The sequence below is a fragment of the Floricoccus tropicus genome, assembly GCF_001832905.1.
Classification (GTDB): domain Bacteria; phylum Bacillota; class Bacilli; order Lactobacillales; family Streptococcaceae; genus Floricoccus; species Floricoccus tropicus.
This window is the reverse complement of the sequence record NZ_MKIR01000024.1, coordinates 230,686-288,356: the sequence shown is the minus strand read 5'-3', so window position 1 is coordinate 288,356 and position 57,671 is coordinate 230,686. Positions and strand designations below refer to the sequence as shown.

54 protein-coding genes (2 of these 54 only partly in view) are annotated in these 57,671 nt (G+C 33.9%); 20 read left to right on the top strand and 34 right to left on the bottom strand.

Annotated elements, in window-relative coordinates:
- Window positions 1-277 carry the beginning of an ATP-binding protein gene (locus BG261_RS09375; RefSeq protein WP_070787646.1) on the bottom strand. 1,139 nt of this gene lie to the left of the window's left edge, so 277 of the gene's 1,416 nt are visible here — the first part of the coding sequence; the start codon lies at window positions 275-277; the stop codon falls past the left edge of the window.
- Window positions 278-291: 14 nt separating this feature from the next.
- A complete protein-coding gene (gene yycF, locus BG261_RS09370) occupies window positions 292-1,020 on the bottom strand; it encodes a response regulator YycF (protein ID WP_070793056.1) in 729 nt (242 codons plus the stop codon).
- Window positions 1,021-1,220: 200 nt separating this feature from the next.
- Here yycF and BG261_RS09365 point away from each other — a divergent pair, with 200 nt between their 5' ends.
- From BG261_RS09365 to BG261_RS09315, 11 genes are all read left to right on the top strand, one after another.
- The gene (locus BG261_RS09365) at window positions 1,221-1,961 is read left to right on the top strand and encodes an amino acid ABC transporter ATP-binding protein (RefSeq protein ID WP_070793055.1); all 741 of its coding nucleotides are present in this window, start codon (window positions 1,221-1,223) and stop codon (window positions 1,959-1,961) included.
- A gap of 47 nt (window positions 1,962-2,008) precedes the next feature.
- Complete coding sequence (locus tag BG261_RS09360) at window positions 2,009-2,836, top strand: transporter substrate-binding domain-containing protein (protein WP_070793054.1); 828 nt, start codon at window positions 2,009-2,011, stop codon at window positions 2,834-2,836.
- Between the two features lie 258 nt (window positions 2,837-3,094).
- Entirely contained in the window at window positions 3,095-3,775 is a 681-nt protein-coding gene (locus tag BG261_RS09355; protein WP_070793053.1) for an amino acid ABC transporter permease, read from the top strand.
- A 24-nt stretch (window positions 3,776-3,799) separates the two neighbouring features.
- Window positions 3,800-4,468, top strand: a complete 669-nt coding sequence (locus BG261_RS09350; protein WP_099098654.1) for an amino acid ABC transporter permease — start codon at window positions 3,800-3,802, stop codon at window positions 4,466-4,468.
- Between the two features lie 206 nt (window positions 4,469-4,674).
- Entirely contained in the window at window positions 4,675-6,495 is a 1,821-nt protein-coding gene (locus BG261_RS09345; RefSeq protein WP_070793052.1) for a glycoside hydrolase family 13 protein, read from the top strand.
- Window positions 6,496-6,615: 120 nt separating this feature from the next.
- The gene (gene glgB, locus BG261_RS09340) at window positions 6,616-8,490 is read left to right on the top strand and encodes a 1,4-alpha-glucan branching protein GlgB (protein WP_070793136.1); all 1,875 of its coding nucleotides are present in this window, start codon (window positions 6,616-6,618) and stop codon (window positions 8,488-8,490) included.
- A gap of 26 nt (window positions 8,491-8,516) precedes the next feature.
- Complete coding sequence (locus BG261_RS09335; RefSeq protein ID WP_070793135.1) at window positions 8,517-9,659, top strand: glucose-1-phosphate adenylyltransferase; 1,143 nt, start codon at window positions 8,517-8,519, stop codon at window positions 9,657-9,659.
- Window positions 9,649-10,791, top strand: a complete 1,143-nt coding sequence (gene glgD, locus BG261_RS09330) for a glucose-1-phosphate adenylyltransferase subunit GlgD (RefSeq protein WP_070793051.1) — start codon at window positions 9,649-9,651, stop codon at window positions 10,789-10,791. The genes BG261_RS09335 and glgD overlap by 11 nt, the downstream gene beginning before the upstream one ends.
- A complete protein-coding gene (gene glgA, locus BG261_RS09325) occupies window positions 10,788-12,221 on the top strand; it encodes a glycogen synthase GlgA (protein ID WP_070793050.1) in 1,434 nt (477 codons plus the stop codon). Before glgD ends, glgA begins: the two co-directional genes overlap by 4 nt.
- A 14-nt stretch (window positions 12,222-12,235) precedes the next feature.
- Window positions 12,236-14,632: a glycogen/starch/alpha-glucan phosphorylase gene (locus tag BG261_RS09320; RefSeq protein ID WP_070793049.1), complete on the top strand. Its 2,397-nt coding sequence runs from the start codon at window positions 12,236-12,238 to the stop codon at window positions 14,630-14,632.
- Window positions 14,633-14,729: 97 nt separating this feature from the next.
- A complete protein-coding gene (locus BG261_RS09315; protein ID WP_070793048.1) occupies window positions 14,730-15,254 on the top strand; it encodes a GNAT family N-acetyltransferase in 525 nt (174 codons plus the stop codon).
- A gap of 26 nt (window positions 15,255-15,280) precedes the next feature.
- On the opposite strand, the gene BG261_RS09310 is transcribed toward BG261_RS09315, so the two are convergent.
- The 7 genes from BG261_RS09310 to BG261_RS09280 all read right to left on the bottom strand — a co-directional run bounded on the left by BG261_RS09310 (window position 15,281) and on the right by BG261_RS09280 (window position 22,395).
- Window positions 15,281-15,856: a DNA-3-methyladenine glycosylase I gene (locus tag BG261_RS09310; protein WP_070793047.1), complete on the bottom strand. Its 576-nt coding sequence runs from the start codon at window positions 15,854-15,856 to the stop codon at window positions 15,281-15,283.
- Window positions 15,857-15,864: 8 nt separating this feature from the next.
- Window positions 15,865-16,821, bottom strand: a complete 957-nt coding sequence (locus tag BG261_RS09305) for a 3'-5' exoribonuclease YhaM family protein (protein ID WP_070793046.1) — start codon at window positions 16,819-16,821, stop codon at window positions 15,865-15,867.
- Window positions 16,818-19,010, bottom strand: coding sequence for an ATP-binding protein (locus BG261_RS09300; RefSeq protein ID WP_070793045.1), 2,193 nt, complete (start codon window positions 19,008-19,010; stop codon window positions 16,818-16,820). Before BG261_RS09300 ends, BG261_RS09305 begins: the two co-directional genes overlap by 4 nt.
- Window positions 19,000-20,136 (bottom strand): metallophosphoesterase, encoded by a 1,137-nt coding sequence (locus tag BG261_RS09295; protein ID WP_070793044.1) that lies wholly within the window; start codon window positions 20,134-20,136, stop codon window positions 19,000-19,002. The genes BG261_RS09300 and BG261_RS09295 overlap by 11 nt, the downstream gene beginning before the upstream one ends.
- A 45-nt stretch (window positions 20,137-20,181) precedes the next feature.
- Window positions 20,182-20,838 (bottom strand): ribulose-phosphate 3-epimerase, encoded by a 657-nt coding sequence (gene rpe, locus BG261_RS09290; RefSeq protein WP_070793043.1) that lies wholly within the window; start codon window positions 20,836-20,838, stop codon window positions 20,182-20,184.
- Window positions 20,839-20,841: 3 nt separating this feature from the next.
- Window positions 20,842-21,723 (bottom strand): ribosome small subunit-dependent GTPase A, encoded by an 882-nt coding sequence (gene rsgA / locus BG261_RS09285; protein ID WP_070793134.1) that lies wholly within the window; start codon window positions 21,721-21,723, stop codon window positions 20,842-20,844.
- Between the two features lie 390 nt (window positions 21,724-22,113).
- The gene (locus BG261_RS09280) at window positions 22,114-22,395 is read right to left on the bottom strand and encodes a helix-turn-helix domain-containing protein (RefSeq protein ID WP_070793042.1); all 282 of its coding nucleotides are present in this window, start codon (window positions 22,393-22,395) and stop codon (window positions 22,114-22,116) included.
- Window positions 22,396-22,609: 214 nt separating this feature from the next.
- Here BG261_RS09280 and BG261_RS09275 point away from each other — a divergent pair, with 214 nt between their 5' ends.
- Window positions 22,610-22,798: a hypothetical protein gene (locus tag BG261_RS09275; RefSeq protein WP_070793041.1), complete on the top strand. Its 189-nt coding sequence runs from the start codon at window positions 22,610-22,612 to the stop codon at window positions 22,796-22,798.
- A gap of 216 nt (window positions 22,799-23,014) precedes the next feature.
- On the opposite strand, the gene rsmA is transcribed toward BG261_RS09275, so the two are convergent.
- From rsmA to recA, 6 genes are all read right to left on the bottom strand, one after another.
- Complete coding sequence (rsmA, locus tag BG261_RS09270) at window positions 23,015-23,899, bottom strand: 16S rRNA (adenine(1518)-N(6)/adenine(1519)-N(6))-dimethyltransferase RsmA (RefSeq protein ID WP_070793040.1); 885 nt, start codon at window positions 23,897-23,899, stop codon at window positions 23,015-23,017.
- Window positions 23,896-24,468, bottom strand: coding sequence for a ribonuclease M5 (gene rnmV, locus BG261_RS09265; protein WP_099098653.1), 573 nt, complete (start codon window positions 24,466-24,468; stop codon window positions 23,896-23,898). The genes rsmA and rnmV overlap by 4 nt, the downstream gene beginning before the upstream one ends.
- On the bottom strand, window positions 24,461-25,069 hold the full coding sequence (locus tag BG261_RS09260; RefSeq protein ID WP_070793039.1) for an NUDIX hydrolase: 609 nt from the start codon (window positions 25,067-25,069) through the stop codon (window positions 24,461-24,463). Before BG261_RS09260 ends, rnmV begins: the two co-directional genes overlap by 8 nt.
- Window positions 25,070-25,843: a TatD family hydrolase gene (locus tag BG261_RS09255; protein WP_070793038.1), complete on the bottom strand. Its 774-nt coding sequence runs from the start codon at window positions 25,841-25,843 to the stop codon at window positions 25,070-25,072.
- 210 nt (window positions 25,844-26,053) lie between these two features.
- Entirely contained in the window at window positions 26,054-26,452 is a 399-nt protein-coding gene (spx, locus tag BG261_RS09250) for a transcriptional regulator Spx (RefSeq protein ID WP_070793037.1), read from the bottom strand.
- A gap of 103 nt (window positions 26,453-26,555) precedes the next feature.
- Window positions 26,556-27,719, bottom strand: a complete 1,164-nt coding sequence (gene recA / locus BG261_RS09245) for a recombinase RecA (RefSeq protein ID WP_070793036.1) — start codon at window positions 27,717-27,719, stop codon at window positions 26,556-26,558.
- A 262-nt stretch (window positions 27,720-27,981) separates the two neighbouring features.
- On the opposite strand from recA, the gene BG261_RS09240 reads away from it, so the two are divergent.
- The gene (locus tag BG261_RS09240; RefSeq protein WP_070793035.1) at window positions 27,982-29,979 is read left to right on the top strand and encodes an ABC transporter ATP-binding protein/permease; all 1,998 of its coding nucleotides are present in this window, start codon (window positions 27,982-27,984) and stop codon (window positions 29,977-29,979) included.
- Between the two features lie 151 nt (window positions 29,980-30,130).
- On the opposite strand, the gene rpsD is transcribed toward BG261_RS09240, so the two are convergent.
- The 7 genes from rpsD to mnmA form a co-directional block, all read right to left on the bottom strand.
- Window positions 30,131-30,742 carry a 30S ribosomal protein S4 gene (rpsD, locus tag BG261_RS09235; protein ID WP_070793034.1) on the bottom strand — a complete coding sequence of 204 codons (612 nt, stop codon included), beginning with the start codon at window positions 30,740-30,742 and terminating at the stop codon, window positions 30,131-30,133.
- Window positions 30,743-30,934: 192 nt separating this feature from the next.
- Complete coding sequence (locus BG261_RS09230) at window positions 30,935-31,252, bottom strand: Veg family protein (protein WP_070793033.1); 318 nt, start codon at window positions 31,250-31,252, stop codon at window positions 30,935-30,937.
- Between the two features lie 18 nt (window positions 31,253-31,270).
- Entirely contained in the window at window positions 31,271-32,629 is a 1,359-nt protein-coding gene (gene dnaB, locus BG261_RS09225; RefSeq protein ID WP_070793032.1) for a replicative DNA helicase, read from the bottom strand.
- Window positions 32,629-33,081 (bottom strand): 50S ribosomal protein L9, encoded by a 453-nt coding sequence (gene rplI, locus BG261_RS09220; RefSeq protein WP_070793031.1) that lies wholly within the window; start codon window positions 33,079-33,081, stop codon window positions 32,629-32,631. Before rplI ends, dnaB begins: the two co-directional genes overlap by 1 nt.
- A 103-nt stretch (window positions 33,082-33,184) precedes the next feature.
- Window positions 33,185-35,176 (bottom strand): GGDEF domain-containing protein, encoded by a 1,992-nt coding sequence (locus BG261_RS09215; protein ID WP_070793030.1) that lies wholly within the window; start codon window positions 35,174-35,176, stop codon window positions 33,185-33,187.
- Between the two features lie 124 nt (window positions 35,177-35,300).
- Window positions 35,301-37,187, bottom strand: a complete 1,887-nt coding sequence (gene mnmG, locus BG261_RS09210; protein ID WP_070793029.1) for a tRNA uridine-5-carboxymethylaminomethyl(34) synthesis enzyme MnmG — start codon at window positions 37,185-37,187, stop codon at window positions 35,301-35,303.
- A gap of 133 nt (window positions 37,188-37,320) precedes the next feature.
- Window positions 37,321-38,439 carry a tRNA 2-thiouridine(34) synthase MnmA gene (gene mnmA, locus BG261_RS09205; protein ID WP_070793028.1) on the bottom strand — a complete coding sequence of 373 codons (1,119 nt, stop codon included), beginning with the start codon at window positions 38,437-38,439 and terminating at the stop codon, window positions 37,321-37,323.
- Window positions 38,440-38,656: 217 nt separating this feature from the next.
- On the opposite strand from mnmA, the gene BG261_RS09200 reads away from it, so the two are divergent.
- The 4 genes from BG261_RS09200 to BG261_RS09185 are packed head-to-tail and all read left to right on the top strand — an operon-like array spanning window position 38,657 to window position 41,308.
- A complete protein-coding gene (locus BG261_RS09200; RefSeq protein ID WP_070793027.1) occupies window positions 38,657-39,280 on the top strand; it encodes an HAD hydrolase-like protein in 624 nt (207 codons plus the stop codon).
- Between the two features lie 3 nt (window positions 39,281-39,283).
- Window positions 39,284-39,955, top strand: coding sequence for an L-serine ammonia-lyase, iron-sulfur-dependent subunit beta (sdaAB, locus tag BG261_RS09195; RefSeq protein ID WP_070793026.1), 672 nt, complete (start codon window positions 39,284-39,286; stop codon window positions 39,953-39,955).
- A gap of 8 nt (window positions 39,956-39,963) precedes the next feature.
- Window positions 39,964-40,842, top strand: a complete 879-nt coding sequence (sdaAA, locus tag BG261_RS09190) for an L-serine ammonia-lyase, iron-sulfur-dependent, subunit alpha (protein WP_070793025.1) — start codon at window positions 39,964-39,966, stop codon at window positions 40,840-40,842.
- A 55-nt stretch (window positions 40,843-40,897) separates the two neighbouring features.
- Window positions 40,898-41,308, top strand: a complete 411-nt coding sequence (locus tag BG261_RS09185; RefSeq protein ID WP_070793024.1) for an ASCH domain-containing protein — start codon at window positions 40,898-40,900, stop codon at window positions 41,306-41,308.
- 1 nt (window position 41,309) lies between these two features.
- On the opposite strand, the gene BG261_RS09180 is transcribed toward BG261_RS09185, so the two are convergent.
- The 4 genes from BG261_RS09180 to BG261_RS09165 are packed head-to-tail and all read right to left on the bottom strand — an operon-like array spanning window position 41,310 to window position 43,807.
- Window positions 41,310-41,987, bottom strand: a complete 678-nt coding sequence (locus BG261_RS09180) for a DUF1129 family protein (RefSeq protein WP_070793023.1) — start codon at window positions 41,985-41,987, stop codon at window positions 41,310-41,312.
- A 2-nt stretch (window positions 41,988-41,989) separates the two neighbouring features.
- Complete coding sequence (locus BG261_RS09175) at window positions 41,990-42,628, bottom strand: DUF1129 domain-containing protein (RefSeq protein WP_070793022.1); 639 nt, start codon at window positions 42,626-42,628, stop codon at window positions 41,990-41,992.
- A 1-nt stretch (window position 42,629) separates the two neighbouring features.
- Window positions 42,630-42,944, bottom strand: a complete 315-nt coding sequence (locus BG261_RS09170) for a PadR family transcriptional regulator (protein ID WP_070793021.1) — start codon at window positions 42,942-42,944, stop codon at window positions 42,630-42,632.
- A gap of 17 nt (window positions 42,945-42,961) precedes the next feature.
- Window positions 42,962-43,807: a DUF1129 domain-containing protein gene (locus BG261_RS09165; RefSeq protein ID WP_070793020.1), complete on the bottom strand. Its 846-nt coding sequence runs from the start codon at window positions 43,805-43,807 to the stop codon at window positions 42,962-42,964.
- Between the two features lie 176 nt (window positions 43,808-43,983).
- On the opposite strand from BG261_RS09165, the gene BG261_RS09160 reads away from it, so the two are divergent.
- Together BG261_RS09160 and BG261_RS09155 are read left to right on the top strand one after the other, a co-directional pair.
- Window positions 43,984-46,683: a YfhO family protein gene (locus BG261_RS09160; protein ID WP_070793019.1), complete on the top strand. Its 2,700-nt coding sequence runs from the start codon at window positions 43,984-43,986 to the stop codon at window positions 46,681-46,683.
- A 41-nt stretch (window positions 46,684-46,724) separates the two neighbouring features.
- Window positions 46,725-48,563 (top strand): 6-pyruvoyl-tetrahydropterin synthase-related protein, encoded by a 1,839-nt coding sequence (locus tag BG261_RS09155; RefSeq protein WP_070793018.1) that lies wholly within the window; start codon window positions 46,725-46,727, stop codon window positions 48,561-48,563.
- Window positions 48,564-48,599: 36 nt separating this feature from the next.
- On the opposite strand, the gene BG261_RS09150 is transcribed toward BG261_RS09155, so the two are convergent.
- Entirely contained in the window at window positions 48,600-49,001 is a 402-nt protein-coding gene (locus BG261_RS09150) for a CopY/TcrY family copper transport repressor (RefSeq protein ID WP_158006641.1), read from the bottom strand.
- Between the two features lie 175 nt (window positions 49,002-49,176).
- On the opposite strand from BG261_RS09150, the gene BG261_RS09145 reads away from it, so the two are divergent.
- Window positions 49,177-49,926 carry a glycerophosphodiester phosphodiesterase family protein gene (locus BG261_RS09145; RefSeq protein WP_070793017.1) on the top strand — a complete coding sequence of 250 codons (750 nt, stop codon included), beginning with the start codon at window positions 49,177-49,179 and terminating at the stop codon, window positions 49,924-49,926.
- A 92-nt stretch (window positions 49,927-50,018) separates the two neighbouring features.
- Here BG261_RS09145 and leuS read toward each other — a convergent pair whose 3' ends face one another.
- The 7 genes from leuS to BG261_RS09110 form a co-directional block, all read right to left on the bottom strand.
- Window positions 50,019-52,532: a leucine--tRNA ligase gene (gene leuS, locus BG261_RS09140; protein ID WP_070793016.1), complete on the bottom strand. Its 2,514-nt coding sequence runs from the start codon at window positions 52,530-52,532 to the stop codon at window positions 50,019-50,021.
- 176 nt (window positions 52,533-52,708) lie between these two features.
- Complete coding sequence (locus tag BG261_RS09135; RefSeq protein ID WP_070793015.1) at window positions 52,709-53,491, bottom strand: acetoin reductase; 783 nt, start codon at window positions 53,489-53,491, stop codon at window positions 52,709-52,711.
- Between the two features lie 192 nt (window positions 53,492-53,683).
- Window positions 53,684-54,493 (bottom strand): DUF2785 domain-containing protein, encoded by an 810-nt coding sequence (locus BG261_RS09130; RefSeq protein WP_070793014.1) that lies wholly within the window; start codon window positions 54,491-54,493, stop codon window positions 53,684-53,686.
- 32 nt (window positions 54,494-54,525) lie between these two features.
- A complete protein-coding gene (locus BG261_RS09125; protein ID WP_070793013.1) occupies window positions 54,526-55,173 on the bottom strand; it encodes a hypothetical protein in 648 nt (215 codons plus the stop codon).
- Between the two features lie 180 nt (window positions 55,174-55,353).
- Entirely contained in the window at window positions 55,354-56,109 is a 756-nt protein-coding gene (locus tag BG261_RS09120; protein ID WP_070793012.1) for a helix-turn-helix domain-containing protein, read from the bottom strand.
- A 45-nt stretch (window positions 56,110-56,154) separates the two neighbouring features.
- On the bottom strand, window positions 56,155-57,120 hold the full coding sequence (locus BG261_RS09115) for a ribose-phosphate diphosphokinase (protein WP_070793011.1): 966 nt from the start codon (window positions 57,118-57,120) through the stop codon (window positions 56,155-56,157).
- 89 nt (window positions 57,121-57,209) lie between these two features.
- A protein-coding gene (locus BG261_RS09110) for a PolC-type DNA polymerase III (RefSeq protein WP_070793010.1) crosses the window boundary here: on the bottom strand, window positions 57,210-57,671 show its 3' end. 3,939 nt of this gene lie beyond the right edge of the window; 462 of the gene's 4,401 nt are visible here — the last part of the coding sequence; its start codon lies beyond the right edge, outside the window — the gene reads right to left on this strand; the stop codon is at window positions 57,210-57,212.

The window sequence follows — 57,671 nt, the reverse complement described above, 5'->3', positions numbered from 1 at the left end:
ATAGTAATGTGGTTTCGTTATTTCCAACAATATTTTTTCTTTCAGAATAATTATTATTAGTATAATCTTCAACCTGTTTTGAAATTTTAAAGATTGTGCCCGAAACTCTTTGCGTAGTAAATATTGTGATTACTAAACAAATAAGAGCAAACACCAAAAAACTTCTATAAAGTATCAAGTTTTGTGATAACAAGTCATAATTGAAAATGATAAAGATTGTAAACAGAAGTAAGACTAATGCAGTTGCCTTAAATACAATAGAATTGTAAAACTTCATCTTCTTCACTTATATTAACTTTCCTTATCGTTTTTTGAAACATCCTTTGATTCACTTAAATAGTACCCAACGCCACGACGAGTAGCAACATATTCAGGTCGACTTGGAGTATCTTCGATTTTTTCACGTAAACGTCTAACAGTTACGTCAACGGTACGAACATCGCCAAAATAGTCGTATCCCCATACTGTTTGAAGCAAGTGTTCACGAGTCATTACTTCTCCAATATGTTGTGCCAAATAATGAAGCAACTCAAATTCTCTATGCGTTAATTCAAGCGGCTCATCTCTTTTATAAGCAACATATTTTTCTGGAACAATTTTCAAATCTCCAACAATAATCTCTTGTTTAGAATCATCTTCTGGAGTTGCCGTTTGAACTGCTTTGACACGGCGCAAATTAGCCTTAACACGGGCAAGTAATTCACGATTTGAAAATGGCTTAGTAACGTAATCATCCGCTCCTAATTCAAGACCGATTACTTTATCAAACTCGCTATCTTTTGCACTAACCATTATTATTGGCATATCACTAGTTTTTCTAATTTCACGCGCAACTTCTAAACCATCAATTTTTGGCAACATTAAATCAAGCAAAATCAAATCAGGGTTTTCTGATTCAAAAAGCTCAAGTGCTTCTTCCCCATCAAAGGCTGTTACAACTTCATAACCTTCTTTGGTTAAATTAAATTTTACAATATCACTAATTGGTTTTTCGTCATCAACCACAAGAATTTTTTTCATGTAAGACCTCATCATATTTATAATTTATACTTATTATACAATTTTTCATCCTATATTACAAAGCATGGGCACAAATGATATATACCAACTCTATAATTGTCAGAAGATTTATTCAAATCATAATTTTGCTTTGACTAAAAAAAAATATTTTGCTAGAATAAATCAATGTCAGAAAATCTAACAAGAAGAAAGGACTTTTTATGGCACTTATTGAATTTAAAAATGTTGAAAAGTATTTTGGAGATTTCCATGCGCTAAAAAACATTAATCTTGAAATTGAAGAAGGACAAGTAGTCGTTCTCTTAGGCCCTTCTGGTAGTGGTAAATCAACACTAATTCGTACTATAAACGCCCTAGAAAAAATTAACTCTGGTGAACTAATAGTTGACGGTCGTCACGTTGATAATGCAAGCAACCAAGATTTGGCAGAACTTAGAAAACACGTTGGGATGGTTTTCCAACACTTTAATTTATATCCCCACAAAACTGTGCTAGAAAATGTTACATTAGCACCTACTAAGGTTTTAAAAATATCTAAAGCTGAAGCTGAAAAAACTGCTGAAGAATACCTACAATATGTAAATATGTGGGATAAAAAAGATAGCTATCCTGGAATGCTTTCAGGTGGTCAAAAACAACGTGTCGCAATTGCGCGCGGACTTGCTATGCATCCTAAGCTACTTTTATTTGACGAACCTACTTCTGCACTTGATCCCGAAACAATCGGTGACGTTCTTGAAGTTATGCAGAACCTCGCTAAGCAAGGAATGAACATGCTTGTAGTTACTCATGAAATGGGATTTGCCCGTAATGTAGCTGACCGTATCATCTTTATGGCTGATGGCGAAATCCTACAAGATACTACCGACGTTGCTGGTTTCTTTGATAATCCAACTGATGAACGTGCTAAGCAATTCCTTGGAAAAATTATTTCTCATTAATTTAAGACTAAAAACTTAAATTAATCATAAAGATAGAAGGAGAGATAATGAAAAATTTAAAAAAATCACTAATCTTTTTCACTAGCCTAATTGCCCTTATTACACTTGCTGCCTGTAGCGGAAGTAAATCATCTACAAACAGCGACGGGACTGGTAGTGAAAAATCTGGTTTAGATAAAATTAAATCAAGCAAGAAATTACAAGTTGGGGTTAAGCAAGACGTACCTAATTTTGGATTCAAAGATCCTGACACAGGAAAATTTTCTGGTATGGAGATTGAACTTGCAGAGATGGTTGCAAAAGATCTTGGTGTAGAAGCTGTATTCACACCAGTAACAGCTCAAACTCGTGGTCCCTTACTTGATAATAACCAAATAGATATCGTAGCTGCTACTTTTACAATAACTGATGAAAGAAAGCTCACATATAACTTTACAGAGCCATATTTCACTGATGAAGCAGGTTTCTTAGTTAAAAAGAAAAATAATTTTAAGAGTATTAAAGATCTTGACGGAAAAAATATCGGTGTAGCCCAGTCATCTAGTACAAAAACAAATTTAGAAAAATTGGCTGATGAAAACGGAATTAAATTTCAATACACAGAGTTATCTGATTACCCATCATTAAAACTTTCACTCACTGCGGGAAGAACAGATGCATTTGCTGTAGATAAATCAATTTTATCTGGATATGTAGATGATCAAACTGAAATTCTTGATATTGGTTTTGCACCTCAGAAATATGGAGTTGCAACAAAAAAATCTAATACCGAACTTGACGATTATATAAATCAACTTATTGCAAAATGGAAAAACGATGGAACAATGAATAAATTATACGAAAAATATAATTTGAAAGATGCATCACAAAAATAACTCACATGTATAGTTGATTAAAATAGAAATAAGACAAGGCACTGCGCTACGCTACGATATCCATAAAACTTAAATTGCTAAAGCAATTAGTTTCTAATGGCGACGAATCGATGATAGAACTAGCGTTCATCGAGATGAGTCACTGCACGTTGCTACGATGTCGATTATACTTAAATAAGCAAGCTTATGCTTATTAGTATAAATCGCAACGAAGTATTAGTCTATTCTTAAGCGACTATGATTTAGAAAGGAGTTCCTATGAGCCCATATGCTCTTGAACGTTGGCAAGCACTCTTTAGTGACTTTGGAATCTTTGGTAAAGCATTCCTCTTCACTCTTGGAATTGCTGTTTGCGCATTAATATTAGCTTTAACACTTGGAGTAATATTTGGAACTATGTCTTCAAGTAAAAATAAAGTACTGAGAGGTATCTCACTTGTATATGTGGAGGTTTACCAAAACATTCCCTTGCTAATTCAATTCGTAGTTGTCTACTACGGTTTCCCAATCTTAAACCAACATTTAATGCTCAGCGCCTTTTGGACTGCTGTACTCTGTGTCGGTCTTTACCATGGTGCTTATATTTCAGAAGTTATTCGTAGTGGTATCCAAGCAGTTCCTCGTGGACAGCTTGAAGCTGCTGAGTCACAAGGTTTCACCTACACAGAAGCAATGCAGTTAATCATCCTTCCTCAAGCAGTGAGAATGATTATCCCACCCCTTACTAACCAAGTGGTTAACTTAATCAAAAATACATCTACAATTGCCCTTATTGGTGGAGCAGATTTAATTTTCACTGCCAAAAGCTGGTCGTCTGGAAATCTAAGTTATATTCCAGCATTTGTAGCAGCGGGTGCCCTATACTTTATTCTATGTTTCCCAATCGCCTCTTATGGACGCCACATTGAAGAAAAGAATAAAAACTCTTACAGTATTTGATAATAGTCAATAGAAAGGGGAAAAATGTCATTAATTGAACAAGCACAACAAGTATTCACTGCACCAAATATGAGATTTATTTTCGAAGGGTTAAAACTTACTCTTTGGATTTCATTACTAGCAATTATCTTTAGTACATTCTTCGGTACCATCTTAGCAGTTATGAGAAATGGTCGAAGTAAAATTCTCAAACTTATTGCTAGCATCTATATAGAAGTAGTTCGAAACGTACCAAACTTACTCTGGATTTTCGTTATCTTTTTAATCTTTAAGATGAAATCCGTTCCAGCAGGTGTTACAAGTTTTACTGTCTTTACTTCTGCTGCCTTAGCTGAAATTATTCGTGGTGGTCTAAACGGAGTTCCCGAAGGACAAACAGAGGCTGGAAAATCACAAGGGTTCTCTGAATTTCAAATTTTAACTTTTATCATTTTACCTCAAGCGATTAGAAAAATGCTTCCGGCAATAATTTCTCAATTCGTAACAGTAATTAAAGATACAAGTTTTCTATATTCTGCCATAGCATTACAAGAGCTATTTGGTAGTTCTCAAATCTTAATGGGTAAATACTATCAAGCAGGACAAGTATTTATGCTATACGGTACAATTGCAGTAATCTACTTTGTAGTTAACTTTATCATTAGCCAATTCTCTAGACGACTGTCTAGAAGTTGGGCAAGCTCTTTAGAATAAACAATTTCATCAAAAGGTCAATCATCAGATTGACCTTTTTTTTGCATCTTCTTCTATTATATATATGATATACGATTATTATGTAATATATTTCTCATAAATACGCTTTCAATTTTCTAAATATATAGAAAACTCACTTCAAATGATATATAATAAAAGTAATGAAAAGTATTTTCATTTTCATAAAAACTATCGGAGATAATTAAATGGCAAACCTTTACTTCAATCCGTGGGATGAAGAATACAAAGTCCCTTTTGGGGCAAATAAAATAAATTCTAAGAATAAATTTAATATAATTGTTGAAACAGATAGCCCAGTTGATGTTGATTTCGTTTTGCGAAGCGAAGACGGTTTTGAAAAATATTTTCCAATGAACCCGTCAAATAAGACCAAATATTTACATACAATTGAGCTTTCCGATTTCGATAAAATTGGGATATATAGTTACTTTTTCCAAATAAGAGAACATAAGAATGACTGTACCTACCTTTTCTTTTATGGTGCAAAAAGACCTCACACTGGCGAAGGACAGTGCTATCCACATAAAAATGAAACGTCTCCTTTTACTTTGACAATTTTTGATGGCGAAGATAAGGGACCTGATTGGTATAGAAGTGCTGTTTTTTATCAAATATTCCCTGACTCCTTTGCTAAATCAGATGATGAAAAAATTGAAAACCCAATTGATAATGTCCTCTTCTATGGCAAGACGACTGACCGTCCTTTTTATGTAAAAGAGCCTAGTGGCGATATCGCACGTTGGACCTACTATGGTGGAACACTGCGTGGTATTAGGGAGAAAATTCCCTACTTGAAAGATTTGGGAATCACTGCCCTTTATCTAAATCCAATTTTCAGAGCTTCAAGTGTCCATCGTTATGACACTGCGGACTACATGGAAATTGATCCCTTATTGGGAACTGAGAAAGACTTTGCTGATTTGATAAAAGAGCTTCATAAAAATAATATGCAGATTGTTCTTGACGGAGTTTTTTCTCATGTGGGTAGAAACTCTACCTACTTCAACTATGATGGTCGTTTTGGTGAAAATGCTGGGGCATATCGTGATCCTAATAGCCCTCATATTGATTGGTTTAAATTCAAAGAATACCCTCATGATTATGAATCTTGGTGGGGAATCATGGACTTACCTGAAATTGATAAACATAATCCAGTATTCCAAAACTATATCTATCAAGCAGAAGATTCAGTTGTTAATAAATGGACCAAATTTGGTGTTGATGGTTGGCGTCTTGATGTCGCTGATGAACTTCCAGATTCTTTTATTGCTGGAATCCGAAAAACCTTGGATAACTACAATGATAAAGTTTTAATTGGTGAAGTGTGGGAAGATGCAAGTCGTAAGATTGCTTATGAAGAAAAAAGAAAATACATACTTGGTAATTCAATGCACTCAGTTATGAATTACCCATTTCGTAGTCTAATTTTGGATTTCTTAAATGAAGATATTTCTGCCCAAACTGCTTACTATCAACTTACTAGTCTACAAGAAAACTATCCAATTGATATATTCTTGAATAATTTTAACAATATTGGAACTCATGATACTGCACGCGCTTTGACAATACTTGGAGAAGATACTAATAAACTTTATCTTGCACTACAAATGTTGATGACGCTCCCAGGTGTCCCTTGTATATATTACGGAGACGAGGCACTCACTAGTGGTGGACCAGACCCGGATAATCGTTCTTTTTTCCCATGGAAAAGTATTAACGATAAGGTCCATGATGACTTCAAAAAATGGATTAAAATTCGTAAAGCAAATAAGGAACTTTCTAACGGTCTTTTACTTTCTTTTTACACAAATAAGAGTCTTGGAATAATTCGTTATAATAACGAAAAAATATCAATTCACATCATCAATGCTTCTAATAGTATTGATATTTTAAACGACCAATCAATTCACTTCTCAAAACCAATACCAGATGGGATTCTAAGCCTTTTTTCTGGTGAAAAAATTGAACCTCAATCTTCTATATTTTTAAGCAAGAACGTTATTTAATGACGCTCTTGTTTTTTTAAAAAAACATTGATTACAACACAATAAAAGTGTATACTAATAGTAAAAAGTAAACGTTTTCATAAAATATGTGAATATATTACTTTGGAAGGGAGAACTACTCTGAATAAGCAATCGGAAAGTTTCACAACAGGTGAAAACTTTAAGGCACAAGATTACTTTGGTCATCATAAAACAAAGAATGGACATACATTCCGAGTGTGGGCTCCAAATGCCCAAAATGTTGATTTGGTTGGTGATTTCACCAACTGGGCTGAAAATCCTATACCTATGACTAAAATTGATAGCCAAGTATGGGAAATCACAACTGAATTGCCTAATATTGGTGATTTATACAAATTTCAAATCACTCGTAGTAACGGCGAAATCATTATGAAAATTGATCCGTTTTCTATAGGTTTAGAAAAAAGACCAGGCACTGCTTCCGTTATTTATGATATTCCAGAAAAAAAATGGAAGGATGACAAGTGGATTAATAGGAGAAATAAAACCAATTATTTTAAAGAACCTATTAATATTTATGAAGTACATCCATATAGTTGGAACAATCATGACGATGGTACGCCTTATACTTTTAAAGAATTAAAAGAAACTCTTATTCCTTACTTAATTGAAATGAACTATACGCATGTAGAATTCATGCCGCTTATGGCCCACCCTTTAGGTATGTCTTGGGGATACCAACTAATAGGATACTTTGCTTTAGAAAATACCTATGGAAGACCAGAAGAATTAAGAGATTTTGTTGAAGAATGTCATCTAAATAATATTGGGGTTATTGTAGACTGGGTTCCTGGACACTTCTGCATTAACGATGATAGTTTGGCATACTACGACGGAACGCCTACATTTGAATATTACAACGAAACTAGAGCAAACAACTATCGCTGGGGAGCCTTAAACTTCGATTTAGGTAAACCACAAGTGCAATCATTCTTAATTTCTTCTGCTCTATTTTGGTTAGAATATTATCATATTGATGGGATACGTGTGGATGCTGTGAGTAATATGGTTTACCTTGATTATGATGAAGGTCCATGGGAACCAAATCATGAGGGAACAAATATTAACTTTGAAGGGTACCACTTCCTAAGAAAGCTTAATGCTGTTGTAAAAGAAAAGCACCCCAATGTTTTGATGATAGCTGAAGATTCTGAGACAAAAATTAAAGTAACAGGTCCTATTTCAGAAAACACTCTAGGTTTTGACTATAAATGGAATATGGGTTGGATGAATGATATTTTAAGATTTTATGAAATGGATCCGATATTCCGTAAATATAATTATGGATTGCTAACCTTTAGTTTTATGTATGCTATGAGCGAGAATTTCATTTTACCTTTCTCACATGATGAAGTTGTACACGGTAAAAAGAGTATGATGCATAAAATGTGGGGAAATCGTGAACAACAATTCTCAGGTCTTAGAAACCTATATGCATATCAAATGTGCCATCCTGGGAAAAAATTATTGTTCATGGGTAGTGAATTTGGGCAATTTCTAGAATGGAAATACGATCAAGGTTTAGAGTGGGATAGTTTAAATGACGATCTTAATCATAAAATGCAGCACTATTCTAAAACCTTAAATGAGTTTTATAAAGGGCATAGTCCTCTATGGGCAATTGATCATGATTACTCTGGTATCGAAATTATTGATGCTGATAATAGCGATCAAAGTATCCTTTCTTTCCTCCGTAAAGACGAGGAAAATTATATATTGTGTGTCTTCAATATGACACCAGTTGAGCGCGTTAATTTCACTGTTGGAGTTCCCGATGCTGGTCTTTATACTGAAATCTTTAACTCAGAGCTTAAAGAATTTGGTGGAAATCTTGATAAATTAAATCAAGATACCAAAACCAGAGAAGGTGACTGGAAACATTATAAAAATACATTGTCATTCACACTACCACCACTAGGTGCTTCACTTTGGAAATTGAAAATTAAGGATAAAAAGAAGAAAGGTAAATCTTAGTATAACTAAGAAAAATGGTAATGCAAATGAGTAAAGATATGCTCGCATTGATTTTAGCCGGGGGACAAGGAACTAGACTTGGTAAATTAACTCAATCTATAGCTAAACCTGCTGTTCCGTTTGGTGGGCGCTACCGTATTATTGATTTCGCACTCTCAAACTGTGCAAATTCTGGAATTAAAAACGTTGGAGTAATAACTCAATATCAACCTTTAGCACTAAATGAACATATAGGAAATGGCTCGGCATGGGGACTTGATGGAATTAATTCAGGTGTCTCAATTCTTCAACCATACAGTGCAACTGAAGGAAATAAATGGTTTGAAGGAACTAGTCATGCTATCTATCAAAATATGGATTATATTGACCACATTAATCCTGAATATGTGCTAATCCTCTCAGGAGATCATATTTATAAGATGGATTATGATGAAATGCTAAATTCTCATAAAGATAACTTAGCAAGTCTTACTGTTGCCGTAATTGATGTGCCTCTTAAAGAAGCAAGCCGTTTTGGCATTATGAATACCGATTCTTCAAATAGAATCGTAGAATTCGATGAAAAACCAGAACATCCAAAATCAACCAAAGCATCTATGGGAATCTACATCTTCAATTGGAAAGAGCTTCGAGAAACTCTTATAAATGGAGCAAAAAATGGAGTTGATATGAGCGACTTTGGACAAAATGTCATTCCTGCTTTCCTTGATTCTGGTGAAAGAGTTTATGCCTATGAATTTGAAGGATATTGGAAAGACGTAGGTACAATTGATTCCCTTCATGAAGCGAATATGGAATACATCTCTCCTAACAATGAATTGGATTCAAGAAATCGTCAATGGAAAATTTACTCAAAAAATGAAATTGCTCCACCAAATTTCATCACTTCAAAAGCATCTGTTAAAGACTCACTTGTAGTCGATGGCTGCGTTGTTTCAGGAAAAGTTACTCATTCAATATTATCAACAAATGTACAAGTTAAAGAAGGCGCAATCGTAGAAGATTCATTTATAATGCCAGGAGCTATTATCAATGAAAATGCCGTAATTAAACGAGCTATTATAGGTTCTAATGCTGTAATTGGAGCAGATACAGAGATTATTGGTGAAGAAGAAATTCAAGTTATTGGATATAAAGAAGTCGTAGGAGTACCAAAAGATGAAGATTGATAAATATTGTGCAATTTTAGGAAACGCTGTTGGTTATCATGAAATGGAAGAATTAACAGCTAATCGTCCCCTAGCTACACTACCCTTTGATGGAAAATATAGATTAATTGACTTTCAATTATCTAATCTCATTAATGCTGATATTCGTAATGTATATGCCATCTTCCATGAAGATAAGGTTAACAGTGTACTTGACCACATCAGAAATGGTCGTGAGTGGGGATTAAATAGTTTGCTTAGTCATCTTTTCATCGGTTTCTATAATAAAGATTTTAACGATGTTTATGCAGATGATGATTACTATGACAAACTACTCACGTATTTAAAGAGAACTGGCAGTGATTATACTATCTTCTCAACTTGTGATATTCTTTGTAACATTAACCTCGCACAAGTAATCCATGTCCACACAGCAAACAAAAGAAAAATGACTGTTGTTTATAAGAGAATGGCTAATGATAAATTATCTGCAGCTAACCAAATTTTAGAAATTGACGATACAGATACTGTAGTTGGTGCTTCTCAGTTTGATCCAAATAAGCATACAGGTAGTGATGCTACTATGTCAGCTGGGACATATGTAGTAAGTACCGACTGGTTAATTGAGTTAATGGAACAAGAACAGGCTAAAGCAGAGCCTCGTAAGCTTCGTTATCTTTTAAGTAATCAAGTTGCCGAAACTGACGCACTAGCTTATGAATATACTGGCTATCTTGCTAATATTCACGATGTGAAGACTTATTATGATGCTAACATGGATATGCTTGATCCTCATAAATTCAATTCTCTTCTTTTCGGAAGCCAGAAAGTTTATACAAAAGTTAAAAACGAGGAAGCAACTTACTATTCAGAAAATTCTCGTGTTGAAAACTCACAATTTGCATCTGGTTCTATTATTAACGGAAGTGTTCTTCACTCAATTGTTTCTAGAAATTGTTTAGTTGATGACGGATCAGTAGTAAAAGATTCAATTCTCTTCCCTAAAGTTAAAATTGGAAAAAATGTCAATATTGAGTATGCAATTATTGATAAGAGCGCAGAAATTGCTGATAATGTTACTATCAAAGGTACACCTGAAAAACCTGTTATTATTGGAAAATCAGATAAGATTACAGAGGATGTTAAAGGATGAAAATATTATTAGTTGGGGCAGAAGCTGCCCCTTTTATAAAAACTGGTGGTCTTGGAGATGTTCTAGGCGCATTACCTAAAAGTCTCAATAAAAAAAAGGATGTTGACGCCAGAGTTATATTACCTTATTACAAGGGGATACCTCAACAATTTAAGGATCAAGCTGAAGATCTATTCTACACATATGTTGATGTTGGCTGGAGACACATGTATGCTGGTGTAAAACATATATACTTTGAAAACGTACACTTCTACTTCATTGACAACGAATACTACTTCAATCGTGATGGGGTCTATGGTTTCTACGATGATGGAGAAAGATTTGCCTTCTTCCAACAAGCAGTTCTTGAAATTCTTCCACAGCTTGAATTTATTCCAGATGTTATTCACGTAAATGATTATCATACAGCAATGATTCCCGTTCTTCTAAGGGAAAAATATGCTTGGATTGATGGCTATCCATATATAAATACATTACTAACTATTCATAACATTGAGTTTCAAGGGCAGTACGACCCAGCTACTCTAGGTGAGCTTTTCAACCTAAGCATGGATAAATATAATGATGGAACTTTCCAACAAGACGGCTGCTTCAATTGGCTTAAATCAGGTTTGATTTACGCTAATAAAATTACAACTGTTTCTCCAACATATGCTAAAGAAATTCAAACACCAGAATTTGGCAAGGGCCTTGATTCAATTCTGCGTGCCCAAAATAGTAAACTTTCTGGAATTGTTAATGGAATTGATACTGAGATTTTCGATCCTGCAAAAGATGAATTTCTATTTAAAAATTATTCCTTAAAAACAGTTAAAGATAAAACTATCAATAAATTAGAACTTCAAAAGCAAGTTGGACTACCTGTCCGTGAAGATGTAATGCTCGTTGGTATTGTCAGTCGACTCACTTATCAAAAAGGTTTCCATTTAGTCTTAGAACAAATGAAAGAAATCTTGAATTGGGATATTCAATTTGTCATTTTAGGAACAGGATACAAAGAATTTGAAGAAGGTTTCTCTTGGTTTACAGAAAATTATCCTGATAAAGTCGCTACAATTATCAACTTTAATCTAGAACTTGCACAAAGAATATATGGTGGAAGTGATTTATTCTTAATGCCTAGTGCATTTGAGCCATGTGGTCTATCACAAATGATGGCTATGCGTTATGGAAATTTGCCACTTGTACATGAAGTTGGTGGCCTCAAAGATACAGTAAGCCCTTACAACCCACTAACTGGTGAAGGGACAGGATTTGGTTTCAAGAGTTTTGATAGCTATTGGCTAAAAGACGTACTCGCTTCTGCAAATTTATTGTATAATAGAGACCAAGAGGCTTGGAAGAAACTTCAAAAAAATGCAATGGAACAAGACTTCTCTTGGGACACTGCGAGCCTTGAGTATTTAAATTTATATTGGGAACTAAATTAAAACAAAGGAGTAACATGGAACTTACAAAAGAACAGTTTATCAGAGATTTCAAAGATCAATTACATAGAGATTTTATTGTTAAGATCAATGAATCTACTGATGAGGAACGCTTTTTAGCACTTGCACATTTAATTAAGAAGTATATTTCGACACCTTGGCTTGAAAGAAGACATGATTTAATTGAAGAAGACGTAAAAACAGCTTACTACTTCTCAATCGAGTTTTTACCAGGTCGTATGCTTGAAACTAATTTACTAAATCTTGGAATACTTGATTTAGTTGAAGATGCTTTCAAGGATGTTGACGTAGACTTTTCAGATGTAGTAAATGCTGAAAAAGATATGGCTTTGGGTAATGGTGGACTAGGGCGTCTTGCCGCTGCCTTCATGGATTCACTTGCTACAATTGGGGCACCAGGTTTTGGTAATGGTATTCGCTATAAATACGGTTTATTTAAACAAAAGATTGTTGATGGCTACCAAATTGAACTTCCTGACGCTTGGCTTGGAACTGACGGAAATGTCTGGGAAACAAAAAAACCACACTCTGCAGTAGAAGTTAAAATTTATGGTAAAGTATACCTTTATCCAAATGGAGAAGGAAATTTCGAACCTTTCTATGAAGATCCTACAATTTTACGTGCTGTACCTTATGATATTGCACAAATTGGTTTCCAAAATGGTGTAGTGAATAACCTTCGTTTATGGGATGTAGAAATTCCTGAATCAGAAGAAGATAAATACCGTACTATTGAAGATCGTCGTAAAATAGAAGATATTACAAATATCCTTTATCCAGATGATTCATCTTATGAAGGAAAATCTCTTCGTCTAGTTCAAGAATATTTCATGGTTTCTGCAGGACTTCAAACTATCATCAAGAACTATCTTAAAACTGGTAAAGATTTAAAAGATATCCATGAATTAGTTGCAGTACATATCAATGATACTCACCCTGCATTAGCTGTGCCAGAATTCATGCGTATTCTAATGGATGATCATGGTGTTGTCTGGGAAGATGCCTGGAATTCTACAGTTAAAGTTATGAGTTATACAAATCACACTATATTAGCTGAAGCGCTTGAAAAGTGGGATTGTAATCTATTTAAAGAAATACTTCCTCGTATCTATCAAATCGTTAACGAAATCGATAGTCGTTATGTTGAAGAAGTTTCAGGAAAATTCCCTGGTAAGATCATTGAAAATACAAGAATTATTCGTAATGAAAAAATTCATATGGCTAACCTTTCAATCATCGGTGGTCATTCAGTAAACGGTGTTGCTAAACTTCATACCGACCTACTTATTTCTGATGTACTTAATGACTTCTATCAAATTTATCCAGAAAAATTCAATAACAAGACAAATGGAATTATCGTACGCCGTTGGTCACAAATCTCTAATCCACTCATGTCGGCTGAAATCGATAAGCTAATCGGTAAAGAATGGCGCTCTGATATTCACCAACTTAAAAACTTAGAAAAATTCATCACTGATGAGAAAGTACTAAATGAATTTTACGAAGTTAAAAAAGAAAATAAGAAAAAACTTGCTGCATACGTTAAAGAAACTCAAGGTATTGAACTTAATCCTGACGCTATCTTTGATGTCCAAGTTAAAAGACTTCATGCCTATAAACGTCAATTATTAAATCTTTTACACATCATTAAACTATATTGGGATATTAAAGATAATCTTGATATTGATATGGTTCCACGAGTATTTATCTTCGGTGCGAAAGCCGCTCCTGGATATCGCTTTGCAAAATCTGTAATTAAACTAATTAATGAAGTTGCTAACTTGGTCAATAATGATGAAAGCCTTCAAGATAAACTGAAAGTTGTTTTCCTACCTAACTATAATGTAACTCTTGCAGAGTTAATTATTCCAGCCTCAGATGTTTCTGAACAAATATCTACAGCAGGTAAGGAAGCTAGTGGTACTTCAAACATGAAATTCATGATGAATGGTGCTATTACTCTTGCAACTCTTGATGGAGCAAATATTGAAATTAAAGATGCTGTCGGTGATGATAACATCGTAATCTTTGGTATGAATACTGATGAAGTTTATGATCATTATGAAAAACATGACTATAATGCGCGTAAACTGTTTGAGGAAAATCCAACTATTAATCGTGTTGTTAAAACATTTATAGATGGTACAATTCCAAACTCACAATCTGAAGGGCAAGAAATTTATGATGCATTAATCCGTCACAATGATGAATACTTCTTATTAGAAGATTTTGAATCATATGTTAATGCTCAAAAATATATCAATGATATCTATCAAGATAAAATTAGATGGTCTCAAATGGCTCTAAACAATATTGCAAATTCTGGCAGATTTAGTGCTGATGATACTATTAGACTTTATGCGGAAGAAATCTGGAATATTAAACACAACTAAAAATTTTAAAATCAAAAATGATATGGGCATAGTAACCTAAAACACGAAAATTAATCCACTAGATAACCTAGTGGATTTTTAGGCAATAGGATAAATTATGATAAAAATTATTAGAATAAATAATGAAAATAAAGAAAGTCTTCAGCTACCCAACGAAGATTTTCATATATTTGGCAAGCTGATTCCAACATTTAAAGATGAGACATGGTCTTACCAAGAAGAAATTTTCGAAAAATCTTTGGTCATGAAATTCCCAGATGAAAATTATTCTTTAGAAAATATTGATAATAAAGGTTTTGCCCTGGCAGCCTTTAATGATGAAAAATGTATAGGACTCGCCATTTTTGAAGATACTTGGAATAAATTTATGTATTTAATGGACTTAAAAGTAAATAAAGAATATCGTAAACAAGGTATTGCTTCCTTACTAATCACATCTGCTATAGGAGAAATTAAAAATAGAGGATATAAAGGAATAAATACTATTGGACAAGATAATAACCTGGTAGCATGTCGCTTCTACCTTAATAACGGTTTTAAAATTGGTGGAATAGATAATATGAGCTATAAATTTACTCAACAAGAAGGAAAAACTGATATTTACTTCTACCTAGAATTCTAAAAAAATAAAAATGATTAAGCACACACTTAATCATTTTTATTTTTATTCAATTCTTCTTTTCTAAAGCAAGTTTCTTCATGATCTTCAATAATACCTACTGCCTGTAAAAAGGCGTAAATTATGGTTGTACCTACGAATTTAAAACCACGTCTCTTCAAATCCTTTGATATTCTATCTGATAATTCATTATTAGCTAAGAAACCATCCACATGTGGATAACGTATTATTGGTTTATTATCTACAAATCCCCAAAGATATGAATCAAAGGAACTAAACTCTTCTTGAATTTCAGAAATACGATTGGCATTATTAATTATTGCATCAACTTTCAAACGATTACGTACAATCCCTGCATCAGAAAGTAATTCTTGACGTTTTAGATCATCATACTTAGCAACTTTTTTATAATCAAAGTTATCAAATGCAAGATAAAAATTTTCAGTCTTATTAAGAATAGTCTGCCAAGATAAACCTGCTTGCATTAAATCAAGCGAAAGCTTTGCAAAAAGTGCTTGATCATCATGGACTGGAACTCCCCAAACCTTATCATGGTATTCAATCATATTCTCAGTTTCCCCAGCCCACGCACATCTCTTCTTCATATGATTAACTAGTCTTTCTTTTTATCAAAGTTTGGACGATAAAAATTTCTATTATCAAGTGCAAAAATGCGAGGTGTCATTTCTCCTGGCCCTACTTGATTTAATGCTGTCATCATCATCATCATACTAGCATCTAAGTTATCAATCATATGAATAATCTCAGCTTCCATAATATGCGGACGAACAGGACTACCATATTCAAGTTGACCATGATGGCTTAGTAAAACATGACGTAATAAAATCACATCTTCATCATTTTCATCAATACCAAGCTCAGCTACTGCTTTTGATACTTCCTCATCAATCAAAACAATATGACCAATCAGATTACCAGCAAGCGTATATGAAGTATTTACTGGCCCACTTAACTCAATTGTTTTAGCCATGTCATGGAGTAAAATACCAGCATACATTAAGCTTGCATTTAATCTTGGATAAACTTCAGTAATTCTTTCAGCAAGTTGTACCATTGTCACTGTATGGAAGGCAAGTCCAGTTTCAAATGCATGATGATTAACTTTCGCAGCCGGAAATTGGAAAAATTCTTTATCATATTTTTTAAATATATGACGAACAATCCTATTCCAAATACCATTTTCAATCTTAAAGATAACCTTTTGCACATATTCCCTTAACTCATCTGCAGAAACTGGTGGTTTTTCTTTAAAATCTGCTGGATTATTAGGTTCAGTATTTTCAGGTAAACGTAAGAAAATTTGATTTACTTGAGGCATACCATTATAAAGCTCCTTAACAGCACGCATGTAAACAACTTTTCCTGCAGTAAATTCTTCAACATTATGGGCTTGAGCATCCCATAAATTTCCAGAAATTGTACCAGTTCTGTCTTGGAAAGTCATTGCAATATAATCCTTACCAGCACGAGTTTTTCTAACTTCTGCTGATTTTATTAAATAAAAACCCTCGAAACGATCTCCTACAGCTAAATCTTTTAATTGACTCATAGTCTTATTACTTCCTTTTCTTTTTCTTCTCTATCAAATGCCCCGTCACTAGTAAAAATAATGACTTGGTCTTCTCTTGCAATATCCCTTAGAATACTCAACAAATTACCTCTTCGATCCTTATCATACCTTAAAGAGCTATCATCCAAGAAAATAGGGAAATTCAAATTCTTGGCTTTAATGAACGCTAACCTGACTGCTAGCTGTAGTTGGTCTCTTGTTCCAGTAGACAAATCAAGTAATCTAAGACTTACCCCGTCAGTATTAGTAAGCATTAATAAATCATTATCTAAATCAATCTGGTTCCAGTAGCCGTCCGTCAAAAATGATAAATATTCCTCAGCGGCCTTCAAAATATCAGGTAGGCTATGAGTCGAAAGACTGGCAGTAGCTTTCTTGATAAGATCAATTTGAGTAGCCTTTATCATATATTCTTTGATTATTTCAGAAAGTTCCGTTCGACCCAGCTCCAAATTCATTTGCAATTCTTCCAAGCTGTCATCACTTTTCTTCTGTTCAATTCTAACAGAAATTATACTATTATCATCAATCAAAGAATTAAGCTTTTCATTAAGGACAGCTATTTGACTTTCAATCTCTTCAACCTGTATTGCAAGTTCATCAAAATTAATTTCCACATCTTCTGATAAATCAAAAATCCTAGATAAGGCATTATATTGTCTTTTTTGATAATCAATTTTTTGTTCAGTTGACTGCCAAATCCTAATCATATTTGGAACATTATCCACATGTGGATATTTGAAAAGTAAATCATCTAAATTTGCATACAGTTGGGATAAATCATCTTCGTTTTCTAAATTATCATAACGCTCAAAAGATAAATAGAGGTTTTGAAGCTCTGTTTCTATTGATTTAATAATCTGATATTGCCCCCTCACATCATTAGGTAGCTGATACCACTCACGAAAATATGAAGTAAGATTAAAGAAATCATTCAAAGCATTAGTATCCGCTATATCCTGTGTATTGCTAGATGTTTTTGAGTAAATGTAAATGATAACTGCAGTAATGACTTCCAATGCAAGGGCAAGATAAGCATATATGCGATATTCATCTGATAGCATTATTAAACTTGAAGCAGTTAAAATAATCACAGCGAGTAAGAAAAATTTCCATGAATTATTCCTTTTGTAACTAACTTGATTAACATATTTTTCTTCTTCCAATGCTTGTTGATAAACATCATATATTTGATTTAATACTGCTCTAGTATCTTCTTCTAATAAAAAGTTATTTCTTGGCTTATCAAGTAACTGAAGTTGCTCAATATTAGAATCAACTTTTTTTTCTAAATATGAAATTTCTGATTGTAATGAATTAAAAATTTCATACTGAGCTAAGAGATCATCATATTCTGCTTGGTCTGGAATTGGTTCAGCCTGCTCAAGTTCAGATGATAAATCTAAATATTGATAATAATTCTCTTCATAATTAAGCTTATGCTCTAAGTCTTGTCTATCTTTTTCTAATTGATTTATCAATGAACGAATACGTGTAATCTCTGTGGCACGTTCTTCACTTTCCTTAATCAAGGGAGCAAGTTCAATTTCTTCTACTTCTTTATCAGCTATCTTCCTTTTAATCTCTTCAAGTGAAGCTAACTGGATGTTTAAAGGCTTAGACATTGCCTTAGGACTAGTATAAATACTATTTTTTTCTTTGATTAGGTGCTGCTCCTTATCATATAAAGCAACAGTACCAGTCGTTAAAGCCATTCTCCACTGAGCATCTAAGCTCTCAGCATCGTAATCTTTTTCTCGATTTATTTGTAAGTTTTCTTGAGTTATAGAGTAAATCTGGTTAAATAGATTTACTGACATAGGACTTATTAACTCAAGCCATTCATCCTCAGATATTTCAGCACCACTAGAATACCATGCCTTAAAAGTAGGAGTGCCAGATTTTTTCGTTTTTATACGTTCAAGCCAAATCTCTTCCCCATCAAGCTCTAATAAAAGTTTTCCACCATAAATTTTACTATTCTGTGGATAGAAGTCTCGGTTAGATTTAGTCCTGTTTTCAAAACCAAAAATCATATATTTGATGAAGGCTAAAAGTGTTGATTTACCTGCCTCATTATTTCCTAAGACAACCGTAAACTGAGAAAAATCATAATTTTGATTAACTAGTTTTCCGAATCCTTCGATTTCAATTCGCTTAATTTTCATGAGAACCTCCTTGGAAACTGAAGTTTTCATCTATAAAATTTGATAAATCTGACTCTAACTCATCTAAAAAATCCTCAGAAATAATCTTTTGAATTTCAATATTTCTTGGTAAATTTTCTACTATCCTATAAAAGTCAAGATGAGAAAGGGCATCTAAAGGTAAATCAATTTTTTCATGTTTTGAGGTTGATTCTTCTAATGGTAATAATCTTGTTTTAACTACCACTTTACCCTCAGCTCGTAAACTATCCACAAGTTCTCCACTTGTTAGTACTTCTTTCAATTGTTCCTCAATATCTTGATAATTTGAAAAGTATAAGCTATAAAAATTACTTTCATCTTCAAGGTGCTGACGAATTTCAAACATAACTTGACTAAGTGTGGATAAACCAGATAAGTCTATTATTTCATTTTTCCAATGAGTTGGGGATAAGTCTACTAACTCCAACTTCATACCTGTATCTGTTAGTTCAACAAGAGCTACCTGACTAGTAATTTCTTTACGATTTCTACCGATTGGAGTGCCTGGATAAATAATATTATCAGCTAGACTAGACTGCAGATGTATATGACCCAAAGCCCAGTAATCATAGTTTTTGGTATTTAGGTCAGTTATAGTTGTTGGTGCATATGAACTACCACCAACTTCTCCATGAAAGATTCCAATATGATAATCAACTGAATAATCTCGTTTGGGATATTCCTTAATCTTATTTTGATTAATATGAGGTCCAAGATAAGAAAAAGCTGATACTGCAATCTTCTCTCCATTACCTGTTTCAAAATACTTAGTTTCAATATCTTGACTGTAAAAGACTTGAACATTCTTTGGGAAATCAAACCAGTATATATTTTGGCGATAATAATCATGATTACCAAAGATTAAGAAGACTGTAATCCCAGCCGCTTCTAACTTTTTCAGCTCCTGAATGAAATAATTTTGCATTTTAATACTAGGCTTAGATTGATGAAAATTATCGCCTGCAAGTACAAGAAAATCTACTGACTCTTCAATGGAAAAATCAGTAATCTCTTCTAATATTTTATATGGTTTATAGGCTACTTTTTGTTTCAAGCCTTCAAATTCTCTATCTAAATGCAAATCTGCAACATGCAAAAACTTCATAATAACTTTCTAAATATAGTTCTTAAAACTATATACGGTATTTACTTAAAGTTCTACCGCTAATGATGATTTTAATTTTTCTATTCTTTCAGCAACATCTCCACTGAAGACATAGCTTCCTGCGACAAAGACATTTGCTCCAGCATTACGACATGCCTTAATAGTCTTATCGTCGACTCCACCATCAACTTCAATATCATAAGAATACTTCTTAGCACTTTTTATGGCACTTAATTCTGCTACTTTATCTAAACATTCTGGTATGAATTTTTGACCACCAAAGCCTGGGTTAACTGTCATTACCAATACTTGGTCAACCATAGAAAGTACTGGTTTGATAGCATCCACAGGAGTTCCTGGGTTGATAACAACACTTGCCTTCATTCCAGCATTCTTAATTTTCTGCAAAGCTCCATGAATGTGACTTGTTGCCTCAACATGAATTGACATGATATCTGCTCCAGCTTCAGCGAATTCGTCAACATATTTTTCAGGGTTTTCTACCATCAAATGACAGTCTAGAACTAATTTGCTCGATTTTCTAATAGCCTTAACAACACCTGCTCCGAAAGTCAAATTGTCAACAAAGTGTCCATCCATTATATCAATATGAATGTATTCAGCTCCTGATTCTTCAATTACTTTTGCGTCACGGGCAAAATGGCCAAAATCGGCACTTAAGATAGATGGTGCAATTTTCATGTTTTAACCTTTCTTACTTCTATTTTTAGCATATGTTTCTCGCTTGTTTTGAACCTCTGACAACAGTTGCAGATAATCTTGGTAACGACTATCTAGGATATCCCCGTCTTCGACCGCAAGTTTAACAGCGCATCCCGGCTCGTGTGTATGAGTGCATTCCCTAAACTTACAGTCATGACTATAGTGAAGGATATCAATGAAAGCCTCATTTAAGTCTGGTGCATCCTTTACTTCGTAATCAATAGAAGAGAACCCTGGTGTATCAGCAATCCATCCTCCTGCGATAGGGAAAAGTTCAACATGACGAGTCGTATGGCGACCACGCCCAAGCTTGTCAGAAATTTCTTGTGTTTCGATGGTAAGACCTGGCGCAATCTTGTTTAAAAGAGTTGACTTCCCAGCTCCTGTTTGTCCCATAAAGACCGTTACCTTGTCCTTAAAATGTTCAAGTAAATCTTCTGGCTTGAAGAAAATATCATAGCCAATTTTTTTATAGTCTTTTTGAACTTGCTCAAAGTATGATGTATCTTCCAGTAAATCAAGCTTACTGATGTAAATAAGCGGTTTGATGTATTTGTGCTCTAAAAGAACCAAAAATCTATCTAAAAGGTTCAGAGAAAAATCAGGCTCTACTGCACTCATTACAACCACGGCTTGGTCAATGTTAGCAATCGGTGGGCGAACAAGGAAATTTTTTCTTTCCTCAATGCTCAAAATATAACCTTCGCTATCTTCATCAGCTGTGTATTCAGCAAAATCACCCACAACAGGTTTGATATCACGTTTTCTAAAATTTCCACGCGCGCGTGTTCTTTCAATCTCACCTTGGTTTTCAATGTAGTAAAAACCAGCAAGTGATTTAATAATTCTTCCTTTTTTATTCATATCTATATTATACACGATTATGGGCTATCATTCATTAATGATGAAAGAAAAAAGCCACAGAATAGTGGCTGTAGCTTGAAGTGTTAATAACAAATTTGACATGGTGTTAAATTTTGCGACTGTGCATATTCTAAAGTTGTCGGTGAAAAACTACCTCTACCATGCGGATGAGAATGATATCTACCCCCAGTAGGTGTTATATAAACGGTTGCTGAGTTATTAGTATCAACAAGTGCTTGTGGTGCTTGAGCTTCTTGTTCTTGGGCTGCCTGCTTATCTGCTTCTGCCTGAGCTTTTTTATCTGCTTCAGCTTGTGCTTTTTCTTTTGCAACTTTATCTGCTACTTCTTTTTCTCGTTTGGTATACTTTTCTTTAACATCTGAAATTTTTTCAGTGTAATTTTCCTTCGAAGTTTAATACATTCTTTCTTCTTGTTGGACTCAGTTTTAAATAATTATGTTGAATTTCAAAAGTTTCGCTATCCCTCATGATAAATTCTTTTGTAACTCCATAGATTTCAATTAATTTATTTAAGTTTTTTGAGTTTGGAACAGTTACTCCACGCTCCCAGTTTACATAAGATTGCCTTGAAATCCCTAATTTATCAGCAATCTCACGGGGCAATAACTTCTTACTTTCTCTTAGTTCTCTTAAATTTTCTTTTAAAGCCATTCCACATCTCTTTGCAGTTTGTTAACTGCTATAAGTTTACCTTTTTTAAAGTTAGACATCAATACAAAAACATAATCACAGATTGATGTTTCATCTTTAGTCTTTGCTTCCCTATTACAAAAAAGAATTCATATAAATTTTTTATTAAACTATGTAATTTGAAAAAAAAGTATTATACTATATATAAAACTTTTTAAAAATAAGGGGTATCTTTATGAAGACTTATACTTGTCAAGAATGCGGTTCTGAATTTGCTAAAGATCAATTAGACAGTGATTATTTCGCTGATAAAGAATATATTTGTATTTCTTGCATTGATTTTTTAATGGAATGTGGTCGTGATGCAGTATATCCTGATCATATATACGATTCTTTTTCTGACTGGGATGAAAGGGGTCATTAGAATAAAGTATTGAATAGAGGTTGACCCAAAAAGAGTTTTGCGGAAATTTATAAATAAATTCGAAGAACAGAAGAACAATAGTCGATACTTTATTGGAATTCATAAGAAAAACACGAATTATATAAGAACATTTAGCAGATGTTTCAAATATAGTTCGTGTTTGTTTTTTTGTAAAATTTGTCCAGAGGACTTTTGAGTCAGCCTCTTTTAGTTATTCTATACTTCTTCAGCCATATTTCTATGAAGTGCTTCAGCAAGTTTTGCAAATTCTGGAATTGAAAGAGCTTCTCCACGGATTGTTGGAGAGATTTCTGCTTCTTCAAGTGCTTTTGTTAATTTAACTTTCGTTTCATCTGCCTTACCAAATTGTGCTAAGAGATTATTCCACAACGTTTTTCTACGGTGAAGGAATGCCATTTTACTCATTTTGAAGAAGAAATCTTCATCACTAACTTCAACAAGTGGTTGATCACGTCTTACCATCTTAAGAATTGCACTATCTACATTTGGTGCTGGAACAAATACAGTACGAGGTACAATAAATGCTACTGATGCATCCATAAAATATTGAACAGCAATTGAAAGACTTCCATATGATTTAGTATTTGGTTCAGCACTAATTCTATCTGCTACTTCTTTTTGCATCATAACTACAAATTCAGCGAATGGAATCTTACTTTCAATCAAATGCATAAGAATCGGAGTTGTAATGTAGTATGGAAGATTTGCTACTACCTTAATTGGCAGATCAGGATTTTTGAATTTTTTAATCTGAGTTTGTAGGTCTGTCTTCAATATATCTTCATTCACAACCTGTACATTGTCATAATCAGCTAATGTTTCATCCAAAATTGGAATTAGACGGTCATCTATTTCAAATGCCATAACTTCAGCAGCATTTCTTGCTAAAAACTCTGTTAATGCCCCAATACCAGGACCAATTTCAATTACGTTAACTTGATCAGATAAGTCAGCAGTTGCTGTAATCTTTTCTAGAATGTTGGGATCAGTTAGGAAGTTTTGTCCCAAACTTTTTTTGAAAGAGAAACCATGACGCTCTAAAATAGCTCTGGTATTGTGATAGTCTGCAATGTTACTCATTTATAATTCTCCATAATATTTCTTACTTCTTCTTCAGTTATAGCAAAAAGTGCTAATCTCTTAGGCAGTTGTTTAGCATTAACATAGCCAATCCTCAATTTTTCGCCAAGATACTCTCTACGTTTTTTTCCATCACTTGACATAATTAAGCCAAGTTCACTCAAAACATTAGTTGGTATCTGTGGAAATTCTAAATTGCCTTGTCTGGCATCTTTGAGGGCTTCTTTTAAATCCTCATAACTTGCATGCTCAACACCCAAAGACTGACCTTTAGTTTTTGATTTAGGTCTTGCTTCATCTTGCTTTAAAAATGCTTGCTTTACATTTGGAATCGCTTGAACAATACGTTTTCTAATCTTTTCACCTGAAAAATCTGGGTCAGTAAAGATAATTACTCCTCGAAGTTCTTCCAACATTTCTATTTTTTCAATATCTTCTTCTGTTAAAGCAGAACCTTTAGTCTCAAAAGTATCAACTTCAAAAAATTGTTTAAGACGACTTGTATCATCCTTACCTTCAACTACTATAACTTCAGATATCTTTATTTTTTCTTTATTTTCTTCAATCAATTAATATATCACCACTCTTATACAAATCAAAACAGATTTTCAATTGCTCTTTGGTATTACGCAAATTAGATAGCTTAGGCAATTCTTCCATAGAGAAGTATCCAAATTCATCTGTTTCACTGTTTTCCTTAAAATCAAAGGACAATTCATCCACCAAAAAAATTGCCTTATAGTACTGAGTCAACTGAGGATTATACTTGTTAGTATCAAAAATTGCTAGTAAACGATTAATAGACCCAGACATTCCAGCTTCTTCAGATAGTTCCTTCAATACATTTTTCTCCAAAGAGGTACCGACCTCAGCATAGCCTCCTGGGAGCGCCCACTCGCCACCACGCATATCTTTTACAAGGAGTATTTTATCATCTTTGACGACGAAAGCTCGCACATCAACAGACGGTGTAGGGTATTTACCCAAAGGTTTCTTAAGCTCATCAAGTTCAGAGCTATCTATTAATTCAAGATTTTCAAGCAGGTCAGATGTAACTTCCTTGAGTTCTCCGTATCTTTCTAAATCAAAAACATCTTTTCCGTAGTGAAGTCCTGCATCTGCGATAGCATTAAGCCGCTGCAAGTCATAGAGCATTTTCCTCTTATCCATCTACTTTTTCTCCAGTCCAAAAAGTTTATGAGCATTTTCTTGAGTTTGTTTGGCTACTTCCTCATAAGTCATTCCACGTAGATCAGCGATTTTCTCCACGACGTACTTTGTGTAGGCTGAATGATTTTGTTTACCGCGATAGGGCATAGGAGCAAGATAAGGAGCATCAGTTTCAACTAGGATTTTATCTAGCGGAAGTTTTTGAGCTGCTTCTTGAAGTTCAATCGTTTTCTTAAAAGTAACGACTCCGGAAAAAGAAATATGCATTCCAAGATCCATGAACTTTTTTGCTTCCTCATAATTTCCTGAAAAACTGTGCATTATACCACCACGAGGACCGACACCTTCTGACTTAATGATTTCATAGGTATCTTCAAGAGCATCACGAGTATGGACAATAAAAGGTAGGTCAACTTCTTTTGATAATGCAATCTGACGCCTAAAAACTGCTTCTTGTACTTCTTTAGGTGAAGTCATCCAGTGATAATCAAGACCAATTTCTCCCCAACCGATAACTTTAGGATTAGACATATTTTTTAGCAGATAATCTTCTACTTCTTGATTATAATCCCCTGCCTCTGTCGGATGCCAACCAATTATACTATATAGATTTTCATATTTATCAGATAAGGCTATTGATTGCTCAATTGTTGGATAGTCAAATCCGACAATTGCCATTTCAGTAACATTATGTTCTTTAGCTAAGGCAAGCTCTTCTTCTTCAATTCCTGCAAAGTCTTCTACATTCAAGTGTGTATGTGTATCAAAAATCATTATAAGTACCTCTTTATCAAAATCAATGCTCTATTCAAGCCATAATTAATTCAATTATAACACAATTATGAGGCTTACCCTATTTGCTTGATAATAAAGCTCCCTAAACTTTTTAAGTATTTATAAAATAGGCTTGATAAACATTATAGTGAAAACAAAAAAAGGGCATTTTCATGCACCTTTTCCATGTTTCTTTTCAATTACGGATTTTTAGATAACACTCTTTAAACGAGCATCTCTGTTCTCAATCGTGCGTACAGCCCTTGGTAAAAAAGTACGAATTTCTTCTTCGTTGTATCCAATATTTAATCTTCGGTCATCTTTAATAATCGGTCGACGCAATATCTGTGGATTCTCTGAAATAATTCTTACCATTTCACTAAAGCTCAATTCTTCAAAATCAACATTTAACTGTTTAACAAAACGATTACGTGTTGAAATCACTCCATAAACGCCATCTTCAGTCATTGCTAAAATACTTATTACTTCAGTTTCTGTCAAAGGACTACTTATCATATTTCTTTCATTGTAAGAAATTTGATGTCTTGAAAACCAGTCTTTAGCCTTTTTACAACTAGTGCATGATGGTGCAGTATAAATTGTAAGCATAGAACACCCTCCTCTCGAAAAGGAACTACTATCATGTGGTAATTATACCACTTGGTACCTTGATTACAAGGTTTTATTTAAAAGATAGTTTTAAATTTTTCTATTACTCTTCAATTTCAATTCCATCTTCAAGTTCTAATTCGATATTCTCAGTCTCCGTATTTTTTGTATCATTTTTTGTAGATTCATCAGTTGAAGACTCGATTTTTTCAGATTCATCAGCTGCAATTAAGCCATAATAAACTCGAACAGCAGTGTCAATTTCATCAAATACTTCTGGATGTTCTTTTAGATAAAGTTTTGCTTTTTCTGAACCTTGACCGATTCTTTCACCCTTATATGAGTACCAAGCACCAGATTTTTGAACGATATCAAGATCTGAAGCAATTTTTAGAAGTTCTCCAGTTTGTGAGATACCCTCCCCATACATGATTTCAACTTCTGCTACCTTAAATGGTGGTGCAACTTTATTTTTTACAACTTTAATCTTAGTTTCTTTACCAACATTTTGGTCTTTATCTTCACCAGTACCCTTGATTTGTGTGTTTCCACGAACATCTAAACGAACAGATGCGTAGAATTTAAGTGCACGTCCACCAGGTGTTGTTTCTGGGTTACCAAACATAACTCCAACTTTTTCACGAAGTTGATTAATAAAGATAGCAATTGTTTTTGTTTTATTGATACTCGCTGAAAGCTTACGCATAGCTTGGCTCATCATACGGGCTTGCAAACCAACGTGGCTATCACCGATATCTCCGTCAATTTCAGCACGAGGTACAAGAGCAGCTACTGAGTCGATTACTACTAAATCAATGGCACCACTATCAATTAGTTTACCAGCTATTTCAAGACCTTGTTCTCCACTATCTGGTTGTGATAGTAGAAGTTCGTCAATATTTACACCTAGAGCTTGAGCATAAGCTGGATCTAATGCATGTTCAGCATCAATAAAGGCTGCAATTCCACCTTCTTTTTGAGCTTGAGCAACAGCATGAAGAGCTACTGTTGTCTTACCTGATGACTCAGGTCCATAGATTTCGATGATTCTTCCCTTAGGATAACCACCAGCCCCAAGAGCTAGATCAAGAGCTAAGCTACCTGAGCTCATAACTTGTACTTTTTGTTCAGCCTTATCCCCAAGACGCATCAAAGCACCTTTACCGAAATCTTTCTCGATGATTTTCATAGCATCATTTAATGCTTTTTCTCTTTCTTCACCGTATTTTTTAGTTATTTCTTCTGTTTTTTTCTTTACTTTTGCCAATATTTGTCTCCATTTCTTATTGTTCGAAGTCTACTCAATTATAACATTTTTGCTCTTATTTTGATAGAATACAGTTTTCATTCCGTATTTATGTTTTTATCACCTAATCTATAAATATATACGAAAAAATAACTTTATTTTTTATTATTTTTCTTACTATTTTTACAAAATAGGGCTTAGGTCTTAGGTGATTTTTATCAAAAAGTATATAATTAACAAGGTATTAATTAATGAATTATGTAAATTTTATAAAGGAGAAGATATGCCAATATTAGAATTAAAAAACATTCGCAAATCATACTATCTTGGCAAAGAAGAGTTTCCCGTCTTAAAGGGGTTAAATCTTTCTTTTGAGCGTGGTGAATTTGCAAGTATCCTAGGTGAATCTGGTGGTGGTAAATCTACCTTGATGAACATCATTGGTGGACTTGATAAAGAGTTTGAAGGTGAAGTCATAGTAAACAATGAAGACCAACGTTCAAAAACAGAAAAAGCTATGGATGATTACCGCCGAAGTACAGTTGGTTTTATCTTCCAAAGTTTTAATCTCGTAAATTACTTATCAGTTCTAGATAACGTACTTTTGAGTCTTAAAATGACTGACTTGAATCACAGTCAACAGGTTAAAAAAGCTGAAGAATTATTGAAACAAGTTGGACTTTTTGAACACCGAAAGAAGAACCCAAATCAACTCTCTGGAGGACAAAAACAACGTGTTGCAATTGCCAGAGCATTAGCAAATGATCCTGAAATCATTATCGCAGATGAACCGACTGGAGCACTTGATAGTCAAAACACAAAAGAAGTCCTTAAAATTTTGAGTGATATTGCTAAAAGTGGTAAGACTGTAATCGTTGTAACTCACTCGCAAGAGGTTGCTGACTATGGTACTCGAATTATTAGACTTGCTGATGGACAAATTACTAGTGACGAGAAATTAAGAGACCCATATACTGCCGTTCAAGCTAAGCCAGCATTTAAAAACAAGGCTATGAGTTTTTCAAGCTCACTTGGAATGGCTTGGAAACATTTCCTTTACAATTGGAAACAAAATCTCTTAATCGCGCTCGGTACAGGGATTGGTCTATTTTCGGTAATGGTGTTCTTAGGTCTCGGTAATGGTGTTAGTCAATTTGCCAACAAGCAGGTGAGCGACCAACTAAATCCCAATTATCCAATGGTCATGCGTCGTGTCACTAAAGATGATAAGACACCTAATGAACTTGCCATGCAAGAAAGTCAACAGTCTTTATATTCTGGAGACGAAAATAGCTTATTTGATGATCAATTGATCGATAAGATTAAAAAAGTTGATCATGTAAAATCAGTTACTGAATCTTATAATATCAATCCTGTAGCACCTGGTAAAATGACTGTGGGTAACTATAGCGAAAACTTCCAATCAATAACTTCTTGGGGTTCAAATCAACAAGTAAGTGCCATAAAAGCTGGTAAAGTACCTAAAGCTGGTGAGATTCTTATAAGCAAACAAACAGCACTCAAATATGACAATGATAACTTTAAATCTATAGTTGGTAAAAAAGTTAAATTGTCATACACTATAATGTCGAGTGATGCCAAGAAAGCAATAAATATTGAAAAAGAATATACAGTTTCAGGTATTGCAGATGTAATGACTCAATCAGGTACAATTTTCATGGATCAAAGTGAGTTGAAACAAACACTTAAAGATAATGGAGCACAAACTAAAACTGGTATTGTCATTGCTGAAATTGATGATTCAAAAAATGTTGATCAAGCATTAAAAGATATCCAAAATATCAAAAATAATGGTAAAAAAGCATTCGTTACTGCTGGTTCTGGAGATATTCTTAAAACTATAAACAGTTACCTTGATATTATCAAATATGTTCTTGCAGCAATTGCTGGTATCTCATTAATCGTTTCAATATTTATGATTGTTGTAACTACCTATATGAGTGTAACTGAGCGTACTAAAGAAATCGGTATTCTAAGAGCTATGGGTAGTCGTAAAAAAGATATCCGTCGTTTATTCACAGGGGAAAGCTTAATGCTTGGTATATTTGCAGCAATCATTGCAATTGCCGGTGCATTAGCAGGACAAACCTTATTAAACAAAGCTCTTTATAGTTTAGCTAAATTTAATTTAGTCCAAATAACTTCTGGAGCAGTTATATTTGCAATCGTAGTCGGTATAGTCATCGCACTTGTAGCAAGTATTGCTCCATCAAGCCGTGCAAGCAAAATGAATATGATTGAAGCCTTAGCATCAGAATGACCTTTGGACTTAAACATTTTAACTCTCAGATCAACAATTATAATTTAACAAAAAGGAAGCCATAAAATGACTTCCTTTTTCTAATATCAAGATAGAATTGATACAAAAAAAGCCATTCCAAGAATGACTTTTCATATTTATTATGTAAATCTTAAAGTTGTTTGTTGTAGAATTCTACGACAAGTGCTTCGTTGATTTCTGGGTTGATTTCATCACGTTCTGGTAAACGTTCTAAAGTTCCAGTTAATTTGTCAGCATCGAATGATACGAATGCTGGACGTCCAAGAGTAGCTTCAACAGCTTCAAGGATTGCAGGTACTTTTTGAGATTTTTCACGAACGCTGATAACATCACCTGGTTGTACGCGGTATGATGGGATATCAACACGTTTACCGTTAACAAGGATATGACCATGGTTTACGAATTGACGTGCTTGTGGACGTGTAGTTGCAAGACCTAGACGGTATACAACATTATCAAGACGTTGTTCAAGAAGAACCATGAAGTTAAAACCAAGAGTTCCTTCTTTAACTTTGCTTGCTTGTACGAATAGGTTACGGAATTGACGTTCAGTTAATCCGTAAGAAAAACGTAGTTTTTGTTTTTCAGCTAATTGTAAACCGTACTCTGAAAGTTTGCTACGGTTGTTTGGTCCATGTTGACCAGGTACATAGTTACGACGTGCGATTTCTTTACCAGTTCCTGAAAGAGATACACCTAAACGGCGAGAAAGTTTCCAAGATGGTCCTGTATAACGTGACATGTATGTCATCCTCCAAATTTTTATTTAGTCATATTGACTATTAATTATTAGAAGAAACAATGTTTTAGTAATCCCAGGTTCGTGCAATACATTTTCACCTTTACAGCTTTGGTTACTTTATTAACCAAATGTATTGTTGACGAGTTCCTTGACTACTTGCTGCACTATTTCAACTTTACTAGTTTATCAAATTTATTCTTCTTCGTCAACTATTTCTACTACATCAATCTCATCAACCTCTTCAATTGGATCTGGTTGATCAGCATAATGAATTAAAATGTTTTCAGTAAGAATATCAGAGTAGCTATAACTTGCTCTTTCTTTAGGTTTTCTATCTTGATCGTAGACAATGATAAATAAAGAATCATAGACTTCACTTAAAGTACCTTCACGTCTATTTTCTCTCTTACGTCCATATTGGCTAGTAATCCCTACTACTTGACCCTCATGATTTCTGACGTCTTCCTTGATTTTCTTCATTTTTTCTACATCTTCAAATGCTTGTGACATATATTCCTACTTTCTTGTCTATTGTTCTTCCATAAATGAAAGATTTACAAATTTATTAAATTCTTTAATAAAAGCTAGTTTAACTGTTCCACGCGCACCACTACGGTTTTTTTCAATGATAACTTCAACAGTATTATCTTCTTCAAGTTCTTCTCCATCTTCACCCTCACGTGCATAATAATCATCACGATATAGAAAAGCTACGATATCTGCATCCTGCTCAATTGATCCAGATTCACGGATATCTGAAAGCACAGGACGTTTATCTTGTCTTTGTTCAACTCCACGTGAAAGCTGACTAAGGGCAATAACTGGAACTTTTAACTCTTTTGCCAAAATCTTAAGCTGTCTTGAGATTTCAGAAACTTCTTGTTGTCTGTTTTCTCTTCCAGTACCTGAAATAAGTTGAAGGTAATCAATAAGGATTAAACCAAGATTTCCTGTTTCTTGCGCTAATTTTCTCGAACGAGCACGAATTTCAGTAATTTTTATACCCGGTGTATCATCGATATATATTCCAGCATTAGATAGAACTCCCACAGCCATTGTTAGACTGTCCCATTCTTCTTTGCTTAAATTACCTGTACGTAAATTATAGGATTCAATTCGTCCCTCAGCCGCAATCATACGGTTAACTAAACTTTCGGCACCCATTTCCAGTGAAAAAATAGCTACTGATTTATCCAATTTTGTACCAATATTTTGAGCAATATTTAGGGCAAAGGCTGTTTTACCAACCGCAGGTCTTGCTGCTAAAATTATTAACTCTTCTTCATGTAATCCTGTAGTTAAATCATCTAAGGCTGTATAACCCGTTGCAATACCAGTTATACGTTCACTTTGCTGACTTAATCTATCAATTTCTTCAAAGTTCGCATCCAAAACATCAGATATTTTTTTAAATCCTGAACGGTTTTTCTTTTCAGCTACATCTACTAGTCCTTTTTCAGCTTCACTTAAAATGTTATCAGCACTATCATCTTGAGCGTATGCTTTTTCAACACTTGCTGTTAAATTATTAATCAAATTTCGTAAAAGCGATTTTTCTCCTACGATTTTTGCATAGTAGGCCGCATTAGCACTAGTTGGAACAATACTTGCAAGCTCAGCGATGTAAGAAATTCCTCCGATGCTTTCAAGATCACCTTGACTTTCAAGAGCACTTCTGACAGTTAAAACATCAATTGGTTCTTTATCATCAGATAATTTAATCATTGTAGAGAAAATTATTCGATGGGCAGATTTATAGAAATCTGGGGTATCAATAAATTCCCTAACTTCTATCAGCCTATCGGCATCCAGAAAAATTGCCCCCAAGACGGCCTGTTCAGCCTCAATGTCTTGTGGTGGGGCTTTTATTACATCAATTTCAGCCATTAAGCTTCTCCGACATGTACTCTAACTACTGCAGTTACATCTCTATGTAATTTTACAGGTACTTTGGTTACACCTAATGATTTAATTGGACTATCAAGTTGAATTTTATGTTTATCTAATTTAACATCATACTGAGCATTCAATGCATCTGCGATTTTTTTAGAATTAATTGCTCCAAATAGGCGTCCATCTTGGCCAACTTTTTCTTTCAATTCAACTACTGTATCTTCTTTTTCAAGAACTTCTTTTAAAGATTTGGCCTCAGCAAGAACTTCTGCATCTAATTTAGCTTGGGCTTTCTTTTGCCCATTAAGTTCGCTAACTGCTGCATTAGTAGCTTCTTTAGCAAGATTCTTTTTGATCAGGAAGTTTTGTGCATAACCAGTTGGCACTTCTTTTACTTCACCTTTTTTTCCTTTACCTTTTACGTCTGTTAAAAATATTACTTTCATGTCTATCTCCTCTTTATAATTTAAAACTTATCACTAGAGTGATATATTTTCATCTGCTTAAGAACTATGGATATCATCACTTTTAAAGATACACTTTTAGGATCTATTCTACATTTTCCTGTGTTTCTTCTATGGGCTTTTCATCATTAAGCACAGCAATGAGTTCTTCCTTAACCTCTTCGATTGATTTTTCGTAAACTTGGGCTGCGGCATTGTTGAAATGACCTCCACCACCAAATGCTGTCATAACTTTTTGAACATTATTATCACCACGACTACGAGCTGAAATAGCTACGTAGCCATTTTTGTGATAGGCAATACCAAAAGCCATTTTTATGTTTGCCATATCAGCAAGAGTTTCAGCTGCGATAGCCGTTTTCACGCTATCATATTTTTTATCAGGATCACCACAAGCAATTACAACATTGTTTTCAATAAATTCTGCATTGAGAATAATTTCATTCACTGCCTTATAGTCATTGAAATCTGTAGCAAGCATATTTTTCACCAGATTACTGTCAGCACCTTGACCACGTAAGAAACTTGCAGCTTCAAATGTTCGACTAGTTGCTCCCTTACTAAAGCTCTTAGTATCAACAGAAATTCCTGCAAGGGTTACACTTGCTTCTACTGAGTTCATTTTCTTAGAGTTACTTGTTTGATATTGAAGAAGTTCAGTAGCAAGCTCACTTGCACTACTTGCCCCACTTTCAATATAACTCAGCATAGCATGATTTGGAAAATCCTCATCACGTCTATGATGGTCTATGACTACAACCTTATCAAAAGCCTTATAAAATTCTTCATTAAGAGTTATTTTAGTCTTTGAATGATCAACCATGATTAAAAGGGAATTGTCACGTCTTATTGCCTTAGCACGGTTAGTTGTAATTATATATTTTTTACCATCATCAGCTTCATCAAGTTTAGCAATTGCTCTTTGAACATCAGGTAAAAGCTGTTTTTTGTCATATACTACATATGCTTCTTTACCAGCTAAATTAGCAAAAAGTCTCATAGCAACACTTGCACCCAAGGCATCCATATCAGGAAATTTATGTCCTACTACGAAGACATTTTCGCTCTCTGAAATGATTGTATTAAGGGCAGTGGCAATAGCACGCGCTCTCGTTCTTGAACGTTGCGAACGGCTGGCAGAATTTCCACCAAAATAAAGAATCTGAGCTGAATCTATATTTTCTTTAACAACTACCTGGTCTCCACCACGAACTAGAGCTAACTCTAGATTATTAAGTGCTGTTTTACCAATTGATTGAAAATCATCAATTCCATACCCTACACCAATACTATAAGTCAAAGATACATTTCTTTCTTCAGCTTTTTTCTTAAATTCTTCTGTGAAAGAAAATTTATCTTGCATAAGCTTCTCAAGTGTCTGATAGTCAGTGAAAAAATAGTATCTATCACTTGAAACACGACGAGTAAAAACTTTGTACTTAGAAGAAAAACTATCAATAGAATTAGTTATTATACTATTAATTGCCGTACGTTCACTCTCAGATATCAAATCTGTTGCTTCATCATAATTATCAACTGATAGAGCACCAATAACTGCTCGACCATTTGCCATCAAATGTTTAGCATCAAATTCTCCACTAGCATCCAGAAGATAGAGAAGGTGTTTATCTTTATCTTGTCTAATTGTATATTGCTTGCTTTCTAAGGTAACGTATCTATTTGTACCACTTTCTACTTGTTCAACTATTTTTTTAACTTGATCACTAGTTATGTTTTTATCAGTTTCACCAAAAATCAAATCAACATATGGATTAAACCACTCAATTTCATATGTTTCTGGCTTATATCTGATAACTCCTATCGGCATTTTTTCCAAAGTTGAACTTAAGGAATTTTCTGCCTGCTCATTAGCATTTCTAATGAAATCAACTGTATGGTCTTCATAGCTTTTCTTTTGATAAAGAATAATAAATAAAACTGCTAGATTCAAAAAGAAAAGAATTATCATCGAATTTATACGAGATTCTGATTCACGAACCACTATACACTCAATGAGAAAGAGAATACCCATAAGTATAGAAATCGTCATTGACGATAGTCTGTAAAAACGTTTCATATTTACACTCCTGTCCGTGCTATTTTACCATATTTTCCTTATAAAATAAAGTCGGTTAAAGCTTTGATAAGGATATGACTTGCAGACAAAAAGAAGAAACCGAAGTCTCTTCTAAACGTAACTATTATCTTCTATTTCTTCCTTCAAGATATACCATAAGAATACTAATATCAGCTGGATTTACACCACTGATACGGCTAGCTTGACCAATAGTTTCTGGATTAATTTTCTTGAATTTCTGACGTGCTTCTGTAGCTATTGAATCAATTGCATCCCAATCAATGTTAGCAGGAATTTTTTTAGCCTCTAGACGATGCATCTTTTCAACTTGATCCATAGCCTTCTTGATATAACCTTCATATTTGATTTCAATTTCTAATTGCTCAATTATCTTATCGTCAAGTTCTTCTGGTGCTTCTTCAATAAAATTAAGTAGATCATTGTACTTAATTTCAGGTCTTCTTAAAAATTCAGCAACAGTCATGGCATCCTTAAGTGGTTTATAACCATATTCCTGAATCTTAGCATTTGTTTCAGCCACAGGTTTTAGCTTAAGTGTTTCAAGACGCTTCATTTCATTTTGGAACTTATACTGTTTAATTTCATAAGTATCCCATCTTTCATCATCAACAAGCCCAATTTCACGACCGATTGGAGTTAATCTTACGTCAGCATTATCATGACGAAGGATTAAGCGATATTCAGCACGACTAGTTAACAAACGATAGGGTTCCAAAGTCCCTTTTGTTACCAAGTCATCAATCATAACACCAATATAGGCATCACTACGTTTCAGAATCAGTTCTGGCTTATCTTGTACTTTAAGAGCTGCATTGATACCTGCAACAATTCCTTGTCCCCCTGCTTCTTCATAGCCCGAAGTGCCATTAGTTTGTCCAGCAGTAAAGAGTCCTGACACAAGCTTAGTTTCAAGGGTTGGACGAAGTTGATGAGGTAAGACAACATCATACTCAATCGCATAACCTGAACGCATCATCTCCACATTTTCAAGCCCAGGGATTGAGCGAAGTAGATCAAACTGAACATCCTCAGGTAGACTTGTTGACAGACCTTGTACATATACTTCTTCTGTATTACGCCCTTCTGGTTCCAAGAATAGTTGGTGGCGTGGCTTGTCAGAAAAACGCACAATTTTGTCCTCAATTGAAGGACAATAACGTGGGCCTACACCCTTTACAATACCTGAAAACATTGGTGCGCGATAAAGATTATCTTGAATAATTTTATGACTATTTTCACTTGTATAAGTCAACCAACATGGGATTTGATCCTTAAGATAGTCCGCATCTTTAGATAAGTAGCTGAAGTGGTTAGGAGTTTCATCACCCGGTTGAATCTCAGTCTTATCATAGTCAATTGACGAAGCCTTAACACGTGGTGGTGTACCTGTCTTAAAACGTCCAATTTCAAAACCTAAATCACGCAAATTATCTGCTAAAGTCACCGAGGCAAGAGAATTATTCGGACCAGAAGAGTATTTTAGCTCTCCGATTATGATTTCTCCACGCAGAGCAGTACCTGTCGTGATGACAACTGCCTTGGCAGAATAATATGTGCCTGTTGCAGTCTTAACTCCAATAACCTTATCATCCTCCACTAAAATTTCATCAACCATGGCTTGGCGAAGGGTAAGATTATCTTGTTTTTCTATTGTATGTTTCATTTCTTCAGAATAAAGATCTTTATCTGCTTGGGCACGAAGAGCACGAACAGCTGGACCTTTACCGGTATTGAGCATCTTCATTTGGATGTAAGTCTTGTCAATATTTCGACCCATTTCCCCACCAAGTGCATCAATTTCACGAACTACCACACCTTTTGCTGATCCACCAATTGACGGATTACAAGGCATGAAAGCTAGCATATTTAAATTTATTGTTAGTAAAAGAGTTTTTGAACCCATTCTAGCGGAAGCTAAAGCTGCCTCACAGCCAGCATGACCTGCCCCAACTACAATTACATCAAATTCTTCTTGAAATTTATAAGTCATTTCATCTCCATTTTTACAATTTAAAAGCCAAAGCAAGGGACCACGTACGCACCAAAAAAGCATACATAATCCAGTACTTTGACTACTGTTTTATTTATAGATATTTTATATCAAATTTAATAACTGGTCAAGTTTATTGATACTGCATAACTTTACCATCTTTATAAGCATGGTCAATCAAACCACCCCCAAGGCATTCTTCCCCATCATAGAAAACAACTGCTTGACCTGGAGTAATTGCACGTACCGGTTCATCAAATTCAACAACTGCCTTATCTCCATCAACTTTAACCTTAATCTTTGTATCAGGTTGACGGTAGCGGAACTTAGCAGTACATTCAAGTTCAAACTTCTCAGGCATTTCTTTTGTAAAGCTTAGTTGACTAGCATCTAAACTTGTTGAGTAAAGATGTTCATTGTGGAATCCTTGACCTACATATAATGTATTTGTTGCTAAATCTTTACCAACTACAAACCAAGGTTCATTATCTCCACCATGTTGTCCACCAATACCAAGACCGCCACGTTGACCAATTGTATAGTACATAAGGCCTGTATGTTCACCCATATCGCGTCCATCAAGAGTTACCATTCTACCCTTTTGTGCCGGTAGATAATTACCCAAGAATTCTTTAAAATTCTTTTCACCGATAAAACAGATACCTGTAGAGTCTTTTTTCTTAGCAGTCGCAAGTCCCGCTTCTTCAGCAATTCTTCTTACTTCAGGTTTTTCCAAGTGACCTAAAGGGAACATTGTCTTTGCAAGTTGTTCTTGTGACAGTTGGCTTAGAAAGTATGTTTGGTCCTTATTGTTATCAGCACCACGCAACATACGTACAGTTCCATCTTCATCACGACTTACTTGGGCATAGTGACCTGTTGCCACATAATCTGCTCCAAGTTCCATTGCATAATCAAGGAAGGCTTTGAACTTAATTTCCTTATTACACATAACATCTGGATTTGGTGTTCTACCAGCTCTGTACTCTGCTAAGAAATATTCAAAGACACGGTCCCAATATTCTTTTTCAAAGTTTACAGTATAGTAGGGAATACCGATTTGGTCAGCCACTGCTGCCACATCCTTATAGTCTTCCGTTGCTGTACATACACCAAATTCATCCGTATCATCCCAGTTTTTCATGAAGATTCCGATTACGTCATAGCCTTGTTCCTTAAGCATCAAAGCTGTAACAGACGAATCAACTCCTCCACTCATACCGACAACAACACGAGTTTTTGAATTGTCCATTTTACACCATCTTTCTCGTAAGTGAGATTAAAGGTCCCCTTACCATTAATATATTCGCTTTGCATTTGAAGGTGCAAGCTTACATATTATAACAAAAAAGCGAATTTAGTAAAATAAGATAGTTTACAAAAGTAGAGCATACGCCTTCCAATACGTTTACAATTAAGTTAAAAGAATGTAAACTAACTCTATAGTTAATTAAAGGAGATATACTCACATGAAAAACTATTTTTTTGATTTAGATGGAACAATTATAAACAGTGAACCTGGAATAAAAAATGCCTTTAGATATACATTTGATAAGTTAGGAATGGAAACACCTGATGATGCTACCTTGACCTCTTTCATCGGTCCAAGCTTAGAAGCAACTTTTAGTAAACTAGGAGATTCTGAATTTGCAGAACTTGCTATCAAAACATACCGTGAATACTATGGTAAGCAAGGGATGTTCGAAGCAGAGATTTATCCTCAAATCTTGGAAACAATGAAAATGCTTCGCCAAGCTGGGAAAAAAGTTTATGTTGCAACCAGTAAAAATGAACCTGTAGCCATTAAGACATTCGAGGCTTTTAAAATGAATGACTTCGTGGATGGAATCACTGGAAGTGGTAAGGGTAAATTTACTAAAACCTTAGTTCTTGCTGAGGCTATGGATAAATCTGGTGCAAGTAAAGAAGACAGTGTCATGATTGGCGATAGAAATTATGATATCGTGGGTGGTCAAGAAAATGATGTCAAAACTGTCGGTGTGCTTTATGGTTTTGGTGACTATGAGGAGCTTAAGACTGCCGGTGCGGACTTTATCATTGAAAATCCGAAAGAATTATTGGAGTTATTTTAAGTAATGAAAAACGTAAAATTTAAAAGTGTATTTGATATCATTGGCCCCGTCATGGTTGGACCGAGCTCTTCTCATACCGCTGGTGCTGTAAGAATCGGCCGAATCGTAAGATCAATCATTGGAACTACTCCAAAAGAGGTTGAAATTCATCTTTACCAAAGTTTTGCCAAGACCTACAAAGGGCACGGTACTGATATTGCACTTGTGGCTGGTCTTTTGGGAATGGATACCGATGACAAACGCATTCCCGAATCTTTAAAAATTGCTCACGAGCAAGGTATGGAAGTCTCTTGGGTAATCGACCGCGAAGGTAAAACAAGTCATCCTAATACTGCGAAAATTGTAATTCATAATGATAATTCAACTACGTCAATTACTGGAATTTCTATTGGTGGGGGAAACATCCAAGTTACAGAGCTAAATGGATTTGACATTGCCCTAAGCATGAATACTCCTACACTAATCATTGTAAATGAAGATGTCCCAGGAGTTGTAGCAAATATCACTGATCTTCTTTCGAAAAAGAAAATTAATATTGCACAGATGAACCTAACTCGTGAGAGCGCAGGAGAAAAGGCAATCGTAATTATTGAACTTGATTCACAGGATATTGGAGATGTTGTGGAAGCCATTAGAAACCTACCACATATACTAAATGTCAACTTTTTCAACTAGGAGAGATAATGTTTTATTCAATAAAAGAGCTTGTTGACCAAGCTAATACAAATCACAATGGCAATATTTCTGAGCTAATGATTGCCACTGAGATAGAGGTAACTGGTCGAACAAGAGAAGAAATAATATCAATGATGCAATATAACCTTGAGGTTATGATGAATTCTGTCGTTGACGGATTAACTGCTACAAAATCAGCCACTGGACTTACTGGTGGAGATGCCCTAAAAATGGACGACTATATAAAATCAGGTAAGGGATTATCAGATTCTACTATTTTAAGTGCAGTCAGAAACGCTATGGCTGTTAATGAACTTAATGCTAAGATGGGGCTTGTTTGTGCAACTCCTACCGCCGGTTCTGCTGGTTGTGTTCCTGCTGTCCTTGAATCTGCTAGTAATAAACTTGATTTAAGTCATGAGCAACAAATAGATTTTCTTTTTACCGCAGGAGCCTTTGGTCTTGTAATTGCCAATAATGCATCAATTAGTGGTGCAGAAGGTGGTTGTCAGGCTGAAGTTGGTTCAGCAAGCGCAATGGCTGCTGCTGCTCTTGTTCAAGCTGCAGGTGGAACTGCCTTTCAAGCTTCCCAAGCAGTTGCTTTTGTCATTAAAAATTTACTGGGATTAATTTGTGACCCAGTTGCTGGGCTTGTCGAAGTTCCATGTGTTAAAAGAAACGCTATGGGTGCAAGTTTTGCTTTTGTCGCAGCCGATATGGCACTAGCTGGAATTGAGTCTAAAATTCCGACAGATGAAGTTATCCAAGCAATGTACCAAGTTGGGACTGCTATGCCTTCAGCCTTTCGTGAAACCGCAGAAGGTGGACTTGCTAAGACTCCTACTGGTGAACGTTTGATGGAAGAGATTTTCGGCTCTGATAAGTAGGAGATATAAACTATCATGGAAAATAATATGGAAAAGTTAATTAAAGATATTTGGGATGACTTTGATACTCTTTATCCTGAATATAAGGAATATCCACGCTCTGTATGGACTACCTGATGAGCTCGTAAAACTTGTTGTCGAAGGTAAAAAATGGGCAACTTCTAGCTACCATCCAGCTTACCTATATGAAAATGAAGAACTTCCAACTAATAAAGATGTTAACTTGATTACTGATGGTGCTGGAAATCCTATTGTTATAGCTATAAATACTTATGTAATTATTCAGCCATACAAGGAAGTAGATGAAAAAATCGCCCAAGCTGAAGGCGAAGGTGATTTATCTTTAGGTTATTGGCGTTCAGTTCACCAAGCATTTTTTGAAAATATAGCGCGTGAGATGGGGACCAAGTTCTCAGAAGATGATTTAGTTGTAACTGAATATTTTAAAGTTTTAAAAGTCTTGTAAATCAAGGCTTTTCTTTTTTTCCATTATCAAGAAGCGGTCTACCTTTCTCCCTTCTTTCTTTATTATCGAAGTAATTTAAAGCTTTAAAAATCAAAATTAACATTACAATACAACCTAAAATAAGACCAAGTTTTCCGTAAATAGTTAAATTAATGACATATCCTTTTGGAAGATAGTTACCAAAAAACATAGGGATAATCAAAATAGCTTCAGATACTTTCTCGGCAATATTTTTTGCCCTTTTTGATTTAAAAGTTGTTGTTCTTGTAAGTTTTCTATCACAGAACCACCATATATAAAGTAAAATTATCAACAATGCAATTTGGAGTAGACCAACATTATTTTCACCAATTATAAATAAATGTAAAAATAGGTATAAAACTAAGAAAAACAAACATACTCCTAATGAAATTAAAATATTGTTTATTTTTTCGCTCTTACTTGATTTTGGTAATGTTGATTCAATATCCTTTACATAAGTTAAAGCATCTGCTCCAAAGAATTCTTTAGCAGATTTCCCATTTTGTTGTGCATCGAGTATATCCATTTGTAAGCTTGATAAAAAATCATTGATTGCAAATCTATCAAGACCGTCATTAGACATCAAATATTCTTCAATCTCATTGAAAAATTTCTTATTATTCCCAGTTAACTTTTCTTTAAATTCTTCTCTATCCACGGTCATTTCCTCTTTCTTTTATTATCTTTGAACCATCCCCAAACTAGATAAACAATGAATATTGTGATTATTAGATAGATTGAAATACTCTTTGGATTCTTTATTACCCAAATATCTGGTGTTAGTTTTGTAAACCATATATAGATAAAAAGCAATACTAATGATAATACTATCCATAAAATAATAGCTAAAAATATTAGTTTCCCTTTCTTCAGAAATATTGCTTTTTTAAAAATAAACTTATATAGCAGAAAAATACAGAGCAGTAACAAGGCGAATCCAAAGAAATCCAATAGATTAATTTCTTTTGAGGTTAGTAAAACACCAATAAGATAGGCAAAAATCGGAGCAAATCCAAGTATCATATTAAATCTTTTTTTATTGGGTAGTTCCCTTGCAATTTCTTTAGCATATTCTTCTGGTTGACTACCAAAATACTCTTCAGCCGTTTGACCGTTATTTTGAGCTTCTTTAATATCACTTCCTATGCTATATAAAATCTCAGCAGTTGATAATTCATCCTTTGTTGATAGTAGTTGAAGATAGCCTTTTATCGCATTAAAATATAATAAATTTTCATAGCTTAATCCCATTTCTAACTCTTCAATTTTTCTTTTTAGGTCTTGTAAATTCTTATCCATATCATTCTCCTAACATCCTATCCATAATTTCTTGAATGTTTGCCCATTCTCTTGAAAAGTCTTCTAGATAATCTAGCCCAATATCGGTAATAGAGAAGTACTTTCTATCTGGTCCATCAGGGCTTGATACCATTTCACCAACTATCATTCCTTGATTTTCAAGTCTTTGAAGTAAAGGATATACTGTCCCCCCAACAACTTCCAGACCTTCTTCTTGTAAACTCGTTACTAGTTCATAGCCATAAACTTTTTTCTTTTTGATGACCGAAAGAACTGCTGCCTGAAGAACTCCTTTTAAAATTTGTGTTTGTTTGATGACTGTCCAGCCCCCTTCTAATGTAGTTTATTATTTATCATTTTTTCTTCTTTTTTTACAAAAAGTAAATTTAAAATTATTTGTACAACCCATAAGATTCCTACTACAACACCAACAGTTACTATTCCTGTTTTTGTATTGAAAAAATTAGAGAAAATTGGTAGTCTCATCGCTACTCCTAAAATTGCTACTCCAGTTATCATAGGAACAAACGGTTTCCACACCTCTTTGTTACTTGCTTTAATATAAAAGTAGATAGACATTCCATACATAATAATTATCAAAACAATTCCTAACATTCCACCTGTTGAAACCACGAAAGGAGTTTTTATAAAAGCTGTCAATAGTATGAATGAAGTAAAAATTAATGTAGCAATTAACCAAACAATAATATCTGCAAATTTTGATTTGTAATAATAAACGCTCTTACCAAATACATAAAAACCAACATAAATTAGCAATATACTTGCTACACCAGAAATTATAATATTACCTAGGTCAATTTTTCCATCCACTGATACTAGACTCATAAATAGCCCTACAAATACATACACTCCAAATGCAAATACCCAAAATTTCAACCAGGCTAATCCTGCATTAGGTACATTCTCGAGAATTTCATCCGCAATTTCCTTGGGATTTTTACCAAAGAAGGCCTCTGCATCTATTCCGTCATTTTGAGCTTCCAGAATATCTTGTAAAATTCCCAATAATATTTCTTCTATCTTTTCTTCATTTTTTGTCAAACTTGTCAATCTTACATAAAGCAACAGCTTATCATAATACTTTGAATTATCTTTGTTAAGTTTCTTTTGAAGGTCTGCATTCTCAGCAATAACCTTATCTACATATTTTCTTTCCATTAGATTTTCTCCCTAAGCATTTTTAATTACAAATTTTTCATCCACTACTTTGTATTACCAACTAGTTGCTAACTAGATAATACCACACTAGTTTGTATTGTCAACTAGTTATATTTTTTTATTTATTCTATCAATAATTTTGAGTATTGATTAACAAATTCTGCTATAATAAAGTCATGAAAAAAGTTAAAAATTTTATTAAAGAAAACAAGTATTCATTGCCTGCTAGTTTCTTCATTCCAGCGATTATTATGATCATAATATATGCTATCTTTGGAGTATCTTGGGGCGGTGAAAAAACGACACTTGCTAGTGATGCTTATCACCAGTACGTCAACGCACATGTCCTATACAGAAATTTAATGCATAACGGAAAGGGTTTTTTATACACATTTACAAGTGGATTAGGACTAAATATTAAAGCGTTTGCCTCGTACTATATGGGGTCATTCTTCATGCCTTTAACCTACTTCTTTAGTGTTAAAAATATGCCTGATGCAATGTATCTCTTTACTATATTAAAATTTGGTTGTATGGGACTTACAGGCTTTATAAGTTTCAAAAATATGTACAAATCCCTATCTCAGTGGGTTATTCTCGCAATGTCAACATCATATGCTTTGATGAGTTTCCAAACTGCACAGAGTGAACTTATCACATGGCTTGATGCATTCATTCTATTTCCATTAATTCTCTGGGGCTTGCATACCCTTATGGATAACGGCAAAAAAACTTTATATTTTATCACTCTTTCCATCTTATTCATACAAAATTATTATTTTGGTTATATGATGGCAATTTTCTTACTTCTTTATTTTATAGCTCGAATAACTTTCGATACGGATAAAAATAAAATATTAAGAAATACACGTGACTTTATTGTTACCTCAGCACTCGCTGGTCTAACTTCTATGTTCACAATAATTCCCGCTTATCTTGATCTAAAAACAAATGGTGAGGAACTTACGAAAGTTTCAAAATTATTTACCGAAAAAAGTTGGTTTTTTGATTTATTCTCGAAAAACTTTGTAGGTTCTTTTGATACTACAAAATATGGATCAGTTCCAATTATATATGTTGGTATCTTTCCACTAACTCTTGCAATTTTATTCTTCTTTACTAAATCAGTAAGGTTACGGACTAAAATTTCTTATGGTGCTGTTGGAATATTTATAATAGCAAGTTTCTATTTCCAAAAACTTGATTTGTTTTGGCAAGGAATGCACGCTCCTAATATGTTTCTCCATCGCTATAGTTTTGTTTTCTCATTGTTAATCATTATCTTAGCTTTAGAAACTTTAAAGCGAATTAAAGAAATAGATATTCGTTGGATAATTGATTCAGGTATAATTGTTTTCCTAGGATATATGTTTGTAATTTCCAGCGGTCGATATCCATATGTCAAAACAATCAACGTATTATTAAGTATCTTCTTCCTACTTGCTTATGTACTTTTATTAGTTGCGCGTAAAAAGAAACTAGTACCTAATAGTTATCTTCTTTTAGTAGCATCACTTTTTGTAGTTGCTGAAATAGGTATTAACACTTATTATCAAATACACGGACTAAAAAATGAATGGGTCTATGCATCACGTGAAAACTATGATAACGCTACTAAGAAATTACTTCCAATTGCTGACAAAGTACGTTCTGATGATTTTTATCGTATGGATAACTTAGAACCTGACACAGCTAATGATGGTATGAAATTTGATTTCAACTCACTTGCTCAATTTTCAAGTGTTAGAAATCGTAAATCAAGTAGTACCTTAAGCAAACTAGGTTTTCGTTCTGACGGTACAAATTTAAATTTACGATATCCAAATAATACTTTAATCGGTGATGGTTTATTTGCTATCAAATACAATATTACTAATAATGCTCAGCCAGCTAAATATGGGTTTAAAAATACAGATCTTGAAAATCTAAAAGAAAACACTATTGTAACAAATCCAGCTATTATTGTTAAAAAGGGATATGAAGATATTAACTTTGATGATAAGAATCTAACTGAAAATCAAACAAACTTTTTGAATAGACTATCAGGCGAAGAACTTGAGTATTTCAATCAAATTTATAAAAACAATGAAACTATTAGCGGAAATGTGTCATCTAACGATAATCGTGTAACATTACGCAAGCAAGAAGGTAAAGAAGAATTATCATTTACTTACGGAATCAGTGCTCCAGCAAAATCTCAGCTCTATATTCGTGTTCCAAATATTTCAATTGATGGGGATATGTCAAAAGATATTACCATATCTTGCAACAATAAAAGCTATACATTCAATGCAAATGATACTGGAAGCTATTTCAATTTAGGCTACTATGAAGTTCCGACAGATGTTGAATTTAAACTAAAAGTTGTAAATAATGACAACATTAGCTTCGATAAAACTCAACTTTTAGCTCTAAATGTTGAAAATTATAAAAAAGCAATTGATAAAATAAACGAAAATCCTACTCAAGTGAAGTCTGAAAAAAACGGTGCTACAATTACGTATGATAGTAAAGTAGCTGGTGATGTATTTATTACCATTCCTTATGACAAAGGTTGGTCAGCCAAACTTGACGGCAAAAAAGTAGATATTAAACAAGCACAAACAGGATTTATGAAAATTAAGACAGAAGAAGGAAAACATACTATAAATATGAAATTTGCTCCTCGAGGATACAAGCTTGGATGGTTTTGCTTAATTTCAGGAATCGCATTATTTACAGTATATAATGGCCATACATTTTTAGTAAAAAAAGATGAAAAGAATTTACAAAAAAAATCTACAACTATATCAAAAAGAAAAAATCTCATTAAAAATGAATACAATCCAGACTCTATAACCGAAAAAGATAATAAAAAAGGAAGTTGGTTTATTTAACCACTTTCTTTTTAACAATTTGTAATCAACAAGGAGCTTTTATGAATACTACTTTACAATTTAAAACTAGAAGAAAAAATAAAAAAAGCACCCCAATTATTTATGATAATTTTTGGATTAGAAATGGAATTTTCCTCTTTTTATCAATCTTATTTATTCTTCCACTCTTATTAACTAATTCTTATTTTCCACAATCTGATGATGGGGCTCATATTCCAAGAATGTATGAGATTGCCCAAGGCATGAAGGTTGGCCATTTTTTCCCAGATGTCTCAGCATATACTTTTAGACAGAATGGAAATGGAATTCATTTTTTTTATCCGAATTCTTTCTCCTTTATTTATGCATTGTTTATTAATCTAACAGGAAAAATTGTAACTGGTCTATATTTTGGACATATTATTTTATTATTCGTGACACAAATAATCGCCTATTACTCTGCAAAGATCTTTACCAAAAACACCTTAAAGTCTTTTGTGTTTGCAATACTTTGGGCATTCTCGCTTTATAACTTTGGTAATTTTTTAAATCGTGGCGCCTCCCCTTCCTCATTTGCCTATGCTTTCTTCCCACTAGCATTACTAGGTATATACGAACTACTTTTAGGGGATAATAAGAAATGGTGGCTTGCTAGTATTGGTCTTAGTTTAGTTCTACTTAATCATCTTGTTACTTCATTTACACTTGTTATTTTCGGAATTGTTCTTTTTGCATTAAGTATTTACTGGAAAAAATTTACAAAAGAACGTTTAATTTCAAGTGTTCTTTTTGCAATTTCTACATTTCTATTGACTTGTAGCTTCCTAATTCCATTTGCAATTCAAATGACTAATGTAGATATTTTAGGTGCAGATAAAAGAAATATGCAGTCTTTAGCTGCTTCAATTTATAGAATACTTAACATTAGTCTCGACAATGAACTTTCTAACCCAAGCTTTGGATTTAATTTCGGTATTGTATTGTGCATAGCATATATTATATTTGGAATATTACTATTCACCAGTGAACAAGTAAAATCAAATACTAAACTAAAAAAATACTTCTTCCTATCATTAGGATTTATTATCTTAGTAAGTAATTTATTCCCTTGGATTTGGTTTCAAAATACCCCTCTATCAGTAATTCAATTTCCAGATAGGTTTATGCTATTTACAGAGATTTTTATACTAATTTTTGTAATTGAATTTCTATTCCAATTTGAATTTCGAAATATTCCTCAATTTAGGACACTATTCTTATTACTTTTTACTATAGGTAGTTTTCTGACTGTATTAAATTATAAAGCAGACAATCTAACTATAGTTGAAGGAACAAAGGAGTTCAGAAAAGTTCGAAGTCAATTACCCAATGAATTTTCTGACAAAAATATAAAAGAAATGGCCAAAAGGTCAAACTTTGGTGGAAATGATTATATTTCTGAGAAACAGATGACGTATACTGTTAATGATACGAAAAACGTTAGACCAAGTACCAATGTTTTTGAACAAGGAATCATATCTGCAAGTACAAGTGGTTTAGATGAAAAAGTCACATATATTGATGGTGAGAAATCACAAATCATGTTATATAATCAAGATTATACTTTCATGGTAAATAATTTACCAAATGGAGATCATACAGTAAGATTACCTATGACTTGGTACAAAGGCTTTGAGGCAACTGACAATAATGGGACTAAACTGGTGTTACAAAAAGATGATGATGGATATGTCGTAGTTAACACAAAAGGGCAACCACAAATCAAGGTTCAATATATTAAGTCTGCAGCCGAAAAAATGGGAATTTGTATCTCAATTTTATCATGGATAATCACTATTGCTACAGTAGGATTCATGTATTTCAGGAACAAGACCGAACTCGTAAAAGATGATGCAATTTAACAAAAAAACAATTGGTAGATTTTACCAATTGTTTTTTTAGTCATGAACACAGTTACATTCAACTTTTGTTTCAACCGTCTTGTGGTCTAAAACATCTTTAAGCATTTGAATATCTTCTTGCGTAAAGTCGCTTCTCCTAATAAGTTCCGCAATAGCAGACGCTCTTTGTTTTGTACAAATTTTGTCAGCAAACTCATCCGCCATTTCACGCGCTGCTTCACATTCAGACATTTTAGCTGAATAAACGTATTTTCTACCATCACGTTCTGTACTCAACATATCTTTCTTTACAAGTCTACCAAGCAAGGTCTTTATTGTTGCTAGTTGCCAACCATGCTTAGGATCAATTTTATTTGCAATGTCATCGACCGTTACATTTCCATCAGTCCAAACAATTCGCATAACATCCCATTCTGCATCACTAATTGCCTTAATCATGAAAACCTCCTCATATGTTATTATATTCATAGTTTACATTTGTAAATATTCTTTGTCAAGTTTTCAGTCCCCACTTCCTTGTAAAAAATATTTATAGATTTATCCTTATTTACTTTTATTTCCACCTTTGAAAGTTTATAATATACATTAAATAAATCAAAAAATCGAGGTATGTATGCGCGCCAATAAAACTATTTTTGCCCACCGTGGCTTACCACTTTTAGCTCCTGAAAATACACTTGCCGGCTTTAATTTAATGCAAGACTATAATATTGAATGGTTTGAAACTGACGTTACTTCAACAAGAGATGGAAAACTAGTTATTATCCATGATGATTTCTTGGAAAGAACTACAAGTTCAGCGGGTGAAGTTTCCCGAACTGACTACGATCTTATGAAGGACACTGATACTGGTAGTTGGTTTTCTCCTGAGTTTGAAGGTCAAAAACTTCCTACAATTGACGATTTGGTTGAGTTTGTTAATAAGACTAAATTGAATTTAAATTTAGAGTTAAAAGGAATCACTGGCCCTCATGGAAATGACCTTGCAAATGATCTTGTCATACAATTAAAAGAAAAACTTTCCCAAATCGACCCGAGTGTTAAGATTTTAATTTCAAGTTTTAATTCAATTCTTTTAGCTAAAATGCATAATATAGCTCCGGAATATGAGTATGCAATTCTCTTTGAACAACATACCTTATATCCAGATTGGCAATTAATTGCTGATGCATGTGGTGCAACAACTGTCCATCTCGAAAATGATCGACTAACTCGTGAAATGATTGATGAGATACAAAAACGAGGCTACAAGATTAATGTTTGGACTGTTAATGAAGCTGATCGTGCTAATGAACTCTTTAATTGGGGTGTCGATGGAATTTTCACAGACCGTGCAGACTACTTTACTGGAAAAAGAAAATAATTTTCAAAAACCTGATAAATATTTATTAGGTTTTTCTTATGTCTAATTTTTTTCATAATAAAAGACCATGAAAATTCATGATCTCTTTATCATTAATTAGCTACTACATTTACAAGTTTACCAGGTACTGCAATAACTTTTCTTACTGTTTTTCCTTCAATATTTCCTTTGATTTCATCATTTGAAAGAGCAAATTCTTCCAGTTGTTCACGAGTCATATCCTTAGGTACAACAGCTTTTGCTTTCACTTTACCGTTAACTTGAAGAACAATTTCAACTTCATTTTCAATTATCTTACTTTCATCATATGTAGGCCATATAACATACGAAATTCCATCCTCTTCACCAAGCTTTTGCCAAAGTTCTTCAGATAGATGTGGCGCAATTGGCGCAAGTAGTTGAACAAACCCTTTGGCATATTCAATATAAAAATTATCTGCTTTATTTGCCGCATTAACGAAGATCATCAGTTGACTAATAGCAGTATTAAACTTCATTGATTGAAGATGGTCTGTCACTAATTTAACAGTTTCATTATAAACTTTATCAAGTTTACCATCATTTGTACTCACAATTTTATCACTTAGGGTACCATCTTCATTTGTATAAAGACGCCATACACGATCTAAGAATTTACGTGCTCCATCAAGTCCATCCTCTGACCAAGCAATACTTGCATCAAGAGGACCCATAAACATTTCATAAAGCCTTAGTGTATCTGCACCATATTCATTAACTACATCATCAGGATTTATTACATTTTTTAGTGATTTAGACATCTTGGCAGGGCCTTGTTCAAGTTCTTCACCTGTTTCAATATTGAAAAACTTATCATCACGTTTCTCAACCTTGTCAGTTGCCACAAGTGCACCACGTGAATCACGATAACTTGTCCCAAGAATCATTCCTTGATTATAAAGTTTTTGGAACGGTTCTTTTGTTGGCACAACACCAATATCATAAAGGAATTTATGCCAGAAACGTGCATAAAGGAGATGAAGAACAGCATGCTCTGCTCCACCCACATAGATATCTACTGGAAGCCACGTTTTTAGCTTATCCAAATCAGCAAGTGCTTTATCATTATGTGGATCAATATAACGTAGATAGTACCAACTTGATCCTGCCCACTGTGGCATTGTGTTAGTTTCACGACGTCCTTTGCGTCCATTTTCGTCAACTACATTAACCCATTCTGTAATGTTAGCAAGTGGACTTTCTCCTGTACCAGAAGGTTTTATGTCATCAGTTTTTGGTAAAACAAGTGGGAGTTGATCTACTGGAATAGCAGTTGTTTCTCCATCTTCCCAATGAATGATTGGAATTGGTTCACCCCAATAACGTTGACGACTGAATAGCCAGTCGCGAAGGCGATAAGTAACTTTTTTACTACCTACACCATTTTCTTCCAACCAACTATTAACTTTTTCTATGGCATCAGATTTATCTAAACCATTAAGAAATTCAGAGTTGATGTGTGCTCCATCTTCAGTGTAGGCTTCTTCTTCAACATTCCCACCTTCAAGTACTGGAATAATTTCAAGGTCAAATTGTTTTGCAAATTCCCAGTCACGAGTATCATGAGCAGGAACAGCCATAATAGCACCAGTTCCATAGCTTGCAAGAACATAGTCAGCTACCCAAATTGGAATTTCCTTACCATTTATTGGATTGATAGCATAAGCACCTGTAAAGACTCCTGTCTTTTCTTTAGCAAGGTCAGTACGGGCTAAATCTGATTTAAGTGAAGCTTGACGCTTATATTCTGCAACTGCATCGGCTTGATCAGGAGTTACAATTTTATCAACTAGTGGATGCTCTGGAGCAAGAACAGTATAAGTTGCTCCAAATAGAGTATCCGGACGTGTTGTAAAGACTGTGAATTCTTCATCACTATCTGCCACTTTAAAGTTCACATCTGCACCAATGGATTTTCCAATCCAATTTCGTTGCATTTCTTTAATTGATTCTGGCCAATCAAGTTCATCTAAATCATCAAGTAGACGTTCAGCATAAGCTGTAATCTTAAGCATCCATTGGCGCATTGGTTTACGAACTACTGGATAACCGCCACGCTCACTTGTACCATCAGGGAGTACTTCTTCATTAGCAATTGCAGTTCCAAGTTCTTCAACCCAGTTTACTGGTACTTCTGCTTCATAAGCTAGACCATGTTCATAGAGCTTAGTAAAAATCCATTGAGTCCATTTATAATAGTTTGGATCCGTTGTATTAACTTCACGATCCCAGTCATACGAAAATCCAAGAGAGTTAATTTGATCTTTAAAAGTATTGATGTTTTCTTGTGTAAAGATTGCTGGATCATTACCAGTATCAATAGCATATTGCTCAGCTGGTAAACCAAACGCATCCCATCCCATAGGGTGAAGCACATTATAACCTTGGGCACGTTTAAAGCGACTTAAAATATCTGTAGCTGTATATCCTTCTGGATGACCTACGTGAAGTCCTGCACCTGAAGGATAAGGAAACATATCTAAAGCATAGAATTTAGGTTTAGAAGGATCTTCTCCTGTCTTAAATGTATCATTTTCTGCCCAATATTTTTGCCATTTTTTTTCTATTTCTTGATGGTTGTAATTCATATCCAATCCTCTCAAATAAGTTTAGTATTCTAATTTTAGCACAATTGAAAATATTTTTCAGTATTTCTAAAGTATTATGTAATATTTAGTGCTTTTTATTTTCAAATAAATAAAAAGCAACATGAGATATCATATCATGCTACTTATCTTTCATTTTTTAGATCTATTTACTTAAATTAAATAAATTGAATACCACCATCAATTTGTACTGATTGACCTGTCATATAGTCTGATTTATCTGATGCAAGGTATGAAACGAAGTTCGCCACATCTTGAGGTGTTTCGCCTCGACCAAGAGAAATAGACTCAGAATATTTTTTCAAATATGAACCAATTTCGCCACCATTTAATTTGACCATTTCAGCGTCAATTAAATCCCACATTGGAGTCAACACAATACCTGGGCAATATGAATTTACTGTAATATGTTCCTTTGCAAATTCTTTTGCTGAAGCTTGAGTAAGAGCACGAACCGCAAATTTAGTAGATGAATAAGCACCTAAAATATCAAAGGCTTGGTGACCGGCAATAGATGAGGCATTAATAATTTTACGGATCTTGTCACCATCATCTTGTTTTAAAAATTGTTCGTGAGCAGCTTGGATACCAAACAAAGTACCATAGACATTGATCCCAAAAATTTTATCAAGATCTTCTTTAGTGATTTCTGCAATTGGTTGAACTTGACAGATACCCGCATTATTAACATATGTATCAAGTCGTCCAAAATTATCAACTGCTGCTTTTACAAAATCTTTATGTGCTTGAACATTAGATACATCACCTTGAACTGCTACAGCCTTGTAACCTTTTGATTTTAACTCTTCAGCTGTTTCTTGAGCAGTTTTTAAATCATAGTCAGCAATTACAATATCATACCCATCTGATGCAAGTTGTTCTGCAATTCCTTTTCCGATTCCACGCCCTGAACCTGTTATTACTGCAACTCTATTAGACATAATTTTCTCCTTTTTTGTCTTGTTATTTACAAGTTCATTCTACTCCTTATTACAAAAAAAGACAAAAGAAAAAATGATTTTCAAACCTATATCTTGAAAATAGAATATTTTTATAGAACCAACAATCTTTTAATATTTAATTTTATATTATATATCTTATGATTTATATACTAAAACTAATAATTATTAGTACTAGCAATATTCCTTTAAAATATTCAAAAGTTCAATTTTTAATTTCTCTTCTAAAATACCTTTACTTTCAAGAGCAAAATAAATGGCTGATAAAAATTTTTCATATGCAAACCTCCCCCTATGTCTTCCTCCTTTTGCTACGGGAAATACACGGTTGGCTACTAACTGAGACAACTTCTCTTGGATAATTTTATTCTCAAGCATTGCTTCAACAAATGGAAATGCTAAGCGGGCCTCTTCTTTTTCAGTCAAACCGTACTCTAGGTTCTGAAAAATATTAATTACTATTTCAAAGGCTTCAAGCACAAATTCCCGATTAGTATTAGGATGTTTAATTACTTGTCCCAAATAATCTCCTGCATGGGCTAAACCGTGAACCCAGCCATATTTTACATCAAAATCGGTAAAATCTTTTTCCTCTTTTAAATAATTTAGGACTGAATTTAAATAGTAATTTCTCTCACTTTCGGTCATAAATTTATGATAAGAAGAATTAGAATCACCATCGACCCTGACTAAAAATCCATACAATAAGGCAGCGAAAATTCTAGTTACCGTATAGGGTAATCCTTTTTGAATATTATAAAATAAAATATCTTCTTCTTTTGCTGACTTAGCTAAAAATTCAGCTTGTTCCAATGTAAATTTTTCTTCGACTAAACCACTTGCCAAACTTATAAAAACGAGAGAATCACGAATTTCTGGATTCTCGTCTCCGATATGTTCATATAACCATTGAACTTCTAAGTTGGTATAATCAGAATCACTTCTTTCTAATTTATCAAATAGTATCTTCACAATTTCTTCCATGTGAATCCCCTTTAATTACTTCAATTTTAAAATTAATTAATTGTATACTTGACATGTCCAAAAACTGGATATAGAAAATCTTTAGTCTTTTGAATTTCTACTACCATCGTTCCAGCCTCGTCCCTTTTTGAAGCATTTCCAGCCTTAAGAGTGTATTTTGATGGTTTGTAGACATGACCATTGATTGTAAAATGCAATACTTTCCCATCACTTGATAGATAATATTGTAATGTTCCTGCAAATAGTTCACTACCATGCGCGTAAGATACACGTTTGATATCCTTTATAGCACGTGAACTCCCCTCTTCTTCTTCAACATAGAAAAAGATAGTTCCCCAATCTTGTTTATTGTTTTTTTGCTCAGTAGTGTTTTCTATGCTTTCGTACCTATAAAGAGAATATATCTCTTTATTCCCTGATGGTAAGCCTTTTGGAAAAAGAATTGCTGCTGCTGCTTCCTCACTAATCTTATCGTATTGGGCACATAGTGCTATAAGCGTTTCCTTATTTAATTTACCCGATCTTGGAATTTCATCGTTCGATAAATATTTGTTAAATGGTTTTTCATACCCACTTGTCTCACTTACATCACTTAAATATGCCTTACGACCGAAAGCAAAAAATGATCCCAAAAAGACAACTAACAATATTACCCAAATTCTCCAATACCACTTTTTCATCATATCGTCCTCACCATTCTTTTACAAGACACAACAAACATCACTTATAAAATATATTTGAAAATACTTATTAAACCATATTTTTATCCTTTATATAATTATATAATATGCATTATCGAAATTCAATAATTATTTATTGTTTTTTAGTATAAAAATAGCATGAATAATATTTCATGCCAATTAATTATTTAATAATGCTTGATAAATCACTACTCCAGTTGCATCTAATTTAATACCATATTTACGTTCTATTTTTTTTATTTTCTGCAAAAGAGTATTTCGATGAATAAATAGACTTTTAGCAGCTTGATTTTGATTGGCTTTACTCTGATATAGAGCTGAAATTATTTCCTTAGTATCACCATCTTGACTTAAACGAAAATCTAAATTTGCCATTATTAAATTATTTTCGATTAAAGGATTTCTTAGCAGAGTTAATGCAAAGTCTTGGATATTTTCATATCCTTTCTCAAAGATTTCACTTTCTTGTAGGTAAATATCAGGCAGTTCTGTTGATTGACTGAAGTTTCCTATATAGTATGTGAAGTCTAGGCCAAAATCATTCTTAATTGCTTCAAAGATCTCTTCGTATTCTGACACCGAAAGGTTTTCTGCCGTATATTCTTCTAAGTAAATATTTTTTTCTTGCCTAAATATATCTGGTACTAATGATCTTAATATTTCAGAGAGCTCATTTATGTTATCTGTTTTAAAATATAGTATTCGGTAATAGCCAAGGGGAAGATTAGAAAAAATATCTGGTGCAGGTTTACTTGGAAAAATAGTTGCAAGAAGTTCCCTTTCTCTTGTGCTAAGAGTATTAGTATCAAGATAAGCCAGGCTATCTGCTAATTGAAGTTTTAGGCATTTACTTTCTTCATCACTAGTTTCCATTGTTTGAGGGAATATTTTTTTAAATTGTTCATAAGTTATCATATCATCACCTTATAAAATAAGCGACCTAAGTCGCTTATTTTAATATTAATAATTCTTATTTTGTACTTCGAAAAGTGGAGACAATGGACGTTTTTCGTGGATACGAAGGATTGCCTCAGCAAGAAGGTCTGAAATTGAGATTTCAACAATCTTATCAATTTTACGATCTTCTGGAAGATAGATTGTATCTGTAACTACCAATTTGTTGATAGCTGAGTTTTCGATACGTTCTAATGCTGGTCCACTTAATACAGGGTGAGTACATGAAGCATAAACCTCAGTAGCACCCGCTTGTTTTAATGCGTCTGCTGCAAGAGTAATTGTACCTGCTGTATCAATCATATCGTCGATAAGAATACATCTTTTACCTTCAACATTACCAATGATGTTCATTACCTCAGCAACGTTTGCTTTTGGACGACGTTTATCAATGATAGCAATTGGAGTTTTCAAGAACTCTGCAAGTTTACGTGCACGAGTTACTCCACCGTGGTCTGGACTGACAACTACTACGTCATCTCCAACTAAACCTTGGCGTTCAAAGTAATCAGCAATAAGTGGTGCACCCATAAGGTGGTCAACTGGGATATCAAAGAATCCTTGGATTTGAGCAGCATGTAAATCAACGGTTAATAAACGGTCAATTCCTGCTACTTGTAACATATCTGCAACCAATTTAGAAGTGATTGGTTCACGCGCACGCGCTTTTCTATCTTGACGTGCATAACCATAGTAAGGCATAACAACGTTAATTGTTTCTGCACTAGCACGTTTAAGTGCATCAACCATGATTAAAAGCTCCATCAGGTTATCATTAACAGGTGCTGAAGTTGATTGAAGAATAAATACGTGGCTTCCACGGATACTTTCTTCAATGTTGATTTGGATTTCACCATCTGAAAATTGTTTAACAGTTGCTTTTCCAAGTTCAATTCCCATTTTATCTGCTATTTTTTCAGCAAGATCTTTGTTGGAATTTAAGGCAAATAACTTTAAATTTGAATAACTCATTACATCCTCCGCAATTTCTACATTCTATTTTACGTTGAAATGACTTTTTTTTCAAGCAATCTTACTAAAAATCTTTGTGAAGTTCCTTATTAGAACATATCATCAAATAAACTTAATTGATTATCTTCTGGCATATTACCAAGAATCCCCATGTCATCCATTTTTTCAACTAAAGTTTGTGAAACACCTGCTCTTTTTCGAAGTTCAGTTTTTGAAAGGAATTCTCCTTCTTTTCTAGCTTCGACTATTCCATATGCTACAGATTCACCTAGTCCATCCATTGCTCTAAATGGTGGAATTAAAGTGTCTCCTTCAATAATGAAGTTAACTGCGTCACTTCTGTACAAGTCTAGTTGACCAAATTTTAAACCACGTTCTAACATTTCATTACATAGCTCAAGGGTACCATACAAATCTTTTTCGACTTTAGTCGCCTCGTATATCCTATCCTTGGCTCTGATTTCATCCATCTTAGCTTTCACTGTTTCAAGGCCTGCACCCATTGTCTTAAGGTCAAACGCCTTAGCACGAATTGAGAAATAGGCACAGTA

What these genes read in the sequence shown, in the direction of transcription:
- yycF (WP_070793056.1), bottom strand. Translation starts at nt 1,020, where the DNA reads ATGAAAAAAATTCTTGTGGTTGATGACGAAAAACCAATTAGTGATATT.
- BG261_RS09365 (WP_070793055.1), top strand. Translation starts at nt 1,221, where the DNA reads ATGGCACTTATTGAATTTAAAAATGTTGAAAAGTATTTTGGAGATTTC.
- BG261_RS09360 (WP_070793054.1), top strand. Translation starts at nt 2,009, where the DNA reads ATGAAAAATTTAAAAAAATCACTAATCTTTTTCACTAGCCTAATTGCC.
- BG261_RS09355 (WP_070793053.1), top strand. Translation starts at nt 3,095, where the DNA reads ATGAGCCCATATGCTCTTGAACGTTGGCAAGCACTCTTTAGTGACTTT.
- BG261_RS09350 (WP_099098654.1), top strand. Translation starts at nt 3,800, where the DNA reads ATGTCATTAATTGAACAAGCACAACAAGTATTCACTGCACCAAATATG.
- BG261_RS09345 (WP_070793052.1), top strand. Translation starts at nt 4,675, where the DNA reads ATGGCAAACCTTTACTTCAATCCGTGGGATGAAGAATACAAAGTCCCT.
- BG261_RS09335 (WP_070793135.1), top strand. Translation starts at nt 8,517, where the DNA reads ATGAGTAAAGATATGCTCGCATTGATTTTAGCCGGGGGACAAGGAACT.
- glgD (WP_070793051.1), top strand. Translation starts at nt 9,649, where the DNA reads ATGAAGATTGATAAATATTGTGCAATTTTAGGAAACGCTGTTGGTTAT.
- glgA (WP_070793050.1), top strand. Translation starts at nt 10,788, where the DNA reads ATGAAAATATTATTAGTTGGGGCAGAAGCTGCCCCTTTTATAAAAACT.
- BG261_RS09320 (WP_070793049.1), top strand. Translation starts at nt 12,236, where the DNA reads ATGGAACTTACAAAAGAACAGTTTATCAGAGATTTCAAAGATCAATTA.
- BG261_RS09315 (WP_070793048.1), top strand. Translation starts at nt 14,730, where the DNA reads ATGATAAAAATTATTAGAATAAATAATGAAAATAAAGAAAGTCTTCAG.
- BG261_RS09310 (WP_070793047.1), bottom strand. Translation starts at nt 15,856, where the DNA reads ATGAAGAAGAGATGTGCGTGGGCTGGGGAAACTGAGAATATGATTGAA.
- BG261_RS09305 (WP_070793046.1), bottom strand. Translation starts at nt 16,821, where the DNA reads ATGAGTCAATTAAAAGATTTAGCTGTAGGAGATCGTTTCGAGGGTTTT.
- BG261_RS09300 (WP_070793045.1), bottom strand. Translation starts at nt 19,010, where the DNA reads ATGAAAATTAAGCGAATTGAAATCGAAGGATTCGGAAAACTAGTTAAT.
- BG261_RS09295 (WP_070793044.1), bottom strand. Translation starts at nt 20,136, where the DNA reads ATGAAGTTTTTGCATGTTGCAGATTTGCATTTAGATAGAGAATTTGAA.
- rpe (WP_070793043.1), bottom strand. Translation starts at nt 20,838, where the DNA reads ATGAAAATTGCACCATCTATCTTAAGTGCCGATTTTGGCCATTTTGCC.
- rsgA (WP_070793134.1), bottom strand. Translation starts at nt 21,723, where the DNA reads ATGAATAAAAAAGGAAGAATTATTAAATCACTTGCTGGTTTTTACTAC.
- BG261_RS09280 (WP_070793042.1), bottom strand. Translation starts at nt 22,395, where the DNA reads ATGGCTTTAAAAGAAAATTTAAGAGAACTAAGAGAAAGTAAGAAGTTA.
- BG261_RS09275 (WP_070793041.1), top strand. Translation starts at nt 22,610, where the DNA reads ATGAAGACTTATACTTGTCAAGAATGCGGTTCTGAATTTGCTAAAGAT.
- rsmA (WP_070793040.1), bottom strand. Translation starts at nt 23,899, where the DNA reads ATGAGTAACATTGCAGACTATCACAATACCAGAGCTATTTTAGAGCGT.
- BG261_RS09260 (WP_070793039.1), bottom strand. Translation starts at nt 25,069, where the DNA reads ATGGATAAGAGGAAAATGCTCTATGACTTGCAGCGGCTTAATGCTATC.
- BG261_RS09255 (WP_070793038.1), bottom strand. Translation starts at nt 25,843, where the DNA reads ATGATTTTTGATACACATACACACTTGAATGTAGAAGACTTTGCAGGA.
- spx (WP_070793037.1), bottom strand. Translation starts at nt 26,452, where the DNA reads ATGCTTACAATTTATACTGCACCATCATGCACTAGTTGTAAAAAGGCT.
- BG261_RS09240 (WP_070793035.1), top strand. Translation starts at nt 27,982, where the DNA reads ATGCCAATATTAGAATTAAAAAACATTCGCAAATCATACTATCTTGGC.
- rpsD (WP_070793034.1), bottom strand. Translation starts at nt 30,742, where the DNA reads ATGTCACGTTATACAGGACCATCTTGGAAACTTTCTCGCCGTTTAGGT.
- BG261_RS09230 (WP_070793033.1), bottom strand. Translation starts at nt 31,252, where the DNA reads ATGTCACAAGCATTTGAAGATGTAGAAAAAATGAAGAAAATCAAGGAA.
- dnaB (WP_070793032.1), bottom strand. Translation starts at nt 32,629, where the DNA reads ATGGCTGAAATTGATGTAATAAAAGCCCCACCACAAGACATTGAGGCT.
- rplI (WP_070793031.1), bottom strand. Translation starts at nt 33,081, where the DNA reads ATGAAAGTAATATTTTTAACAGACGTAAAAGGTAAAGGAAAAAAAGGT.
- BG261_RS09215 (WP_070793030.1), bottom strand. Translation starts at nt 35,176, where the DNA reads ATGAAACGTTTTTACAGACTATCGTCAATGACGATTTCTATACTTATG.
- mnmG (WP_070793029.1), bottom strand. Translation starts at nt 37,187, where the DNA reads ATGACTTATAAATTTCAAGAAGAATTTGATGTAATTGTAGTTGGGGCA.
- mnmA (WP_070793028.1), bottom strand. Translation starts at nt 38,439, where the DNA reads ATGGACAATTCAAAAACTCGTGTTGTTGTCGGTATGAGTGGAGGAGTT.
- BG261_RS09200 (WP_070793027.1), top strand. Translation starts at nt 38,657, where the DNA reads ATGAAAAACTATTTTTTTGATTTAGATGGAACAATTATAAACAGTGAA.
- sdaAB (WP_070793026.1), top strand. Translation starts at nt 39,284, where the DNA reads ATGAAAAACGTAAAATTTAAAAGTGTATTTGATATCATTGGCCCCGTC.
- sdaAA (WP_070793025.1), top strand. Translation starts at nt 39,964, where the DNA reads ATGTTTTATTCAATAAAAGAGCTTGTTGACCAAGCTAATACAAATCAC.
- BG261_RS09185 (WP_070793024.1), top strand. Translation starts at nt 40,898, where the DNA reads ATGACTTTGATACTCTTTATCCTGAATATAAGGAATATCCACGCTCTG.
- BG261_RS09175 (WP_070793022.1), bottom strand. Translation starts at nt 42,628, where the DNA reads ATGGATAAGAATTTACAAGACCTAAAAAGAAAAATTGAAGAGTTAGAA.
- BG261_RS09165 (WP_070793020.1), bottom strand. Translation starts at nt 43,807, where the DNA reads ATGGAAAGAAAATATGTAGATAAGGTTATTGCTGAGAATGCAGACCTT.
- BG261_RS09160 (WP_070793019.1), top strand. Translation starts at nt 43,984, where the DNA reads ATGAAAAAAGTTAAAAATTTTATTAAAGAAAACAAGTATTCATTGCCT.
- BG261_RS09155 (WP_070793018.1), top strand. Translation starts at nt 46,725, where the DNA reads ATGAATACTACTTTACAATTTAAAACTAGAAGAAAAAATAAAAAAAGC.
- BG261_RS09150 (WP_158006641.1), bottom strand. Translation starts at nt 49,001, where the DNA reads ATGATTAAGGCAATTAGTGATGCAGAATGGGATGTTATGCGAATTGTT.
- BG261_RS09145 (WP_070793017.1), top strand. Translation starts at nt 49,177, where the DNA reads ATGCGCGCCAATAAAACTATTTTTGCCCACCGTGGCTTACCACTTTTA.
- leuS (WP_070793016.1), bottom strand. Translation starts at nt 52,532, where the DNA reads ATGAATTACAACCATCAAGAAATAGAAAAAAAATGGCAAAAATATTGG.
- BG261_RS09135 (WP_070793015.1), bottom strand. Translation starts at nt 53,491, where the DNA reads ATGTCTAATAGAGTTGCAGTAATAACAGGTTCAGGGCGTGGAATCGGA.
- BG261_RS09130 (WP_070793014.1), bottom strand. Translation starts at nt 54,493, where the DNA reads ATGGAAGAAATTGTGAAGATACTATTTGATAAATTAGAAAGAAGTGAT.
- BG261_RS09125 (WP_070793013.1), bottom strand. Translation starts at nt 55,173, where the DNA reads ATGAAAAAGTGGTATTGGAGAATTTGGGTAATATTGTTAGTTGTCTTT.
- BG261_RS09120 (WP_070793012.1), bottom strand. Translation starts at nt 56,109, where the DNA reads ATGATAACTTATGAACAATTTAAAAAAATATTCCCTCAAACAATGGAA.
- BG261_RS09115 (WP_070793011.1), bottom strand. Translation starts at nt 57,120, where the DNA reads ATGAGTTATTCAAATTTAAAGTTATTTGCCTTAAATTCCAACAAAGAT.